This is a genomic window from Rhodoferax lacus (assembly GCF_003415675.1).
GTDB classification, from domain to species: Bacteria; Pseudomonadota; Gammaproteobacteria; order Burkholderiales; family Burkholderiaceae_C; genus Allorhodoferax; species Allorhodoferax lacus.
Window position 1 is genome coordinate 1 of sequence record NZ_QFZK01000021.1, and the last position, 53,253, is coordinate 53,253.

49 protein-coding genes and 1 pseudogene are annotated in these 53,253 nt (G+C 61.0%); 30 read left to right on the plus strand and 20 right to left on the minus strand.

The window, feature by feature from the left end; genetic code table 11:
- Positions 1-205: 205 nt before the first annotated feature.
- Complete coding sequence (locus tag DIC66_RS19685; RefSeq protein WP_199534805.1) at positions 206-535, plus strand: hypothetical protein; 330 nt, start codon at positions 206-208, stop codon at positions 533-535.
- Positions 536-785: 250 nt separating this feature from the next.
- Here the strand turns inward: DIC66_RS19685 and DIC66_RS19690 are convergent, their stop codons facing one another.
- From DIC66_RS19690 to mads1, 7 genes are all read right to left on the minus strand, one after another.
- On the minus strand, positions 786-1,577 hold the full coding sequence (locus DIC66_RS19690) for an exodeoxyribonuclease III (protein ID WP_117179891.1): 792 nt from the start codon (positions 1,575-1,577) through the stop codon (positions 786-788).
- A gap of 381 nt (positions 1,578-1,958) precedes the next feature.
- Positions 1,959-2,405 (minus strand): DUF6573 family protein, encoded by a 447-nt coding sequence (locus tag DIC66_RS19700; RefSeq protein ID WP_233506018.1) that lies wholly within the window; start codon positions 2,403-2,405, stop codon positions 1,959-1,961.
- Positions 2,406-2,827: 422 nt separating this feature from the next.
- Positions 2,828-5,821 (minus strand): type III restriction-modification system endonuclease, encoded by a 2,994-nt coding sequence (locus DIC66_RS19705; RefSeq protein ID WP_117179893.1) that lies wholly within the window; start codon positions 5,819-5,821, stop codon positions 2,828-2,830.
- Between the two features lie 10 nt (positions 5,822-5,831).
- Positions 5,832-7,739 (minus strand): site-specific DNA-methyltransferase, encoded by a 1,908-nt coding sequence (locus DIC66_RS19710; RefSeq protein ID WP_117179933.1) that lies wholly within the window; start codon positions 7,737-7,739, stop codon positions 5,832-5,834.
- A 25-nt stretch (positions 7,740-7,764) separates the two neighbouring features.
- Entirely contained in the window at positions 7,765-8,541 is a 777-nt protein-coding gene (locus DIC66_RS19715; protein WP_117179894.1) for a DUF4391 domain-containing protein, read from the minus strand.
- Positions 8,538-11,732: a helicase-related protein gene (locus tag DIC66_RS19720; protein WP_117179895.1), complete on the minus strand. Its 3,195-nt coding sequence runs from the start codon at positions 11,730-11,732 to the stop codon at positions 8,538-8,540. The genes DIC66_RS19715 and DIC66_RS19720 overlap by 4 nt, the downstream gene beginning before the upstream one ends.
- 19 nt (positions 11,733-11,751) lie before the next feature.
- On the minus strand, positions 11,752-11,946 hold the full coding sequence (mads1, locus tag DIC66_RS19725) for a methylation-associated defense system helix-turn-helix domain-containing protein MAD1 (RefSeq protein ID WP_117179896.1): 195 nt from the start codon (positions 11,944-11,946) through the stop codon (positions 11,752-11,754).
- A 633-nt stretch (positions 11,947-12,579) separates the two neighbouring features.
- On the opposite strand from mads1, the gene DIC66_RS19730 reads away from it, so the two are divergent.
- Complete coding sequence (locus DIC66_RS19730; protein ID WP_117179897.1) at positions 12,580-13,431, plus strand: hypothetical protein; 852 nt, start codon at positions 12,580-12,582, stop codon at positions 13,429-13,431.
- A gap of 24 nt (positions 13,432-13,455) precedes the next feature.
- Complete coding sequence (locus tag DIC66_RS23165; RefSeq protein WP_158558959.1) at positions 13,456-13,608, plus strand: hypothetical protein; 153 nt, start codon at positions 13,456-13,458, stop codon at positions 13,606-13,608.
- An 80-nt stretch (positions 13,609-13,688) separates the two neighbouring features.
- Here DIC66_RS23165 and DIC66_RS19735 read toward each other — a convergent pair whose 3' ends face one another.
- Genes DIC66_RS19735 through DIC66_RS22970 form a run of 3 tightly spaced genes read right to left on the minus strand, consistent with a single transcriptional unit; the run spans position 13,689 to position 16,443 of the window.
- Positions 13,689-14,060 carry a hypothetical protein gene (locus DIC66_RS19735; RefSeq protein WP_147321361.1) on the minus strand — a complete coding sequence of 124 codons (372 nt, stop codon included), beginning with the start codon at positions 14,058-14,060 and terminating at the stop codon, positions 13,689-13,691.
- The gene (locus DIC66_RS19740; RefSeq protein ID WP_199534806.1) at positions 14,057-15,796 is read right to left on the minus strand and encodes a DNA polymerase; all 1,740 of its coding nucleotides are present in this window, start codon (positions 15,794-15,796) and stop codon (positions 14,057-14,059) included. Before DIC66_RS19740 ends, DIC66_RS19735 begins: the two co-directional genes overlap by 4 nt.
- 2 nt (positions 15,797-15,798) lie before the next feature.
- On the minus strand, positions 15,799-16,443 hold the full coding sequence (locus DIC66_RS22970) for a hypothetical protein (protein WP_147321362.1): 645 nt from the start codon (positions 16,441-16,443) through the stop codon (positions 15,799-15,801).
- A 394-nt stretch (positions 16,444-16,837) separates the two neighbouring features.
- Between DIC66_RS22970 and DIC66_RS19750 the strand changes: the two genes are divergently transcribed.
- Positions 16,838-17,281: a hypothetical protein gene (locus DIC66_RS19750; RefSeq protein ID WP_147321363.1), complete on the plus strand. Its 444-nt coding sequence runs from the start codon at positions 16,838-16,840 to the stop codon at positions 17,279-17,281.
- A gap of 228 nt (positions 17,282-17,509) precedes the next feature.
- Here DIC66_RS19750 and DIC66_RS19755 read toward each other — a convergent pair whose 3' ends face one another.
- Positions 17,510-19,096 carry a recombinase family protein gene (locus DIC66_RS19755; protein WP_117179902.1) on the minus strand — a complete coding sequence of 529 codons (1,587 nt, stop codon included), beginning with the start codon at positions 19,094-19,096 and terminating at the stop codon, positions 17,510-17,512.
- A 25-nt stretch (positions 19,097-19,121) separates the two neighbouring features.
- On the opposite strand from DIC66_RS19755, the pseudogene DIC66_RS19760 reads away from it, so the two are divergent.
- The 22 genes and pseudogenes from DIC66_RS19760 to DIC66_RS19865 form a co-directional block, all read left to right on the plus strand.
- Positions 19,122-19,238, plus strand: a pseudogene (locus DIC66_RS19760) (exodeoxyribonuclease III); the annotation flags it as partial.
- Between the two features lie 124 nt (positions 19,239-19,362).
- On the plus strand, positions 19,363-20,880 hold the full coding sequence (locus tag DIC66_RS19765; RefSeq protein WP_117179903.1) for a methylmalonyl-CoA carboxytransferase subunit 5S: 1,518 nt from the start codon (positions 19,363-19,365) through the stop codon (positions 20,878-20,880).
- Between the two features lie 21 nt (positions 20,881-20,901).
- Positions 20,902-22,440 (plus strand): acyl-CoA carboxylase subunit beta, encoded by a 1,539-nt coding sequence (locus DIC66_RS19770; protein ID WP_117179934.1) that lies wholly within the window; start codon positions 20,902-20,904, stop codon positions 22,438-22,440.
- Positions 22,441-22,449: 9 nt separating this feature from the next.
- Complete coding sequence (locus DIC66_RS19775; RefSeq protein WP_117179904.1) at positions 22,450-22,734, plus strand: hypothetical protein; 285 nt, start codon at positions 22,450-22,452, stop codon at positions 22,732-22,734.
- Positions 22,735-22,757: 23 nt separating this feature from the next.
- A complete protein-coding gene (locus tag DIC66_RS19780) occupies positions 22,758-23,156 on the plus strand; it encodes a biotin/lipoyl-containing protein (RefSeq protein ID WP_117179935.1) in 399 nt (132 codons plus the stop codon).
- A 232-nt stretch (positions 23,157-23,388) separates the two neighbouring features.
- Positions 23,389-23,712: a hypothetical protein gene (locus tag DIC66_RS19785; protein ID WP_147321364.1), complete on the plus strand. Its 324-nt coding sequence runs from the start codon at positions 23,389-23,391 to the stop codon at positions 23,710-23,712.
- A gap of 103 nt (positions 23,713-23,815) precedes the next feature.
- Positions 23,816-24,616 (plus strand): HDOD domain-containing protein, encoded by an 801-nt coding sequence (locus DIC66_RS19790; protein WP_117179936.1) that lies wholly within the window; start codon positions 23,816-23,818, stop codon positions 24,614-24,616.
- 127 nt (positions 24,617-24,743) lie between these two features.
- Complete coding sequence (locus tag DIC66_RS19795; protein ID WP_158558960.1) at positions 24,744-26,372, plus strand: putative bifunctional diguanylate cyclase/phosphodiesterase; 1,629 nt, start codon at positions 24,744-24,746, stop codon at positions 26,370-26,372.
- Positions 26,369-27,652: an HDOD domain-containing protein gene (locus DIC66_RS19800; protein WP_117179907.1), complete on the plus strand. Its 1,284-nt coding sequence runs from the start codon at positions 26,369-26,371 to the stop codon at positions 27,650-27,652. The genes DIC66_RS19795 and DIC66_RS19800 overlap by 4 nt, the downstream gene beginning before the upstream one ends.
- A 124-nt stretch (positions 27,653-27,776) precedes the next feature.
- Positions 27,777-28,247 carry a cache domain-containing protein gene (locus DIC66_RS19805; RefSeq protein WP_117179908.1) on the plus strand — a complete coding sequence of 157 codons (471 nt, stop codon included), beginning with the start codon at positions 27,777-27,779 and terminating at the stop codon, positions 28,245-28,247.
- Positions 28,244-29,809, plus strand: coding sequence for a methyl-accepting chemotaxis protein (locus DIC66_RS23665; RefSeq protein ID WP_117179909.1), 1,566 nt, complete (start codon positions 28,244-28,246; stop codon positions 29,807-29,809). Before DIC66_RS19805 ends, DIC66_RS23665 begins: the two co-directional genes overlap by 4 nt.
- Positions 29,810-29,817: 8 nt before the next feature.
- Entirely contained in the window at positions 29,818-32,022 is a 2,205-nt protein-coding gene (locus DIC66_RS19815) for a putative bifunctional diguanylate cyclase/phosphodiesterase (RefSeq protein WP_117179910.1), read from the plus strand.
- A gap of 16 nt (positions 32,023-32,038) precedes the next feature.
- Positions 32,039-32,581, plus strand: a complete 543-nt coding sequence (locus tag DIC66_RS19820; RefSeq protein WP_117179911.1) for a copper chaperone PCu(A)C — start codon at positions 32,039-32,041, stop codon at positions 32,579-32,581.
- Positions 32,582-32,695: 114 nt separating this feature from the next.
- Positions 32,696-33,052 carry a DUF2946 family protein gene (locus DIC66_RS19825; protein ID WP_117179912.1) on the plus strand — a complete coding sequence of 119 codons (357 nt, stop codon included), beginning with the start codon at positions 32,696-32,698 and terminating at the stop codon, positions 33,050-33,052.
- A gap of 201 nt (positions 33,053-33,253) precedes the next feature.
- A complete protein-coding gene (locus DIC66_RS19830; RefSeq protein ID WP_117179913.1) occupies positions 33,254-33,700 on the plus strand; it encodes a copper chaperone PCu(A)C in 447 nt (148 codons plus the stop codon).
- A 12-nt stretch (positions 33,701-33,712) separates the two neighbouring features.
- The gene (locus DIC66_RS19835) at positions 33,713-34,171 is read left to right on the plus strand and encodes a copper uptake system-associated protein (protein WP_117179914.1); all 459 of its coding nucleotides are present in this window, start codon (positions 33,713-33,715) and stop codon (positions 34,169-34,171) included.
- A gap of 23 nt (positions 34,172-34,194) precedes the next feature.
- Complete coding sequence (locus tag DIC66_RS19840; protein ID WP_117179915.1) at positions 34,195-34,611, plus strand: DUF2946 family protein; 417 nt, start codon at positions 34,195-34,197, stop codon at positions 34,609-34,611.
- Positions 34,612-34,693: 82 nt separating this feature from the next.
- Entirely contained in the window at positions 34,694-37,096 is a 2,403-nt protein-coding gene (locus DIC66_RS19845) for a TonB-dependent receptor (RefSeq protein WP_117179916.1), read from the plus strand.
- Positions 37,097-37,110: 14 nt separating this feature from the next.
- On the plus strand, positions 37,111-37,656 hold the full coding sequence (locus DIC66_RS19850; RefSeq protein ID WP_117179917.1) for a YcnI family copper-binding membrane protein: 546 nt from the start codon (positions 37,111-37,113) through the stop codon (positions 37,654-37,656).
- A gap of 44 nt (positions 37,657-37,700) precedes the next feature.
- Positions 37,701-38,354 carry an energy transducer TonB gene (locus DIC66_RS19855; RefSeq protein WP_117179937.1) on the plus strand — a complete coding sequence of 218 codons (654 nt, stop codon included), beginning with the start codon at positions 37,701-37,703 and terminating at the stop codon, positions 38,352-38,354.
- Positions 38,355-38,360: 6 nt separating this feature from the next.
- Positions 38,361-39,074, plus strand: a complete 714-nt coding sequence (locus DIC66_RS19860) for a MotA/TolQ/ExbB proton channel family protein (protein WP_117179918.1) — start codon at positions 38,361-38,363, stop codon at positions 39,072-39,074.
- A 1-nt stretch (position 39,075) separates the two neighbouring features.
- Positions 39,076-39,486, plus strand: coding sequence for an ExbD/TolR family protein (locus DIC66_RS19865; RefSeq protein ID WP_117179919.1), 411 nt, complete (start codon positions 39,076-39,078; stop codon positions 39,484-39,486).
- A 12-nt stretch (positions 39,487-39,498) separates the two neighbouring features.
- On the opposite strand, the gene DIC66_RS19870 is transcribed toward DIC66_RS19865, so the two are convergent.
- Positions 39,499-41,382 (minus strand): diguanylate cyclase domain-containing protein, encoded by a 1,884-nt coding sequence (locus DIC66_RS19870; RefSeq protein WP_117179920.1) that lies wholly within the window; start codon positions 41,380-41,382, stop codon positions 39,499-39,501.
- A 21-nt stretch (positions 41,383-41,403) separates the two neighbouring features.
- Positions 41,404-41,898 (minus strand): hypothetical protein, encoded by a 495-nt coding sequence (locus tag DIC66_RS19875; RefSeq protein ID WP_117179921.1) that lies wholly within the window; start codon positions 41,896-41,898, stop codon positions 41,404-41,406.
- Positions 41,899-42,078: 180 nt separating this feature from the next.
- Between DIC66_RS19875 and DIC66_RS19880 the strand changes: the two genes are divergently transcribed.
- Entirely contained in the window at positions 42,079-43,104 is a 1,026-nt protein-coding gene (locus DIC66_RS19880) for a GGDEF domain-containing protein (protein ID WP_117179922.1), read from the plus strand.
- A gap of 179 nt (positions 43,105-43,283) precedes the next feature.
- Here the strand turns inward: DIC66_RS19880 and DIC66_RS19890 are convergent, their stop codons facing one another.
- Positions 43,284-44,168 (minus strand): M48 family metallopeptidase, encoded by an 885-nt coding sequence (locus tag DIC66_RS19890; RefSeq protein ID WP_117179923.1) that lies wholly within the window; start codon positions 44,166-44,168, stop codon positions 43,284-43,286.
- Between the two features lie 21 nt (positions 44,169-44,189).
- Here DIC66_RS19890 and DIC66_RS19895 point away from each other — a divergent pair, with 21 nt between their 5' ends.
- From DIC66_RS19895 to DIC66_RS19905, 3 genes are all read left to right on the plus strand, one after another.
- Positions 44,190-45,533, plus strand: coding sequence for an AmpG family muropeptide MFS transporter (locus tag DIC66_RS19895; RefSeq protein WP_117179924.1), 1,344 nt, complete (start codon positions 44,190-44,192; stop codon positions 45,531-45,533).
- Between the two features lie 80 nt (positions 45,534-45,613).
- Positions 45,614-46,333: a response regulator gene (locus DIC66_RS19900; RefSeq protein WP_117179925.1), complete on the plus strand. Its 720-nt coding sequence runs from the start codon at positions 45,614-45,616 to the stop codon at positions 46,331-46,333.
- A 28-nt stretch (positions 46,334-46,361) separates the two neighbouring features.
- Positions 46,362-47,627, plus strand: coding sequence for a HAMP domain-containing sensor histidine kinase (locus DIC66_RS19905; protein WP_117179926.1), 1,266 nt, complete (start codon positions 46,362-46,364; stop codon positions 47,625-47,627).
- A gap of 91 nt (positions 47,628-47,718) precedes the next feature.
- Here the strand turns inward: DIC66_RS19905 and DIC66_RS19910 are convergent, their stop codons facing one another.
- From DIC66_RS19910 to DIC66_RS22975, 6 genes are all read right to left on the minus strand, one after another.
- The gene (locus DIC66_RS19910) at positions 47,719-48,972 is read right to left on the minus strand and encodes an ROK family transcriptional regulator (protein WP_117179927.1); all 1,254 of its coding nucleotides are present in this window, start codon (positions 48,970-48,972) and stop codon (positions 47,719-47,721) included.
- Positions 48,969-49,421 carry an RbsD/FucU family protein gene (locus DIC66_RS19915; RefSeq protein WP_117179928.1) on the minus strand — a complete coding sequence of 151 codons (453 nt, stop codon included), beginning with the start codon at positions 49,419-49,421 and terminating at the stop codon, positions 48,969-48,971. Before DIC66_RS19915 ends, DIC66_RS19910 begins: the two co-directional genes overlap by 4 nt.
- 15 nt (positions 49,422-49,436) lie before the next feature.
- A complete protein-coding gene (locus DIC66_RS19920; RefSeq protein ID WP_117179929.1) occupies positions 49,437-50,228 on the minus strand; it encodes an ATP-binding cassette domain-containing protein in 792 nt (263 codons plus the stop codon).
- Positions 50,228-51,187 carry an ABC transporter permease gene (locus DIC66_RS19925; protein ID WP_117179930.1) on the minus strand — a complete coding sequence of 320 codons (960 nt, stop codon included), beginning with the start codon at positions 51,185-51,187 and terminating at the stop codon, positions 50,228-50,230. Before DIC66_RS19925 ends, DIC66_RS19920 begins: the two co-directional genes overlap by 1 nt.
- Positions 51,188-51,313: 126 nt before the next feature.
- Complete coding sequence (locus tag DIC66_RS19930; protein ID WP_117179931.1) at positions 51,314-52,306, minus strand: substrate-binding domain-containing protein; 993 nt, start codon at positions 52,304-52,306, stop codon at positions 51,314-51,316.
- A 394-nt stretch (positions 52,307-52,700) separates the two neighbouring features.
- On the minus strand, positions 52,701-53,048 hold the full coding sequence (locus DIC66_RS22975; protein ID WP_147321365.1) for a hypothetical protein: 348 nt from the start codon (positions 53,046-53,048) through the stop codon (positions 52,701-52,703).
- Positions 53,049-53,253: the final 205 nt, after the last annotated feature.

Genomic DNA, 53,253 nt, shown 5'->3' on the forward strand with positions numbered 1-53,253 from the left:
ACACGTCTACCAACACAGCGGGCCAGCCAGATCGGGGAATTACTGCCGCACCGCTGGCAAGACATTGCTGTCTAACTGTCAGGCATGACCGAGGTCAGCGGTCAATATGGGATGGCCGGACGCATACGCTCTACGGAACACCGCCTCAATCATATTTGCAGTTGTTGGCGCCTGGCTGGCAATCATCTACCCCGAGCGCCTGAAAATGTCCTTCGGTAAAGTTAAGGTTGATTCCAGCAATGGCAGTGGCCCAAGCATGGGGCTACTTCTGACCCCAGCCGTTCATTCAACCATCATGCTCGTTGTCCTATTGCTAGTAGGTGTTACGGCACCTTTACTTAAGCAAATCCCACAAGTAATTGCGCATGTGGAGCTGTTTAGAGGCGTTTCATTTTCGATGCTGATCGCATTGACCTTGTGGCAGGCCGCAATAGTTGTAATGACACTCTTCCCTGCAGAAATGGTGTTGACTACCTCCCAACATGAAAAGGCCGCTGCCGAAATTAGTGGTCGATTTGGACGACTTCGCCGATAGCGCGCCAAAGAACTAAGTAGCGTTTGGCTGTCAGCAAGAAAAGCCAGTTAAACGGGGCAGGCGGGCGGGTGTCAACCTCTAGGTTGGGCCGATGAGCTTTACGCTTTAGCAAGTCACTTGCCAACATACGAGTGGAGGACGACTGGGCATCAGTAGACGAGAGGCCGGGTTACCGCTTGAGTATTCGCTCGTCAGACCGCCGCGTCGAAAGACACGGCGGTATTTTTATGTTCTGTCGATCGGCCATCTGTCAAAGCTGGTAATCGTAATCAACAGTTAACGGTGCATGGTCACTGAACCTCGTCGCTTTGAAAATGGACGCAGCCTTGGCAGTCTTGGCGACGTTCGGAGTGGCAATTTGATAATCCAGACGCCAACCAACGTTCTTGGCGTAAGCCTGGCCCCTGTTGGACCACCACGTGTAGCAGTCGTCCGTGGTATCCGGGTGTAGCTGGCGATAGACGTCGACCAACCCAGCTTCGTCAAAAAGCTTGGTCATCCATGCACGCTCTTCGGGCAGGAAGCCGGAGTTCTTCTTGTTGCCCTTCCAGTTCTTCAAGTCGGCCTCTTTGTGGGCGATGTTCACGTCGCCCACAAGGATGAACTCCCGCTCCGCCTTCAACGATAACAAGTGCGGATACAGCACGTCCAAAAACCGAAATTTGGCTTGTTGGCGGTCTTCGCCAGACGAGCCACTGGGGAAGTAGCAGCTGATGATGCTGAATTTACGATCCGCGCGGTCAAAGCGTGCCTCCACCCAGCGCCCTTCGTCATCAAATTCCGGTACACCAATGCCGGAAATCACAGCACTTGGCTTTTCCCGGGTATACATGCCAACGCCGGAATAACCCTTTTTCTGCGCATAGTGGAAATTCCCCTTGAGTTGGCCAGGGCTGCAAAATATTCCGTCGACGTGTTCGTTCTGCGCCTTCACCTCTTGGACACCGACTGCGGTCGCTTGCTGTTCATTGAGCCATTCAAAGAAGCCCTTGCTTGATGCAGACCGAATGCCATTCAAGTTGGCGGAAATTACTCTCAACATTTATTGATCCAATTTAAGCTGCGACGGCGTATGTCACAAAACCCGATTGTCTGACAAAGCCACGCCAAGGTGCACGTTAGCGCACTCAACATGGCCAGTCCCCGTCATGGCCCGCACTGCTTGAGCCGAAATCCAAGTCTGGCATGGGCTGATGGTCCGTTGAGTGTGCGTTCACGTCCATGCCAAAGGGGCTACCGCCGACATCGAACCCAGCACAACCGTCAACCATTGGCAGCCCTGTCGCAGGGTTAACATCCATTGAGACGGGTGCTGGGTCAGTGTCAGGCATGCTGTCGCCGCCGAAAAGCCAGTTCCAGATAGTCATTTGTATCCTCCATATTCAAAATAGCGGCATTGCAGCACCGTGCAATGCCCTGTGCCTCAGTCCTCGCCAGGAAGCATCAGCGTAATGACCGCCTCCGCTGCATCGCCTGGTCCAATGTTCATGTGCAGGGTCGTCTTGCGCGGCATTCGGCCCTTACCGCCTCGCGGCACGCGGTAAAACTGGACGGCCACGGTTCCTCCCTGAGCACGCCGGGCTGCCAGGTGCGACATCCACAGAACATCCCAAAGTCTCCCGGCTTCATCCTGGTGAGTTTGCCGACTGCTGTCCTGGTCACTCCATTCAACGAAATCAGCCCATGCGGCACTCGTCATAGCAACGGGTACGGTGAATCCGGCCTCTCTTGCCATCGTGGACACGTCCACCAGCACGCCGTCCGCAATCGCTTGGGCTCTGCTGTAGCCGTAAATGATTGGCCCGCACTGTGAGGCCTCATCGTCGATTGTGGGCGCGCCAATGGGGGCGCGATTGGTTGGGTTTTCCATCGAATTCTCCTTTAGGGTGTGGGTTGCATAGCTCGCATGCAAACCTGCCCGTTGGCGAAACCGGGGGTAGCAAATAGCCAGCGCCGATCTGACGGAGGGGGTTCACCCGGTCTGCACGTAGGAAGACTGGGGACACCGTCGGAATGGGTCGCAGACTTCACGCTTGCTAGGCGCGAGGGGAGGCCCCCTTAGCTGAATTGGAGCCCGCCTTTGCGACAGCAAGGGCGATGGTGTTGGGGGAGCCAACGCGAGGCGGCGGGGGGATGTCCACCGTGGGGGCGAGCGAAGCCGAAACCATGGTGCACATGCCCCCTTGAGCGCGATAGGGAGCGTTACCGACAGGCCGGGACATAGGCCCGGTGTGCACAAGCACATAGCGCCCGGTCGGCCAGCATGGCCGAATCGCCCGAAGTTTCGGTAACTCAGGTCGTTGTGTTCAGCACGTCGTTAATCGTCCTGGCGACCACGTACCGCGCCGGATTTTCTTCCACGCCCAAAGCCTGAAAATGCGCCTTGCCACATTCAATTTTGGCACTCTCCTTATCGCGCAAGTCATCGGTGAAAAGGCTGCTCTTGGTCTCCACCACAAAATACAAACGCTGCGTGCCGTCCTTCTCGATCAGCAACGCCCAATCCGGGTTGTAACTGCCCAGCGGCGTTGGCACCTTGAACCACCCTGGCAACTTGGCATACAGCACAACGTCACCGTTTTTCTCCAAGGCATCGGCAAAATCGCGCTCAGTCGTCGAGTCATAAACCACGTGCTCGTAAATGGACTTGCTGGTTTCCATCAACATGTTCTTGAGGTAGCCCGTCAGCTCTTCCTTATCGAACAGCTCTTGCGCGTAAAAATGTTCGTCACCCAGCCGCTGGTACTTAATGCCATCGACCAGCGCCATCCGCTTGCAACGATTGACGACCTCTGCAGTCAACTCAATGAACTGCTGCGGGTTTCGCCTGAAGTCATCCAGACGGCCACTGCTGGTCAAAATACTTGTGATGCTTCGCCGCGTGAGCTGGGTGCGGTTTTGCAAATCCGTCAGCAAGTCCGGCAGCTCAATGTCGGACTCATCCAGAACCACGGTGGAAGCACCGTCTTTTTCGGTGGCCTCCACGCCTGCCTTGCCGATAGCAATATCGGCCTTGCGCCATTGCAGGCGTGCCTTGGCGATGGGCGGTGCCTTCTGCAAAGCAGCCGTGCAGTCTGCGATCAGTTTGGCATTGTCAAACTGAACGCGGTAGGTCGTCTGGTGCTTGATGCGGTCCCACAATGCCTTGAACTCATCGCTCAAGATGATGGCCTTGCCATCCTTGCCCTTGCGCAAGGGCACTTGCTTGCGCTCGTCGGCATTTTTGATTTCCAGACGGCCAGATACTTTGCGCAGCACCTCCGCTATCTGGCTGCGCTGCGGGTCGAACTCTGCTGGCAGGGCCAGCGTACCGTCCTTCAGGGCCACTTTCAAAGAGTCCTGCACCTTCCCCTTGGCATCGATATGGCCAGCGGCTTTAAGGTGCTCCCAAAGGGCCTTTGACAGGTCAACGCCCAATGGGGACACCTGGCCGTCGGCACCCGTCACCGCGATAGCGGCAAATTGATGCTGCTCCACGATGCCAAACCGGATACCGGTTTCAGCCTCGTATTCCTTTTGCAAGTTCTCAGCAAACTGCTCATAGGTTTCCGTGGCAATGACGGTCAACCTGTTGACCTCGAAGCCACGTACCCGCTCGCCGCTTTGCTTCACGCACAGGCGCAGACCCCGGCCAATGGTTTGGCGGCGCTCGCGCTCCGTGCCGATTTCACGCAAGGTGCAGATCTGAAAAACATTTGGATTGTCCCAACCCTCTTTCAGAGCAGAGTGCGAGAAGATGAATTTCAGCGGCGTATCAAAGCCAAGAAGCTTCTCCTTCTCCTTCATGATGAGGTTGTAGGCCCGCTCCGCGTTGTCCCGGTTCCCCGCATTGTTCTCTGCCGTGTCGGACCAGCCGCCCTTCTTGTCGATGGAGAAATAGCCGTTATGCACATCCTCAGCGGCGCTGGACAGGTCAATCTCAGCAAAGAGGCTCTGGTAAGCGGGCAGCTTCGCTGCGCGCCGATATTCATCTTCAAAGATACGCGCGTAGTCGCCCTTTACGGCGTTGCCGTCGGCATCGTATTTGCGATACCGCTCGACGGAGTCGATGAAAAACAGCGACAAGACTTTGATGCCCATGGGCACCAAGCGCTTTTCCTTATCAAGGTGCTCCTTGATAGTGCGGCGTATCATTTCCCGCTGCACGGCCAGTGCATCCACATCACCATGCGCCTGGCCAATGGCCAGATACGCCTCGCCACCAGGAAAGCGTAGCTCCAAGAGCTCTTCGTCCTTGGCTGTGTTGATATCTCCCACACGGAAGTCCGCGTAAATCGCGCGCTTAGTTGTCTGTTGCAGATCATCGCCGTCACTGACGGTGACCTCCTGGGGTTTCACGCCGCTGGCGGTCTGAACATGCAACTCGACTTTGGCACTGATAGTGCCCCGCTTGTTGCTGACCGACACCAGTCGCACATAGGGCTTGTTGTAGGCGTCTTCCACCGTGGCGGATGCCACCTCAATTTGCTTCACCAGCTTGCGCTCGTAGGCATCCACCGCATCAAGTCGATACACCATGTGGTGCTTGTTGACGTGGGTTGCGGAGTACCGAAGCGTGCACAGTGGGTTCATGGCATCCAACGCGGTCTTGCCCGCGCCAGTCAGGCCACCGTCCACGCTCTGTGGCTCGTCCACGATGACGATAGGCCGCGTGGCCTTAATCAAGTCGATAGGCTTCTCTCCCCCGGTCTTTTCGCTCTCTTTGTAGAGGTTGTTAACGTCCTTCTTGTTAATGGCACCGACGGTGACCACCATGATTTGAACGTTGGAGCTGGTGGCGAAATTTCGCACCGGGCCTGGCTTGCTGGAGTCGTACAAAAAGAAGTCAAAGGGAACACCGGCATACAGGCCCTTGAAGTGCTCTTCGGTGATTTGCAGGGTCTTGTAAACACCCTCTTTGATGGCGACGGACGGCACCACAATGACAAACTTGGTGAACCCAAAGCGTTGGTTCAATTCAAAAATAGTGCGCAGGTAGACGTATGTCTTACCCGTGCCAGTTTCCATTTCCACGGTGAAGTCACCCGAAGCCAGAGAACTGGATGGCTCCAGTCCGCAGCGCAATTGGACATCTGACAAGTTCTTGTGAACCTGGTCGTCCAATAGCGTCAAGCGGTTGCCCACGCCGAGATCCGTTTCAGCGACACCCAGTGTCATTTGCTGCTCGGGCATCTTCATCGTCACCGTAAACTCGGTGCGGCATGCCTCCTGGCCCCGGAACAGGTCGCATACGGCCTCAATGGCCTGCAGTTGGTAGTCGAGATTTGGCTCGAAGTGAAGCTTCATCGCCCGGCCCTCACAGACTGCGCACGTTCTGAATGCCGTGCTGCTCCAGAATGGCGGCCAGATTGGTCTTTGCGACATCGTCGGCAAAGGCACTATCTAGGAACACGCAGGTGGTATCGCCAGCTGGTGCAAGCTCCTTCCGCCATGCAACGATGCCCGCCGCCAGCGCATCCACTTCAGCGCCCGCAATTGCAGGTGCAAGGCAGGCCATCAAGACACCGCCGCCTACCGCATGCAAGTCCTTGCCCGCGACCTTGCGCACTTCGATGGGTACACATAAATCAAGGCCAAGCTTGAGCAGCAGCTCATACAGGATGTCGGACTCTGTACGCCCTTCAAGCACATGGTCTTGGTACTCAATGACGGCTTGGCCAAGGTCTGTAGGTTTGGGATTCCAAGCTCGAATATTTGAGCTTTCTAGCTTGAAAGAACGAAAGCCAAAGTCAGCCTTCTTTTTTGTAGACGTGGCTTTGATTTTCAAAGCACCCCGTCTCAGGCGTTCCTTTGTTAGCTCTGCAATTGTTCTCCTTTTCCCTATCAGGTCGCAGAAATCTGAGGCAGATTTTTGTTCACTATTTGTCGGGTCAAGCGGCTCAGGCAACTGAACCAAAATAAATCGCCGCATGGAGTCATCGGCTTCATTTTGAGCATACACAGCATGGCCAGTAGTACCTGAGCCAGCAAAGAAATCCATCACCAGATCATCTCCTTTGGTTGCCATGTTTACAACGTGCTGAAGAAGCTTTTTCGGCTTTGTGTGATTGAACACTTTCGTAGCGAGCAATTCCCCAATTTCGGCAGTTCCGTCTTCGTTGTATCCATGCGAGTCCCACCAAGACTCAACCTTGCGCCGCATTGAAGGTCTTTCACTCAAAAACTTCTTTTGAACTGGCTTTGCGTTGCCGGATTTCCCAAAAATTATGCGCCCCTCTTTGATTCGAGATAGAACATCTTGTTCGTTAAACACCCAGTAACGACCCGCCGCTGGAAAGTGTGTTTCCCCGGTTTTGGGGTTCACCACACCGAAGTAGGGTCCCTCATGATTAGCTGACAGATCAGATGTTGTCCAAGGACCTCTAATATCGTCGTCAGGATTTGAATACTCGCTATCCAAATACTCCTTCGATATCGGTATGCCAAGCAAGGTGTTCTCTTGGAGAGAACGACCGTAGCAAACGATGTAGTCGTGAACTGGCGGGATCACACCCATGTTGTTTCCGTTGGTTTTCTTTTTCCAAAGTACCGTGCCCGCAAAATTCTCTTCCCCGAAAATTTCATCGCATAGGCGGCGTAAATTCTGAAGCTCGGCATCGTCAATCGAAATGACTATCGCCCCATCATCTTTGAGCAAATTTCTTGCGATTTTTAATCGCGGATACATCATGTTCAACCAGTCGGTGTGGAACCGACCGCTGGCATCTGTATTGCTACTGATTTTCTGACCTCCGGCCAACTGCCCAGTGAGTTCAAGGTAGTTCTTAATATTGTCTTGAAAATTGTCAGGGTAGACGAAGTCCTTGCCTGTGTTGTAAGGCGGATCGATGTAAATCAGCTTGACCTTTCCTGCGTAACTTTTTTGCAGGAGCTTGAGCACCTCAAGGTTGTCACCCTCAATCATGAGGTTTTGGGTGGCATCCCAATCCACGCTCTCGTCCGGGCATGGACGTAGCGTTCCGGTGCTAGGCGAGAGCGCCAACTGCCGCGCTCGTCGCTTGCCATGCCAATTAAGTCCATATTTTTCATCGTTATCGGTTGTGGTCTTGTCGCCCACCAATGCCTTGAGTACGTCAATGTTGACCGCTATGCCGTTTGCCCCTTCGGTGATAAGTTCCGGGAACAATCTCTTGAGCTGTCCTAGATTGGCGTCAATTAGATCTGCCGATTGAGCTGCTGGGCTGCTTGCTTCGATTTTTTGCATAGTCCTCACCTTCATTGGTTCTGTTTCATAGATGTGCACGGGCCACCGACAATTCGGCCTGTACGCGTTTCAGCGCCAAGTTGAGTTCAACCTGGCGCGGCAATTGTTTTTCCTTCGCGGCCTGCGTACGCAAGCGTGCAGCCTCGGCCTCCAGGCGCTCGCACTCTTGCAGCGCAAGGCGGCGCGCATGGGCATTTTCCGGGGTGTCCGCGACCTTGAAGGCCCCGGTATGCCGGGAGGCCTGCAAGGCCTGAAGGCACTCCATCCAACCCTGATACAGGGCCATCAGCGAGGCTTGCGGCTGGCTGCGCAAGGCGACGGCCTGGCTGAATGGGTGCGAGGTATCCAAGTCGTCCGCCAAGGACACCGTTACCACGTCGCCATCCAGCACCACCTTGCCCGCCTCGTTCTGCGCCCAGCGCTTGTGCACCATTGACACAGACAGCCCTTGCGGTGCGTCTAGCATCAGCACGACGGGATAGGGCACTGCACGGTGCACCAGTTCCGACAAGCGCAACACGTTGGCAGGCTTGCGAGCCTGGTCATCGACAACGCCGCGTAGGGTGATGCACAACACCGCAATCTCAAGATATTCCCGGACCTCATCGCCGAACTCCGGCACGCCGATAGTGTTGGGCTTCAAAGCGGCCAGCCATTGGAACTCTTCAATGGCTTCATTGAGCAGTCGCTTGTCCGCTGCGGTGGGTGCGCCATTTTCAACCAGCATCTTCTTGGGCACGCGCTGATCCACACGGCAACCAGAAGGCAGTTCCAGCGCTGCAACGAACTCTTGAACCCTCACGCACCAGTCCCAGGCAATACCACCATGAAGGCCACGACCTCAAAGTCGTTACTGCCTGCGAACTCGCCTTTCATGGCGTGCGTGCCTCCCGGCGAGAACAGGCTGGCCACGGCACGTTCTTCGTTCTTTCCCACGACGGATGCAACGGCAGACGCAAGCAACTTTTGCGCATGGCGCATGTCTTCGCCTTGGCGCGTGTCCTTGTCGAAGCGCGCGCACGCGCCATCGTCGGTCAGTTCACGGCCCAGTGCCAGGCGCTTGAGTCGGTCAAGGATGCGTTTGGCTTGGGTGTAGGGCAGCAACACTGCGCCGTCGTCGCCCACGTGCACCAGGTAGTGCGGCGCAAGGGGGTAGTCAGAGCCCTGGCCTTTCGCGGCCACGGCCCCTTCTGCCCGCAGGCAGAAAATGACACCGGATGCAATGTCGGCATCAATGCTGGTCGTGACGGCATACGCCCCCAGTGGCATGCCGTCCAGCTTGCCGGGGTGCTCTTTCAAGTATTGCGCCAGGTCGATGCGGAAGTCCGTGAGCGTCAAATCGGTGATGGAAACACCGTTAGACAAGTCCTCCATGTCAATCACGGTGTCCTGCAACTTGAGCAACTGCTTGCGCCGGTACTCCAAATCGTTCATGGGGTTGCCGGACTGCTGCTCGATTAGGTTTTCTTCGCCAGTGGCTGAGACATCCAGCAGTACCATGCGCCCGCTGACGCGCTGCTCCAAACCAATGTATTCCTCCAGCTCCATATTGGGCCAGAAGTTGACCAGTTGGATGCTGCGATTGGGTGAACCGATTCGGTCGATACGGCCAAAGCGCTGAATGATCCGCACCGGGTTCCAGTGGATGTCATAGTTGACCAACCAGTCACAGTCCTGCAAGTTCTGACCTTCAGAAATGCAGTCGGTGGCAATCAGCAAGTCCACTTCGCCCTCGTCGGCCATTTCTGCCGGGCGCTCTTTGGCGCGCGGTGCAAAGGCCGACAAGACGCTGCTCATGTTCTTGCGCAGCCCTGGCAGGGTCGTCTGAATTCCAGCGCTGCCCGTGACCAATGCGGCATCAATGCCCAACGTGCCTTTGGCCCACTCTGCAAGGTTCTGGTAGAGGTACTGCGCAGTATCGGAGAAGGCAGTAAAGACAATCACCTTGCGGTTTCCCGCATTGATGGGGTGGCGGCACTTCTGTTCAATCATGTCGCGCAGCAGGGCCAACTTGGCATCGCGCGAAGCATCCACCTGCCTGGCTGCGGCCAGCATAGTCGCCAGGCGGTTGCGGTCTTCAATCAGGTCCTGCTTCCACCGGATGAGGTCCACGTCACTGAGCAACACCTTGACCTTGCGCCCCACCAGTAGGGCCTCGAATGCAGGGTCTTCAATGTCCACGTCGGCGATGTCAATTTCTTCGAAGCCTTCCGCATGGGCTTCAATGTGCGCCAGCGTGGCCTCCACGTCTTTAAGCTGCCGCTGAATGGTCAGCGAGAACGACGACACGGCGCTCTCCATGCGCTTGAGGATGTTGACACGCAAGAGGTGGATCAAACTTTCTTCACGATCAGCCTGCCGGAAGAAGCTTTCGCCGCCGCGAATTTGGGTGCTGTACTTGGCATCGTAGGCCGCTTGCTTTTGCGGCAACACATAGCGCAATGGCGCATAGCTGGCGAGGTTCAACCGCCGAATTTCCAGGTTGATTTCTTTGATGGCCCTGAACTGGCCTGCCAAGTCCACGTCGGCTTTGATGTTGATAGGGGGAAGTCGGTCAGGGAAGCGTCCGGTTTCACTGGTGCCGTAATACTTTTCCACGTGCCTGCGCGAGCGGGCAATGGTGAGGTGGTCCAGCAGGGTGAAGTAATCGAAGCCCAACATTTCGACCAGCTTGGTCGGTGTCTTGTCGGCCTCGCCCATGTCCAACCAACGGTTGAACTGGGCCTGGGCTTTGCGCGTCGTTGCTTCAATGCTGGAAATGCCGTGCTCTAGCAGCGCGGTGTCGTCACCTTCGGTGACGAATGAAATCTGATTGCGCAAGTCGGCTAATCGGTTGTTAACCGGGGTGGCGGACAGCATCAGGACGCGGGTCTTGACGCCCTCCTTGATGATTTTGCGCATCAGCCGGTCGTATCGGCTTTCCTTGCCCTTGTGCGTGGCCTTGTTGCGGAAGTTGTGCGACTCGTCGATCACGACCAAGTCATAGTTGCCCCAGTTGACGTGCGAGAGGTCAATGTCGCCCGAATTGCCACCGTCGCGGGAAAGGTCCGTGTGGTTCAGGACATCGTAATTGAAGCGGTCAGCCGCCAGCACATTGCGCTTGTCATTGGCCTTGTAGAGCGTCCAGTTGTCTCGCAGGCGCTTCGGCGCGAGAACCAACACGCGGTCGTTTCGCAGCTCGTGGTATTTGATGACGGCCAAGGCCTCGAATGTCTTACCCAGCCCAACGCTATCGGCAATGATGCACCCGCCAAAGCGGGCCAGCTTGTCAATAGCGCCCACAACACCGTCCCGCTGGAACTTGAACAATTTTTTCCAAACCACCGTGTTGCGGATACCCGTGGCCGACTTGACGATACGTTCTTCGTCCATCTCATCGCCACGATCCCCAAACATGTGATTGAGGATGAGGGTGTAGAGCGTGAACGGGTCGCGGTGTTCGCCCATGCCCTGCAGGGCCGCTATAAGGGCCTCACGGGCCTCTGGTCGGGCGCGTAAGGCTGCCCATTGGTTGTCGAGCCATTTGGCCAACTGCGCCGCTTCTGCGGGAGTTTCTGAGCCTTGAATGAGGCTCAAGGGGTTGCCGGGGGTAAGCCCAAGGCCATCGGTGCTAAAAGCGAATGACCCAAGCACCACTTGTTCAGCATCGCCTGCGGAATTCCGCATGACTGCCGCGCCCTGTGGCACTGGTCCGTGCGCCTGTCGTAGCTCCACCTTTGCGGCAATCCATTTGGCGCACTGGTTTGCCAGCCATCGGGACTGCAGGCGATTGCGGGCGGCTCGGTCGCCCGTCCCGCCAAGGAATTCCAGCCCATCGGTATCCGGGGGCAACAGGAGCTGCACACGTTCAAGCCCGGCCAGCGCAGCGCGCAGTTCAGCAAACGCGAATAGCGAGAACGTGGGTGTGACGCATCCAAGCTGGTGCCCAGCTTGAAGATGCGGGCGCATCAGGTCTATGACCCGATCCGCCCCACTGTTGAGGATGATTTTCATATTGTCCCGGCTCCCTGCCTTAGCCGCCTGTGTTGGCGGTCGATTGCGCTGCTATCCATCCGTCAATATCCGACCGCTTGAACCGCCATGTCGCCCCGACTTTGAAGCCTGGCAACTTCCGGTCTACCGCCAGGCGGTAAACGGTGCGTTGATTGACCCGCAGGTACTCCGCAACCTCTTTGACAGTCATTACAGAGTCTGCTGCAGTGTTCATAGGGTGGATAGGCTTTCTTATTGTGTCGTTTGAGTGTAAGCCAGTGCAATGCAGTCTAGGACGAGGCATGCGGAAGTTGGCTGCTATTGCCGCAGGCAATGGGGAACCGCTGCGGAATGACAGCGGGGCAAGTGCGTCCCAGCACGTAGCCCCTGGGCGCAGCGCGTCGCCCACGACGCCCAGCCCAGGTTGGGGGAGCCAGGCCCGAGCCGCGTTCCCAGCGGCGACCGCACCCCAGTGCGGACGGGTAGGCCTACAACGCGCTTGCCGCGTTTTGGCCGAAGCCTGGGGGCGATAGCCCCGCCCCCCGGACCGGAGGCCGGGGCAAGGGGGAGAGAGTCGCAGACCGTGGCGTCCAGCCGCGCGTTTTCGGGGGCATGTGCTGCCGCCGAAAACGGATTTCCCCCTTGCCCCGGCCTCGAAGAGGACAAGTGGGGCGCGGTATTGAGCCGTGACCTGCCCCTAGGCAGGTAGCCACCGGCCCGACGTCCAGGAGGGGAAAGGTGGTGGTAGGCGGTCTTCTACTTGTGTCTGCTTGGCAGTCACAAAGTCTTTCGCTGTGTTGTCGGTATGGCGTAGCTATACCGAAGTGGGACACAAGAGTGTGTGCCATCAACAACACAGGAGATAGCCATGTCGAACGACATTTTCCCGGGATTCCCAACGGCTGCGCAGGCACCGTCAATTGAGATTGAGCAGGCGCAACAGCCGCTCGACAAACGCATTGTGGGCGAGCAGCAGCGGATCGGCGTCTGCCGATACCTCCATCGCTTCGGATGGCTCACGTCACGTATGGTAGCGGCATTGGTTTTCGACCATGCCGCGCAGGCTTGGCCGCTAGCGCGTCGCTGCTTGAAGTCAATGCTCGAAGATGGGCTTGTTATCAAGCGAGCCCTTCCCCAAGGTGGGACCGAAGTCTATCTTTTGTCAGCTAAGGGGGCAAGGTTTTTGAATGAGTTTGAAGGGCTTGACGCAAGTAGCGGGCAAGGGCTGGCACTAGGCAACCCCGTGCACCGGGCGTGCAGTAACTGGTACCTCATCAAAGCCATTCTCGCCGGATGGGACGTTATTACAGAACACGAAATTTCCACTGACCGGTGCCCCGTGCGCGTACTTGATGGCAAACAAGTGGACGGCATCATGTTGGGCGAGGGCGAGGCTATCGTCTTGGAATGCGAGAACGCATGGAAAGCCACCAAAGCGCGCAACAGCATCGTTTCGTTTTGCTCCAGGCACCTTGACCAAGAAAGGCTGACCATGATTACGCCCGACTACCCGATTCGTCAGCTGACTCTTGTGTGCACCAACCAAGACGCGCTAAGGCACATGGTAGCCAGCTACCATCAAGCCTTCCGAGAGCTGCGGATTACTGAAGGGCAGTTGCAAATGGTAAACGTGTCGCTACTTCCCATCTCGCGCAGCTTAGTACCAGGCGAACAATTGGACACTAACCTGTGGTTCGATGAAATGCTGCCATTGCTGTAGAACTCAGGCAAGGAAAAGGGGTGGATGACGAAAGTCATCCACCCCTTTCTGCTGCAAGAAATGTCGGCGCATGTGCCAAACAATGATGGCATCCATTCTCATGCCGCTGTCTTGCAGGCTGCCACAGCCCACAAAACTGCCTCGGGCAGTTTGATGCGTACCGCGCGCGTGTTCTGAAGATCAAACGACCGGCGCGACTTCGCTACGGTCATAGACATGGCTCTGCGGTAGCGAAGTTTTAGCTCTCCATCAAGGTTTTACGCAGGGACTCCCGTCACCTCTCCCACCAGTAACAGCGTCACTGTCGGCGCACGCCCTGGCTGCTGCGCAACGGAAATCAAGCCTGCGGTTTTGAGTCGTTGCAGCCCTTCGTACTTAGCGTCTCGCGCGACACCCATAGCGGCGAGGTCGGCATTGGCGAGCTTAACGGTCATTGACCCAGCAAGCCCTGCACGGAACCACAACGCAACCCCAAGGTGCAGCGCTTTGCCTGGCAACTTGCCCGCATGCTGTAGCCAGTCCATCGGGACCGGGCCTTTCAGAAATGTGCCTTGGATACGTCGTGGCGGGCTTGCAGGTTGTGGGTGGCCTGTCCGAGCGGTGGCAATTTCATAGCTGCGAAGATTCATAGCGCGGCCTCCGCACCGATTTCGTCAAGCAGCTCGTTCACTACACCCCACATGACATCGCCGCGTGGGTCGTTAAAGCGGTCGGGCGCATCTATTCGCTTAACGTCTGAGCGCAGTTCGAACCCGGCCAACACCGCCATACTGGCCTCTCGCATAGTCTCCTGCATCGTCAGGACCTGCTCGTCCAGCCGGTCGAGCGGGGCTTCGATGAGCACCGCGTCGTGCACGGGCGCAATCACGGAGATTCCGCGCTCCGTCGCCAGCGTGCAGGCCAGTCGCAACATTTCGGAGCCATTGCTTTGCATGGGCCAATTCCTGACCGAGCGGTCGTTCACTGTGCCGGACAAGCTGAGCTGCCAGCCGAATACCGTCCACAATTTTCGATACGCCATTGCATAGTCCGAAACACCATCCGACCATTGCCAGAACCTGGCATAGGTGCGACGGTGCAAGCTGAGGAGTTCCCTCGCGTAAGGCGTCGTTCGCTGGATACGCCGCGCCAGTGAGTCTTCACCCATCCCGTACTGGACGGCCAGAACGCACGCCTTAAATTGCTCCCGGACTGCGGCGTGGGTGTGTTTCGTGGCGTCGCTAGGCGCGGCACCCGCTTGCACAGCGAATGCCAGATAAGGGTCGCCTGAGCTGTACGCTTCTTTCATTGCCGCGTCGCCAGAAAGTGCGGCAGCAATGCCAAATTCCTGCTGGCTCCAATCCACATATGCCAGGCCGTACCCTTCCTTGGGTTTGATAAGCCCTCGCAGCCAAGCGGAAAGGCCAAAAACGAATTTTGAATTCGACGGTTGATTGCGTCCAGTAGTGGATCGCAAAATGGACAGCATTGCCCGATTGCGCCCATCTGCGCCAACGGCCAAGTCGTTCAGGCGCATCTGCCCCAGTGCGCTACGCAGCTCTTTTAACGGGCGCAGACGCGGGTGGGTCTTGCACTGCTCTGAAAATGTGTCATCGTCCAGGCATGGGCGGCCGGTGGGCGTGGTTGGCCAATCAATGCCGTGACTTGCGACATAGTCCACGAACTTTGCGGCTTTGAAAGTCCGGCCATCGTAGACGCCGTAATCCGCATCGATGCGCGAGATGAGCTTGTCACGAATGGCACCCCAATGCTGGCGCAGACTGCCCAACATGGTCATGTCAATTGGGATGCCCGCATGCTCCATGCACGCGACGGCGCGGGTGTACCGACCGCGCAGCAATGCGTGTTCAAGTTTCTGGTGTTCGTTGAATACCGGCGCCATGACGGCATACAGCTTTGCGGTCGCGTCTACGTCGGTTTGACAGTAGTCGAGAATGTCCACCCGTTGCTGGGGTGTGTACTCTCCGCCCGCAATGATGAGCTGACGCATCGCTTCTTTTTCCATGGACTCAATTCCGTCAAGCCGGAAGTATGCGAGCGCACCGAGCAAGCCAACGCCATGCGGCAGAACTTTTCCATTTGTGAGCGTGCGGAATTCTGCGTACAGGTCCAAGACGTTTTCGGGCATTGGCCAGCCCAGGGCCAGGTGGCAGTTCATTTCTGCGGGGGCGTAGTACGCCACTAGCAGGGAGTCGTGGCCAATGCCGTAGGGCGGCAGTGCGCCGAACTGGTCAGCCCACAGACGGACAGGCGGACCACCGCCCAAAAGCTCTTGGGCAACCAAACAAACCGGGACAGGTCTTTCGCCGGGATCGGCGCGGAACTCGAAGTCCACGGCCCACACTTCCGAAAAGGTGCGGGCCACGATTACGCCTCTCCGTTCAACTTGCGCATGAAGGGATGGTCCATGGAGTCAATGAGCCGACCGTCGGCAAAAGCCATGTTCAGCAGCTCTTCAAAGGACTTCTCGGGCCACTTGGGTTTGCCCTTGTCCACCACAGCCGTTTTAGTGACGTAGTGGCCTGCAGTCTTGACCGCCACAATGCGCACCCACTCCTTTTGCGCAATCGCTGCGGCGGCATGGCCAGACTGCCACCACGCGTTGGTGCTGCCATCGGAGCCAGGCAGTCCAACCGGAAGGAGAAAGACATTGCCTGCGTCATCCATCGCGGTGTAGAGCATTGTCGCTTTGGCCTCATCCGCCACGGCATACAAAATTTTGGGATGTACTGCATACATCACTCCCATCTCGTCGACGAGGGTGGCCAATGCCATCCGAAAATTTGGGGAATCGTGAACTCTGACGTAGGTTGTCTTGGTCGGTTTTTTGACCGCCACGGTGTGAACGCGGGTTTCCAACCCAATTGCCGTGTCGAAGTCTTGGGTCAAGGCAAGCTCGGACATCGAGAAGCCGCCAGCGGCGGGCTTTTGCGCAGGCGCTGCTGTTGGCAAGCGCAGGGACTCCGCTGCGGCTGGCGCGGTGTTGATGGTTGTAGTTTTGGAAAGTGACATGGATAGCTCCTGTGAGTTAAGACATACGCCGGGTGGCGCGCGATGTCCGCGCTTTCCGTCACTTGGTGTGGTGTTGGACGGCAGCTGCTGACTCACAGTCAAGTGACCAGTTTTAGCCTTTTGCGGCTGATCTACACAAATTGACACGCTGTCCCCAGCCTTATCCCCCGGTCGTTCCAAACCTATTTAGGGGGTATTCAATTGCGTTGTAAAAAAGCGTCGGGAGAATTGGTTCTCCAGCGGTTTTCACGCTGAAAAACTTGTTCCAAATCGGAATTTATTTATTTTCGCCAAAGGACGAGTTCTTTAATTGCGCGTTTGATCGAGGGTCTTGAAAATACAAATATCAGTTGGCCGACCGATAAATTTTTACCAACCAAAATTTGCTTTTCACATGACCTTATATTCCACGCTCCATCCTAGAACCAAAGCTTTAATTGACGCTGCAAGGCGAAATAATGCGAAGCTCAAAATGCCAGTAAGCGGGCGCTATTTGCTCATCAATGCATCGATTTCAAACGACCGTATTGCTGGCGCAGACCCAGAGGACTTGCTTGTTCCAGGTCTGTACAAGGCATTTGTGCCTGATGATTTGAGCATCGGCTTGGCGGCTCGCTGTGCATTTGAAGCTTTTAACTGTGTGGTTCCGATTTCCAATCTTGACACCATTGAGCTCGCAGTTTGGGACCCCGATTCGGACGCCGTGATTGAAATCGATTTTGAAACTGAAATCGACAGCATGGAATTAGGGAATCGCTGTCTTGGGTTTGAGCAATATGCCGTAACGTCCTACAGCATTAACCCAAGACCCTATCCGATGGAAAGGTTATTCCCGTAAATATGCGGCATGGGGCATGTATGAGCATGCCCCGTTTTTCAAGGTGCACTACTGGCGCATTGGCCACGATCTAAAGAGATTTGCTGTGGTGGTGGACCACAGGTAGATGTCGGGTAGTACGACACCCGGCTCATATCTTCTATATCAATAGAACTGCATTGTTTCAATCCCTGGGTCGCATTGTCCTCGCGCTGCTTCGTTGAGCCTCCGAACCCAAAGGACGCTCCACTAATTCTTGTCAGTGATTGACTTGGCGTTACGGTTCTTAGCTCTTTTTAGCATCGCGGGGGGGGGATTAACGCCGTAAGTCGCGCCATTCCGCGCATGCACCATGAAGTACTTCCCGTTCCAAACTAATCGCGTCACAACTTGGCTCAGCGCCTGTGCAACCTTATGTCGCCCCTCCACATTTGCGCGGTCAGCAACTACCTCTGCTGCATTTTTGGCGAGTTCATCGCCAAAGTTTCTGTCCAACAAAGGCACTGCAGCTAGTGCGTCCCTGGCTCTCGTGATTACCGCCTCCGCATCGGCTTTGTCTTTCTCGGCTGCGGCCAAGCGCGTAAGCAGCAATTGGCTGTGCCCAGACTCCTCTAGCGCGTCCAAGAGCCGTTCTGCACGAGCATTCGCATCCGCTAGTCTGGACTGCGCTAGGCCTAGCTCTTCACGGGCAGCAGCGGCAGAGTTGTCAGGTGTGAAAGCTGCTTGCTCCAGCTGGGCAACAGCGGACAAGACCGGTCCCAACAAGACCTTCTCGGCTACGCCGGGGCAGTCTGATGACCCATTGATGCGTCCAAGGCAGTAGTAACGCGGATAGCCCCGACCGGTTGGCGGTTTGCGGTCCATGCGTTCTCCACATGAACAGTAAAAAATCCCGGAAAAGATGTCGGCCTTAAGGCCTCGTATACGAAGCGGACCTTCTCTGCTGCCTAATGACGCTTGCACCTGGTACCAGAGTTCGTCCGAGACGGCCCGTGGAAAGTAATTGAGAACAGGATCAACGTGGTTCGTCATCTTGCCCGCGACCATCTTTTTTGGTTGCCACTCGCCTAAAACTCTCCGGTCACGTAGCAATCGACTAACGCCGGTGTGTTCCCAGCGTGTAGATGTGTTCTTCCTAATCCGCCAAGGCAACGGCCAGGCTTCCTGATTCGCCCTCCTGGCGATTGCGATGCCCCCATGCCCTGCTGCAGCCAATTCAAATGCCTTCAATACAGCGGCGGCTTTATCTTCCACCATTTCCCAACCGGAACGGTCTTGTTTGGGTACGGCCCAACCGGGACCGTGCCCGTGGGACACAACTGCCAAGCCAGATTTCCGTTTATCCTGAAATTGGTCACTGACGCGCTTTGCCTTTTTGGAGCTTTCTTCGTGTGCCCGCGAAAAAAGGAGAACGGACAGCATGAACGACATAGTGTCCTGGATCGTCGTTTCGTTCCACTCGTGGTTGTCGATGTGGGAGACAACACGAACGCCTGTGTTCACAATTTTCGTGAGCACAGCGATGGCGTCAGGAATTGATGCGCGGCTGATACGGTCAAGACTTTCGACCAAAAGTATTGACCCTTTGGGTACCCTGCCTGCCTCTGCCGCAGCCAGGAAACCTCCCATGGCCCCGCGCATTACGTTGTCACCGGTATATGCAGAAATCCCCAAGTCCGAGAGCGCGAGGCTTTCGTCAAGCACATAACCTCTTTCCAAACACCAAATGCGCGCCGAGTGGGTCTGTCGTTCGAGGCTGTGTCCAGATGCTTGGCGACCTGAAGAAAACCGGCGGTACGAGTAAACGAGGGTGCTTGATGGAGGCATGTCAGTCATGCCCCAATTATCGTAGAGTTTTTGCCGTATTGACTACCATTTGTCCACCCCTGCGCTGGCGGCAGGCGCCCGCAACGTGGAGATTTACAAGGGCGAAAAGTTCTCCGACCATGCGCCCATCACGATTGGCTACGACTGGTGAATGCCGGCTGGTGACATACAGCGGGGATAGAATCCAAGGGTAAACCCCAGTCTCTTGGGTGCGGATTGGATGGCTTACCTGCCTGGCGATTGCCCGCGCAGCCTGTTCAAGAAATGAGGCTTCCGTGACCAAGACCATCGACATCACCGAACTGTGTTTGCGTGACGCCCACCAAAGCCTCCTGGCCACCCGCATGGCGATGGAGGACATGGTGCCCGCCTGTGCCGATATCGACCAGGCCGGCTACTGGTCGGTGGAGTGCTGGGGCGGCGCCACCTTTGATGCCTGCATCCGCTTCCTCAATGAAGACCCCTGGGAGCGGCTGCGCCAGTTCCGCACCCTGCTACCCAACTCGCGCCTGCAGATGCTGCTGCGCGGCCAGAACCTGCTGGGCTACCGGCATTACGAAGACAGCGTGGTGGACCGCTTTGTGGACCGGGCCGCGGTCAATGGCATGGACGTGTTCCGCATCTTCGACGCCCTCAACGACATCCGCAACATCCGCCACTCGGTGCAGGCCGTGCGGCGCAACGGCAAGCATGCGCAGGGCACCATCTGCTACACCGTGAGTCCCCTGCACACCACCGAGACCTTTGTCGAAATGGCCGAGCGTCTGGTGGAGCTGGGTTGCGACTCGATTTGCCTCAAAGACATGGCCGCACTGCTCAAGCCGCAGGCAGCCTTCGACATCGTCAAAGGCATCAAGACGCGCTGCGGCGAGGCCGTGCGCATCCATGTGCACACCCATGCCACCACCGGCGTGACGCTGGTCTCGCTGATGAAGGCCATTGAAGCCGGGGCCGACTGCGTGGACACCGCCATCAGCTCGCTCAGCCTGGGGCCGGGCCACAACCCGACCGAAAGCCTGGTGGCCATGCTGGACGGCACCGGCTTTCAGGCCACGCTGGACAAGGACCGCCTGCACCGCATCAAAAACCATTTCGCGGCCCTGCGCCCGCGTTACCAGGCCTTCATGTCCAACATCATTGGCGTGGAGACCGACATTTTTGACAGCCAGATACCGGGCGGCATGATCTCCAATATGGAAAGCCAGCTCAAGCAGCAGGGCGCGGGCGACCGGCTGGAGGAAGTGTTCTTCGAAGTGCCGCGCGTGCGCGAGGACGCGGGCTTTCCGCCCCTGGTCACGCCCTCCAGCCAGATCGTGGGCACGCAGGCCGTGTTCAATGTGCTGATGGGCCGCTACAAGGTGATGTCCAGCGAATTTGCCGACCTGATGCTGGGCTACTACGGCAAGACGCCGGGCGAGCGCGATCCGGAGGTGCTGGCCATGGCCGCCGCACAGGCGCACAAGCCCGCCATCCTGGAGCGCCCGGCCGACCTGCTCAAGCCCGAGTGGGAGGCCTTGCAGACGGCGGCCTGCGCGCTGCCGGGCTGCGACAGCAGCGAGGAAGACGTACTGACCTACGCCATGTTTCCGCAAGTGGCCCCCGGCTTTTTTGGGAAGCGCGCACAGGGCCCGCTCAACCTCGGGCGCGATCCCGAAGCCGCCGCCCCTGCCAGCGCGGGCGGCGCCCCGACAGGCGCCCAGTCCGGCGACAAGGCCCTGCGCACGCCGGTGAGCTATGACGTCAAGCTCAACGGCCGCTCGCACCGCGTGAGCATCACGCCCGTTACCTCCTGAGCAGGACACACCATGAACACCATGCAGAAGAAAATTGAAGAACTCCAGCGCCGGCAGGAAGCGGCCTACCTGGGCGGCGGCGCCGACAAGCAGGACAAGCAGCGCAAGGGTGGACGCCTGACGGCGCGCGAGCGCGTGGCCGAACTGGTGGATGCGGGCAGCTTTGACGAAGTGGGCCTGTTTGCCACGCATCGCTCCGCGCTGTTTGGCATGCAGGGCAAGCCCCTGGCGGCCGACGGGGTGGTCACAGGCGCGGCAGCCATTGGCGGGCGCCTGGTGCACCTGGCCAGCCAGGACTTCACCGTGGCCGGCGGCTCGGCCGGGGAGATGCACTCCATCAAGGTGGCCGACATCATGAAGGCGTCTCTGAGGGCCGGCTCGCCCTTTGTATTTATCAACGACTCGGGCGGTGCGCGGGTGCAGGAGGGCATTGCCTCGCTCTCGGGCTACGGAAAAGTGTTCCATGCCAATGTGCTGCTGTCCGGGGCGGTGCCGCAAATCTCGCTGATCTGCGGCCCCTGTGCGGGAGGCGCGGCCTACAGCCCGGCGCTCACCGACTTCATCATCCAGACGCGCCAGGCGCAGATGTTCATCACCGGGCCGCAGGTCATCAAACAGGTCACGGGCGAGGACGTGAGCGCCGAAGAACTCGGCGGGGCCGATGCCCACATGGTGCATTCGGGCGTGATCCACTTCATTGCCGAAGACGACCACCACGCAATCCAGCTCTGTCACAAGCTCCTGAGCTTTCTGCCCTCCAACAATCTGGAAGACCCGCCGCAGACCGAGGGCGACCCCTCGGTGGAGCCCAACCCGGTGCTGGAATCCATACTGCCCGAGGAAAGCAAGCAGGGCTATGACGTGCGCGATGTGATTGCCGCCATCGTCGATGCCGGGGACTTCCTGGAAGTGCAGTCCGGCCACGCCATGAACATCGTGGTGGGCTTTGCCCGCGTCTGCGGCGGCTCGGTGGGCATTGTGGCCAACCAGCCCTCGGTGCTGGCCGGTGCGCTGGACATCAACGCCTCCAACAAGGCCGCGCGCTTCATCCGCTTCTGCAATGCCTTCAACATTCCGCTGGTGACCCTGGTGGATGTGCCCGGCTTCATGCCCGGCGTGGAGCAGGAGTACGGCGGCATCATCCGCCACGGCGCCAAGCTGCTGTTTGCCTACGCCTCGGCCACCGTGCCCAAGATCACCGTGATCCTGCGCAAGAGCTACGGCGGCGCCTACCTGGCCATGTGCGGCAAGGACCTGGATGCCGACCGCGTATTTGCCTGGCCCACCGCCGAGATTGCCGTCATGGGCGCCGAGGGTGCGGCCGAGATCGTGTTCCGCAAGGAGATTGCCGAGGCCGCCGACCCGGCTGAGCGCCGCAGCGCGCTGATCAAGGAATACCGCGACACCTTCTCCAACCCCTATGTGGCCGCCGAGCTGCGCCTGGTGGACTCGGTGATCGAGCCCAAGCACACGCGTCGCCACATTGCGCAGGCCCTGGAATACCTGCGCATCAAGCGGGTGCCGCGGCCGCACAAAAAGCACGGGCTGATGCCGCTCTAGGACCGCACCATGCAAGAACCCAACCCAGACACACTGGCCCTGCTGGCGCAAATGCGCCAGGAGCTCGACACCCTGCGCCAGCGCGTGGCCACGCTGGAGCAAGGCGCGCTGCAGGCGGCTGCCTCGTCAACCGCCGCTGCACCACCCAGCGAAGAAGACCTGCTGCTCATCTCCGCCGCCGTGGCCGCCTTTTTGGGCGTGCGCGCCCGCGTGCGCCAGGTGCGCCTGGTGCACTCCAGCGCCTGGGCCCAGGTCGGGCGCATGGGCAGCCATGCCTCGCACCACACCCATTGATTGATTGTTTGATTGGATCTGCCGTGAAACTGCGCATAACCCTGGATGAGCGAACCTTTGAGGTCGAGGTGGAGGTGGCCGAGACCGAGCACGCCGATCTGCCGCCGGCCTACCCGGTGGGCACGGCGCGACTGAGCGGCAGTGCGGCCAGCGCGCCCGGTGCAGCCAAGGCGGGCAGCGCAGCCCCCCCGGCAGCCGTGGCCGACGAGAGCCGTGCCTGCCGCAGCCCGGTCTCGGGCGTGGTGGTCAAGGTGGTGGCTGCACCAGGTGCCAGCATCCAGGCCGGTGAATCGATTCTGGTGCTCGAAGCCATGAAGATGGAGACCAACATCACCGCACCCGTCTCGGGCATGATTGCGTCCATACGGGTGCAGCAGGGCGACCGCGTCCAGACCGGTGACGTGCTGGTGGAATTTACCTGAGCCCTGCGGGTACGGAATTTGCATGTGTTCATTCCTGTCACAGGAGGTTCACATGGATCATTTTTTCAAGGATATCCTTCTGGCCATCACCGTCACCATGGTGGCCGTCCTGCTTTCCGGCGTGGTTCAATGGCTCAGGCCTTGAGAACGCGCCAAGCGGCCGCACAATAAGGGGTGATGCAAGAAACAGGGGGAGCGCGGCACAAGCCGCCGTACAAGAAAGATGGCTGTCATGGGATTACGTAAAAGCTTTTTGGCCCTGCTGGGCCGTGAAGAGGCAGAGACAACGGACACATCCGATGCGGTGCTGGAACACATCCGTCTGGCCATGCTGAGCGCCATTGAGGTGCACTGCGACACCCAGGACATCGCCGTCTACAAGCCCATACGCTATGCACGGGACCTCTCCGCCCTGTGGTTCATGCGCCCCCACCTGATGCAGGCCATTGCGGCCAGCCGCAGCGAAGCCATCGCCATCGAAGTGCTGCACCAGATCACCGACCTGTTCAAGGGGCACCTGGCAAGCGCCAATGCCTCCCGCTTCGGCTCGCTGTAAAGCGCCACGCAGCCTGATTGCTGACAGTCGGCCACGCGCTGTTTTGTGGCCGTCAAACTGAGGTAAATTGTCAGCACCACACACAACGGGAATGGGAGCCAGCATGTCATCCATCGATTCATTTTTTGAATCCGTGAAACTTCCGTCCATTCCTGACCTGGCCCATTCGCTGATCCAGACGCTGAACGACGAAGACGCCTCCCTGGACGAGGTCGGCGACCTGATCACCCGTGACCCGGCCATCTCCGCCAAACTGCTGCGCCTGGCCAACAGTGCCCAGTTTGGTTTGCCACGCGGCGTGGGCACCATTGAAGACGCCATCGCCATGGTGGGCATGAACAAGGTGCGCACCCTGGCCCTGGGCGCCTGCCTGAGCGGCTCGTTTCCCGTGGTGGCTGGGCTTGACACCCACAGCTTCTGGAAGACCTCCATGGCCTGCGCCGGCTACTCTGAATGGCTGGCACGCAAGGTGGGGGTAGATGCGCAAACGGCCTGGCTGACCGGCATGATGCTGCGCCTGGGTGAGCTGCTGATTGCACAGGCCCAGCCCCAGGCCCTGCTGGAAATCGAACAGCTGCCAGCGCCGCCAGGCACGCGCTGGCAGCGCGAGAAAAAGCTGATCGGCTACACCGAGGGCGAGCTCACCGCCGAACTGGCGCGCCGCTGGAATTTCCCCATGCAAATGGTGCAGGCCCTTCAGCGCTCCGCCGACCCGCTGGTGGAGCAGGCCTACTCCAGGCTGGGCGCCATCATTCACCTCGCCGGCCTGCTGGCTGACACACCCAATGCCGGGCCGGAGCAGGTGCCAGACCTGCCCTCCGACGTGCTGGCCAACCTGGGTTTGGGGCTGGACTGGATGCAGGACCACTTCCCCAGCAATGCCGATTTCATAGACGCTGCCTAAAAACAGGCCAGTTCATCGGACCGGCATCCGCTTTAGTCACCGGTTTGTATGACAGGGGGTGGTATTCTTCGTCCAACGATTTTGACGGAGGATGAATGGGCGCATTGATACGCGAGGTCTGCACTGCATGACCACTCCCACGCTGGACAGGGTTCTGGACGCTGTGTTGCGGGTGGACGCGGGCCTGAATGTCCAGTTCATTTCCGAATCGGGGCAGCGTTGGTTTACCCGGGTTCCAGGCTCGGAGCTGCCCAGAAACTTTGCCGAAATCGTGCACCCGGAGGACCTGCCCGGCTTTCGGCAGTCCATGGCCGATGCTCCCGAATCCTTTTCCTGCGACCTGCGTGTCCTCAAGGGCGGCACGGAGTGCTGGATCAACCTGCGCAGCTACCTGCTCACGGCGGTACAGCAGCATGTGTTTTGCATCGTCGACATCTCCATGTGGAAGACCGAGGACTCGGCCCTGCGCCATGCGGCCCTGCATGACGAACTCACCGGCCTGCCCAACCGCGCCTTCCTGAAGAAGGCGGTGGAACAGCGCATGCTGGATGGCGTTTTTCCTTTTTCGGTGGCCTTGCTGGATCTGGACGGCTTCAAAAAGGTCAACGACACCTATGGCCACGCCATGGGCGACGCCGTGTTGATCGAGACCACCAAGCGGCTGCAAAAGCTGCTCAATCCGGGCGACATCATGGCGCGCCTGGGCGGTGACGAATTTGTGATCCTGTTTGACGGCAAGAACGCACAGGCCGCACAAAAGGCCCTGAAGAACGTGCTGCTGGCGGTGGCCCGCCCCTATGACACGGCGCCGCACAATGCCTATCTGGGAGTGAGCATCGGCGTGGCCGAGTACCCCATGCATGGGGAGGACTACTCCATGCTGCTCAAGAACGCCGACACCGCCATGTACTTCTCGAAGAAGTCGGGCAAGAACCGGGTGACGGTATTTGCGCTGACCGATGCCAATGTGGATTTCTCCATCAAGGCGGCCATCCACAACGGGATACAGGAGGGCGAGTTCTTCATGGAGTACCAGCCCCAGTACGACATGGACCGCCGGCTCATAGGCGCCGAGGCCCTGATGCGCTGGACCAACCGGGACCTGGGCCGGGTCGGCCCGGACCAGTTCATTCCGATCGTGGAGGACTCGGGCCTGATGCCCTTCCTGGGCAAATGGGCGCTGCGCTACTCCTGCCATCAGCTCAAGAAGTTCCATGCCCTGGATCCGGACTTTGTGCTCTCGGTCAACGTCTCGCCCATCCAGTTCAACAGCGACCACTTCGACCAGGAAGTGCTGGAGGTGATTGCCGAAACCGGCATTGACCCCACCCGCCTGATCCTGGAGATCACCGAGTCCACCCTGATGAGCAGCCAGGAGAAAACCGAACGTGCGCTGGCCCATTTGCGCGAAAAAGGCATCCGCTTTTCCATTGACGACTTTGGCACCGGCTTCTCCAGCCTGTCGTACCTGACGCGCCTGCCGGTGTCGAGCATCAAGATCGACCGGGCTTTCATCACGGCCATGGGCGCCGGTCCCTCGGCGGAAACTTCGGACAACAAGCTGGTCTGCGCCATGATCAACCTGGCACACAGCATTGACCTCAAGGTGGTGGCCGAAGGTGTGGAAACCGACATGCAATACGCTTTTCTGAAGAACGCCGGCTGCAACCTGGTGCAGGGCTACCTGCTGGGCAAACCCATGTCGGCCGACAGCATGGTGCGTGCGTTCCGGCAGCAACTGGAAGTGGCCGCATGAGCTCCGCCGTTGTCGACAAACTGCTGCTGGCCATCCGCGACTCCAAGGGCGTGCCAGCCAGCGAACGCTCGGTGGCATCGGTGCTGGGTGCGCTGGACAGCAGCAACGAGGGCAAGCACGCGGTTGTGAGCCACATCATTGAAGACTTTGCCCTGACGCAAAAAGTCCTCAAGCTGGCCAACTCGTCGATGTACGCGCCCTTTGGTGCGGGCTCAGCCTCGGTAAGTTCCGCCCTGGACGTTCTGGGCACGGACGCCGTGCTGCACCTGGTGCTGGGCGCCGACCTGATATCCGAAGAAGACCTGCAGCAGGACGACAACCTGTCCCGCACCCTGCTGGCCTCCGAGCTGGCACGCAGTGCCTGCGATGACCGCGTCGAGGATGCCTCGATTGCCACCCTGATGGTGGAGATCGGCCGCCTCATGACCGGCAAGTACCTGCCCACCGAGGCCCAGACCATTGCCACACGGGTGGCCGAGGGACAAGACCCGCAGGACGCTGCCAGCGCCGTTCTGGGCATGTCCTACCAGGAGCTGGGCGTGGAACTGGCGGCACGCTGGAACTTGCCCGACACCCTGCGCTCGGTCATCAATGGCACGGGCGACCCCACGCTGGTGGGCATTGCCCGCTTCTCCAGCGCGGCGTCCTCCCTGATTCACGAAGGCAAGCTCGAAGCAGCCAACACCTTGCTGCTCAACCTGGATGTACCCGGCGTGAACAAGGCGCAGTTGGGCGCACTGGTGGGCCGCAAGGTGGAAGCAGCCCGGCAAGCGGCAAGAGCCGTATCCGGCGGCTCTGCCGAGGCCGATCTGGGCGTGCTGCTGCAGACCTTGCAGGACAAGAAGAGCTCGCTGGAAGAGCTGACCAAGGCCCTGCTGGCGGGCCTGACCGACTCCCTGAAGACCGCGCATTGCCTGCTGTTCATGCTGACCCGCTCGGGCGAGCAGCGCGTGCGCTATGGCCACGGCAAGGGCGTGGACGAACTGCGCAACAAGCTCAAGGTGTCTGCCGACTTCCTGCCCACCGCGTTCCATGCTGCCATCAAGAAAAACATCGATGTGTCGATTGCCGATGTCTCCAAACTCAAGGACGCGTCCCTGCCGGAGGGCTACCGCACCTTGCTGCCCCACGTCACGCGCTTCATCATCCTGCCCATAGCCACCAGCCGGGTTTCCGGTCTGCTGTATTGCGACTGGGACACAACGGGTGCTCTCAATCAGTCGGAGATTGAAGCCCTGAAGAAACTGCGCAACATGCTGCTGCCTTTCTTCCCGCAATAAGGCCCGTGGCACACGATATTTATTGCAGGACTTCTGACTTACCCGCGTTGTAATGCACGCAGGCTGGAGGTATAAAGATTTGGTCGGTCTTTTTACTCCAATACATTCAGTCGAAGGAAATCCCATGAAACCGTTTGCAGCTGCATCCTCCCTTGTACTGGCCCTGGTTGCCATCATGGCGCCCATCCAGGCCACGGCCGACACCAAGGCCACCGCGGCAGAAGCCACGGCGATGGTGAAAAAAGGTGTGGCCGCACTCAAGGCCGGTGGCAAAGACCATGACAAGCTCTACACCGAAGTCACCGCCAAGGACGCCAAGTGGGTCGACCGTGACCTGTACCTGGTGGTCTACGGCATGGATGGCAGCGTCAAGGCCCACGGTGCCAACGCCAAGCTGGTAGGCAACAACCTGATGGACATGCTCGACATCGATGGCAAGCCCTACATCAAGGAGCGCATCGACCTGGCCAAGTCCAAGGGTTCGTTCTGGCAGGACTACAAGTTCACCAACCCCACCACCAAGAAGATAGAACCCAAGAGCATGTACTGCGAGAAGGTGGACGAACTGGTGGCCTGCGCCGGTATCTATAAATGAGGCTGGGCTACAAGCTGCTGGCCGCCCCTCTGTTGACGGCGGTCGTGGTGATTGCTGCCGGACAGATCAACGGCTACTTGCAGAATGTGCAGGCCGACAAGGGCCTGGCCTCCTCGAAGGACAGCCTGGACCTGTTCAAGACCATGGCCAGCGCACAGCAACAGGTGGCCGAGGTGCATGCCGGCGTTTACCGCACCGTGGCACTGGTGGATTCGCTGGACGCGGACAAGGTCAAGTCCATGCGTGCGGAGTTCACCACGCAATTGGCCGGTGTGCAGCGCGTGGTGACGGCCCTCGCCGAAGACACCGCGCTGGATGCCAAGGTGCAGGGCGAAATCAAGACCGCAGCCGCCCTGGTTGGCTCGTATGCCAAGCAGGCCGATGCGGCCATCAACTTCGCGCAGATCGATGCCAACACCGGCATTGGCGCCATGCAACGCGCGGAAGTGACTTTCAAGCAACTCATCAAGGCCGCAGGCGAGATCACGGCAGAGATTGAAACCCGCTCGCATGACACCATCACGCAGTCGCGCGAACAGGGGCGCAGCATCAGCTGGACCCTGGCGCTGGTGTCGGTGCTGGTGGGTGGCGTGGCCGTGCTGCTGGCCTGGCGCATGCAGCAGAAAATCGTGGCCGAACTGGCCCATGCGGCCCACGTTGCCCATGAGGTCGCGCAGGGCAATCTGGCAGTAGACGCCAGCACCCGGCGCGACGACGAGGTGGGCGACCTGCTGCGCGCCATGGGTGCCATGGCGCAGCAACTGAACCAGTCGATTGCCACGGTGCGCGAGTCCTCCGAGTCGATTCGTCTGGCCAGCGCCGAAATTGCCACCGGCAACCAGGACCTGAGCCTGCGCACCGAGCAGACCGCCAGCAACCTGCAGAGCGCCTCGAGTTCCACCGAACAGCTCAACCACACCGTCAGCCAGTCGGCCGCCGCGGCGCAGCAGGCCTTTGCCCTGGCAGCCAGTGCCTCTGCGGTGGCGGCCCGGGGCGGCGCGGTCATGGGGCAGGTGGTATCCACCATGGAAGAGATCAACGTCAGTGCGCGCAGGATCTTCGACATCATTGGCGTGATTGACGGCATTGCCTTCCAGACCAATATCCTGGCGCTCAATGCAGCGGTCGAGGCGGCCCGTGCGGGGGAGCAGGGGCGCGGCTTTGCCGTGGTGGCCAGTGAAGTGCGTTCCCTGGCCGGGCGTTCGGCCGAGGCGGCCCGGGAAATCAAGACGCTCATAGGCGTCTCGGTGGACAAGGTGGACTCGGGCTCGCGTCTGGTGACCAGTGCCGGGCAGACCATGGACGAAATTGTCGGCTCGGTGCAGCGTGTGTCAGACATCATCGGCGAGATCTCTGGCGCGGCCAGCGAACAAAGCCATGGCATTGGCCAGGTGAACACGGCCGTCAACGAACTCGACCAGATGACCCAGCAAAACGCCGCCCTGGTGGAGCAGTCCGCAGCCGCGGCACAGAGCCTGCGCGAGCAGGCCCAGCGGCTGGCCCAGGTGGTGTCCACATTCAAACTCTCGGGCCAGTCCGGGAACGTGCTGGCGCTGCGCTGAAAACACCCATGCCTGCCACGCAAGCCCTGGCCGAGGTGGCACAACTGACTGCGGAGCTGCAGGCCTGCAGGGACCTGCTGGCCAGACAAACCCGGTCCCTGCAGGTGGCCGAGCAAAAGGTGGCCAGTACCGAGCTTGAGTTCAACCGCGACTTCGGCTCCTTCCTGGACAAGACCAGCGACTTCGTTTATTTCAAGAACCGCGAAGGGCGCATGCGGTTTTGCAGCCAGTCGATGGCCACCCTGTTTGGCTATGCCGATTGGCGCGAGATGGTGGGCCGACTGGACCGCGAGCTCTTCCCGCCGGAAAGCTCAGAGGTCTACGCTGATGAAGAGGCCTACGTCTTTGCCCAAGGCCAGCCCCTGCTCAACAAGGTCAACAGCTACCGCGGCGCCAACGCGCAGCAGGGGTATGTGCAAACCAGCCGCTGGCCACTCTTCAACGCGCAGGGCGAGGTGGAGAGCATCTTTGGCATCGGCCGCGATGTGACCGACAACCGCCAGACCCAGGCGCATATCCAGCTGGCCGCCAGTGTGTTCACGCATGCGCGCGAGGGCATCATGATTTGCGATGCGCAGGGCAGCATCGTGGATGTCAACGCCTCCTTCAGCCGCATCACCGGCTACCGCCGCGAAGAGGTGATTGGCGCCAATCCGCGCATCCTCAATTCCGGGCGGCAGGACGCGGCGTTTTACGCCGCCATGTGGCAAACCATTGTGAAGGCCGGCCACTGGTCCGGTGAGATCTGGAACCGCCACAAGAGCGGCGCGGTCTATGCCGAGATACTCACCATCAGCACCGTGTTTGATGCCGAGCAGCAGGTCAAGAACTACGTGGCGCTGTTTACCGACATCACGCCCATGAAGGAGCACCAGAGCCAGCTCGAGCACATGGCGCACTACGACATGCTCACCGGCCTGCCCAACCGCCTGCTGTTTGCCGACCGCCTGGGCCAGGCCATGCGCCAGAGTGACCGCAGCAAGCACTCCCTGAGCGTGATCTATCTGGACCTCGATGGCTTCAAGGCCGTCAATGACACCTATGGCCATGAGACCGGTGACGCCTTGCTGGTGACGCTGGCACAGCGCATGCGGCTGGCCCTGCGCGAGGGCGATTCGCTGGCCCGCTTTGGTGGCGACGAATTCGTGGCGGTACTGGTCGGCCTGGAGCATGCCCACGACTGCGTGCCGGTGCTCGAGCGTCTGCTGCTGGCCGCAGCCGAGCCGGTCAAACTGTCGTTCAATGACGAGCCTGTCAGCCTGCACGTGTCGGCCAGCATAGGCGCCACCATCTACCCCAAGGACGGCGCCGATGCCGACCTGCTGATGCGCCATGCCGACCAGGCCATGTACCTGGCCAAGCAAGCCGGCAAGAACCGCTACCACCTGTTTGATGTGGCCCACGATACCGCCGTCAAACACCAGCGCGAATGGCTGGACCAAATGCGCCGGGCGCTAAAAGAAGGCGAGTTTGTGCTGTATTACCAGCCCAAGGTGGACATGCACAGCGGCCTGGTGTTGGGCGCAGAGGCACTGATCCGCTGGCAGCATCCCCAGCGCGGCCTGCTGCTGCCCGCCGAATTTCTGCCGGGCATTGAAAACCATGAACTCAGCGTGGAAGTGGGCGAATGGGTGATCGCCACGGCGGTGGCGCAGATCGGTGCCTGGCAGGCGCAGCACCTGTTGCTGTCGGTGAGTGTCAACATCGGCGCCCTGCAGTTGCAGCAGCACCATTTTGTAGACCGGCTGATGGCTATTCTGGAGCGCCACCCCGACGTGCCGCACCGGCACCTGGAACTGGAGATCCTGGAGAGCAGTGCGCTCAAGGACATTGCCGTGGTGGCCCAGGTGCTGCATGCCTGCCACGCCCGGGAGGTGCGCATTGCGCTGGATGATTTTGGCACCGGCTACTCCTCGCTGACCTACCTCAAGCACCTGCCCGCCGAGACGCTGAAGATCGACCAGAGCTTTGTGCGCGACATGGTGAGCGACCCGGAAGACCTGGCCATCGTCAACGGTGTGATCGGGCTGGCCCGGGCCTTTGGCCGCCAGGTGATTGCCGAAGGTGTGGAGACCGCCCAGCAAAGCGCGCTGCTGCTGTCGCTGGGCTGCCACCAGATGCAGGGCTTTGGCATTGCCAGGCCCATGCCGGCCGCGCACTTCATCCCGTGGATGCGCCAGTGGCAGGCCAGCCCCTTTGTGCACGCGAGTTAAGGCGGCGCTGCACGCTATGCTTGAGCCTGTCCACGCCGACTCCGGCTGGGCCCCCTATCTTTTCCAGGTACCCATGCGCCCCTTCCCTTTCCTGCGAGCTCCCTCCCTGCAACTGCTGCGCCGCGCCGCCATGGCCGGCTTGTGTGCCACCCTGATGGGCCACGCCGCCTGGGCGCAAGACGTTGTGGTGCAAAACGCCTGGGTCCGCGCGACCGTACCGGGACAAAAGGCCACAGGCGCCTTCATGAGCCTGTCCTCGGCCAGTGGTTCGCGCCTCAAGTCCGTCACGACCCCCGTGGCCGGTGTGGCGGAAGTACATGAAATGCGCGTGGAAGACAACATCATGAAGATGCAGGCCCTCAAGGGCGGCCTGGAGCTGCCCGCCGGCAAGACCGTGGAGCTCAAGCCCGGCAGCTACCACCTGATGCTGATGGACCTGAAAATGCCCCTGCCCAAAGACAGCCGCATTCCCCTGACGCTGGTGTTTGTGAATGCACGCGGCGTGGAGAGCAAGACCGAGCTGACCCTGCCCGTCAGCGTGCTGGCGCCCACACACTGAGGCCTGCGCACCCATCCACATAAAGGAAGGGTGTGCCAAAAATTACCGGTTTATTGCAAGCGCTCCAACTTATCGGTATTTACCTGCCGTTTGCCTTGCGGCAATAATCACACCATGCAAACCCTTCGCAACGCCAAACTGATCGCCCGCTTCGTGCTGGTCTGGTTTGCCTTGTCGATCGGTGTGGCCATTGCTTCGCCCATGGTCAATCCGCAAGGCATGCAGCTGGTCTGCTCCGGCTCCACAGCCATGAAGATTGTGGTGACCGATGACAACGGCCAGGCCACCACCAGCAGCCACACACTCGAGTGCCCGCTGTGTGCCAGCATCAGTGCCCCGCCTCCCATGGAGATCGTGGCCTTTGGTTCGGCGGCACCGGTGGCCTTTGCAGCGCCCCTCTACGGCGCCAGTGACATCCCGCTCACCCTGACCGCGCCTCCGCCTGCGCGCGGCCCCCCGGCGCGCTCCTGAAGCCTTGCCTGCAGGCATCCACTTCGTGGCTGCCTGCAGCGCCCTGTATCCCGGGAAGGTGATTGCGTTGGCCCTGCTGTGCAGGGCCCGCACCCATCCCGCCTGTCTGCATCCCGATCACGGCGCACCTGCGTCGCCCAAAAAATGAACCACACACCTTTTGCAGTCCACACAACCCTGCGCAAAACTTCACGGCTTGCCATGGCAAGCCTGCTGGCCATTTGCGCTTGCGGCCTCGCCATCGCGCAGAACGTCACCATCAGCAAGCCCTGGGCGCGCGCCACCGTGCAAGGCCAGAAGGCAGCGGGGGTCTTCATGGACCTGAGCGCCGCTGTCGGCACGCGGCTGGTGTCCGCCTCGTCGCCGGTAGCCGCCTTCGGCCAGGTCCACACCATGCGCATGGAGGGTGACATCATGAAGATGCAGGCCCTCAAGGAAGGGCTGGAACTTCCCGCAGGAAAGACCGTGGAACTCAAGCCCGGCGGCTTCCACATCATGCTGATGGACCTGCGGATCCCGCTGCAGAAAGACAGCACCCTGCCGCTGACCCTGGTGTTCATGGACGCCAAGGGCGTGGAAAGCCGCACAGAGATAACCGTCCCCGTGCAGGCCATGGGCCAGGCACCACACACCCACACCAGCAACTAAAGGAGAACCCCCATGAAACACTGGATTGTCGCTATCGCATGCTGCCTGTCACCCGTTCTGATGGCCGCGCAGGCACTTGCCTACGACGACGCCGAGCACCAGATTACCCAGGTGATGACGAGGCAATTTGAAAAACCTGAGGCCGCACTGACGGTGCTTCCCGTCAGCGTCGAGGGCGATTACGCGGTAGCCGGCTGGCTGCAGGGAACGCGGGGTGGTCGGGCCCTTCTGAAAAGGGACAAGAACCACTGGGCCATTGCCGTCTGCGGGGGCTCCGGGCTGACCCAGGCCAGCGTGCTGCAGTCCATTGGCATGCAGGGCGATGCCGCAGCCCGACTGGCCGCGGCCGTGGTGGCAGCAGAGGGCAAGCTGGGTGCAGACAAGCGCAAGCTCTTTGACGGATTTGAGGGCATGGTGAAGGTGAATGCGGCACAAGGCCATGCCGGGCACAGCGAGCACGCACCGAAATAAGCCTGAACCCGGCCAAGCTGCACATGACACGCACCCTGCTTTCAGAAAAGCTGCGCCGCCCCACTGCGGTGTGGTGGACTGTGCTGGTGGCCGTGTTGTTTGCACTGGCCCCCACGCTGACCCATGCGCTGGCCTGGACCGGCCTGGCAGGTGCCCAGCGTCTGGAGATTTGCTCCACCCAGGGCCCCCAAGCCCTTGCGTCGGCGCAGGCCTATGCCGTGGATTCCCCTGACGGGCAGGAGTCCACCACCCAGCAAACCCACTGCCCGTCTTGCCTGCACCAGGCAGACCGGTGTGCGCCTGCGCCCCACCTGTTGACTTGCGTCTTGAAGGTCACTGACGGACAGCAGGAGATGCCGGACTGGCAGGCTTTTTTCCACCTGGATCCACCCGCGCTGTGGGCCCCGCCACGCGGCCCACCCTCTGCAACAGGCAGTTGATCTGGCAGGCCGACAGGCCTGCCTTCAGGCACGCCCCGTACGGGGCGTGCCATCCATTCCTGTTCACTGTGGAGGACATTCCATGCTAAAAAATTCAGCAGCGGGCGCTGGTGCGCCCTCTTCAACATCCATTCTTTCGCTTCTGGCGGTTCTGGCACTGGGCCTGTCAGACGCTGCGTCAGCCCATGACACAAGCACAGACAGCACGGCCCCGGTCAAGTCACTGGGCGTGGTAACGGTCACCGGCGGGCAGCCCACCTCGCTGCCCACCCAAATCCCCACCACCATCGAAGGCATTACGCGCGAGCAGATCGAGCAGACCACCAATGCCACCGACAGCGAGGACGCTCTCAAGTACCTCCCCAGCCTGCTGGTGCGCAAGCGCTACATCGGCGACTACAACCACGCCGTGCTGTCCAGCCGCGCCTCGGGTACCGGCAACAGCGCGCGGTCGGCCGTCTATGCCGATGGCATCCTGCTGTCGAACTACCTGGGCAACGGCGCCACCTACGCGCCGCGCTGGGGCATGGTCACGCCAGAGGAAATCGAGCGGGTGGATGTGATGTACGGCCCGTTTTCCGCGGCCTACCCCGGCAACTCGGTGGGCGCCGTGGTGGACTATGTGACGCGCATGCCCACGCAGTTCGAGGGCCACGCCAAGATCAGCCTGATGTCGCAGCCCTTCAAGCTGTACAACACCGACACCACCTACAACGGCAGCCAGGAAAGCGCATCACTTGGCAACCGACAGGGCGACTGGTCCTGGTTTGCCGACCTGAACCACACCGACAGCCAGGGCCAGCCGCTGACCTTTCCCACCCGCTTGCTGTCCCAGGGTGTTGCCAGCAGTGCGGGCACCGCTGTCACAGGGGCCGTGCGGGACGCCAACACCGGCAATGCCCCCATCTACATCCTGGGCACGGGCACGCAGTACCACACCATCCAGGACCACGCCAAGGTCAAGCTCGCCTATGACTTCAACCCCACCCTGCGCGCCAGCTACACCCTGGGCCTGTGGCAAAACACCTCCGAGGGCCGGCCGGTGTCCTACCTGAAGGACGCCAACGGCAAGGCGGTGTATGCCGGCGTGGTCAACATCGGTGGCCTGGCGTTCAATACCAGTGCCCTGACGGGTGGTGATTTCCCGCTGACCAACGACAAGCTGGTGCACAGCATGCAGGGCCTCTCGCTCAAGAGCCACACCCAGGGCGTATGGGACTGGGAGGTGGCCGCCAGCCTGTACAACTACGACACCAACATCCAGCGCCAGAACGGCACCGGCTCACCCGCCGCCAATACCAGCAACCCTTTGCCAGCCGCGCTCAATGGCGGCAATGGCACCATCACCGATGGCAATGGCACGGGCTGGAATACGCTGGCCCTCAAAGGCATCTGGCGTCCGCAGGGCCCACAGGGTGCGCACCTGGTGGACTTTGGCTACCAGCAGGACAGCTACCAGCTCGGCAGCCGGACTTCCCTGACGAACAACTGGATTTCCGGCGCGCCCGGCACACTGGTCAACGAGGTGGGCGGGCACACCGCCCTGCGCAGCGTCTATGCACAGGACAGCTGGGGCTTCCGTCCCAACTGGAAGACCGTGCTGGGCGCACGGATTGAAAACTGGACAGCAGACAACGGCTTCACCACCTTTGGCGTGGGCAATGCCGCCAACACGCAGTACGCCACGCGCAATGAAAGCTTCGTCTCGCCCAAGGCCGCCCTGTCCTACCAGTGGGCAGACGACCTGTTGGTGAAGGCTTCCGTCGGGCGTGCCGTGCGCATGCCCACGGTGTCGGAACTGTATGGCGCCACCACGGTGTCGGCCACATCCCAATACATCAACGACCCCAAGCTGCGCCCCGAAAAATCCTGGACGGCGGAATTCACCGCCGAAAAGGATCTGGGCAACAGCCTGCTGCGCATCACCTACTTCGTGGAAGACGTCAAGGACGCGCTGTACTCCCAAAGCATCCTGGGCCTGCTGCCCAACCCCAACACAGCGGTGACGCGGGTACAGAACATTGGCCGCATCCTGACCAATGGCCTGGAGCTGGCCTTCAATGGAGAGAACGTGCTGGCCAAGGGCCTGGACCTGTCGGGCAGCATCACCTACACCGACTCGCAGATCATGGAGAACGAAGGCTATGTGGTAGTTCCGGGTGACACCATCGGGAAGCGGCAATCCAACATCCCCACCTGGCGTGCCACGGCACTGGCCAGCTACCGCGTGAATGACCACTGGAGCACCACGCTGGGTGCACGCTACAGCGGTCCGCAGTTCCGCACGTTGAACAACGCCGATGTGAACGGCTACACCTACCAGGGCGTGAGCGAGTTCTTCACCACCGATGTGCGGGTGCGTTATGCACAGGGCAAGCGCTGGAGCGCGTCCTTTGGCATCGACAACCTGAACAACTACCAATACTGGAACTTCCACCCCTATCCCAACCGCAGCTACGTCCTTGAGTTCAAGGGCACCATCTAAAGGAGACTCTGAAAATGAAATCTGTTACCCCCATTTTTGCGGCCTGTGCCGTCCTGCTGGCCGCCAGCGCAGCCCAGTCCCATGTGGTCCTGCAGGACGCTGCTGCCGCCGCCGGCGCCAGCTACCGCGCCGCCTTCCGGGTGGGCCACGGCTGCGAGGGTGCAGCCACCACCGGCATCCGGGTTCGCATACCCGAGGGCTTCCAGGGAACCAAGCCCATGCCCAAGCCGGGCTGGACCCTGACCACAACCAGCGCCCGCCTGGCCAAGCCCTATGACAGCCACGGCAAGACCATCACCGAAGACGTGGTGGAAGTGAGCTGGACTGCCAATGGAAAAGACAACGCCTTGCCCGAAGCCTGGTACGACGAATTCGTGCTGCGGGGCACCACCCCGGCACAGGGTGGGCCGCTGTGGTTCAAGGTCTTGCAAACCTGCGAGAATGCCCAAAACGACTGGTCGCAAACTCCCTCTTCAGGCACCTCCACCAAGGGTCTGAAGGCGCCTGCAGCTCTGCTGGAGGTGATTGATTCCGGGGCCTCCGCTGCCCACGCCCATTGAACCAACTGGCCCACACCTTGCAACGCTTCCGGCCCTCGCAAACCATGGCACTCATGTTGTGCGTGGTGCTGCTGCATGTGCTGGGCCTGTGGGCCCTGCAGAGTGGCCTGTTGCTGCGCGCGGTCGAAGCCGTGGTGTCTGTGGATGTCATCAGCGAACTGGTGGAGCTGCCCAAGCCCCGGGTGGAGCAGCCCCCTGCTCCACCACCATCGCCACCCAAGGCGCTGCAAAAGCCCATGCCCAGCCAGCCTGCGCCAAGCCCGTCGGTGGCCGCGCCGGCTGCACTGCCTGTGGCCATTGCCGACGCGACACCAGCGCCCAATGCCGTAAGCGGTGTCACCGCGCCGCAAGCAGCAGCGCCGCTGCTGGCCGCGCCCGTGTCCCCCAGCACGGCCAGCCCGGTACCCGCGCCCAGGGTGGAGCTGCCCTCCAGCGACGCCGACTACCTGCACAACCCCAAGCCGGAGTACCCCGGCCAGAGCCGGCGCCGCGCCGAGCAGGGAAAGGTGCTGCTGCGCGTCTTCATAGGCGCCGATGGACTGGCGCAAAAGGCCGAGATCAAAACCTCCAGCGGCTTTGCCCGGCTGGACCAGGCGGCACTGGCAACGGTGCTGGCCTGGCGCTATGCGCCGGGCAAGCGCGCTGGCGTGCCCGAAGCCATGTGGTTTGACGTACCGATTAATTTTGTTTTGGAGTGACGACTGATGAACCCCTCGTATGGCTTGGTGAATGTGTGGGACCAGGGCGACCTGGTAACGCGCGCCGTGCTGCTGGTGTTGCTGGCCATGTCCCTGGCCTCGTGGATGGTGATCCTGCTCAAGCTGGTGGCGCTCAGGCGCCTGCGGGCCCAGTCACAGGGCACCGAGCGTTTCTGGCATGCCCGGGACTATGCGCAGGGCCTGGCCGACCTGGGAGCGGACGCGGACAACCCGTTTGCGGCCTTGGCCCAGGAGGGCCAGAAGGCCACACAGCACGTGCGCACGGAACAAGGTACCCAAGAGGCCGAGCTGCACGAAAGCTTTGACCTCAGCGAATGGGTGACCCGCTGCCTGCGCAACAGCCTGGATGACAGCACGGCCCGGCTGCAGGCGGGCCTGGCCATCCTGGCCTCGGCCGGCTCCACGGCGCCCTTTGTCGGCTTGTTCGGCACCGTATGGGGCATCTACCATGCCCTGATGGCCATTGGTCTGGCAGGCCAGGCCAGCATTGACAAGGTGGCAGGGCCGATTGGCGAGGCGCTGATCATGACGGCCCTGGGCCTGGCGGTGGCCATTCCGGCGGTGCTGGGCTACAACGCCCTGGTGCGCGCCAACAAGGCTGTGCTGGCCCGGCTCAACCGCTTTGCCTACGACCTGCATGCCTACCACGTGACCGGTGCGCGCGTGGGCACGGCCAAGCCCCAGAAGGCAGGAGCCTGACATGTCCTTTGGCACCCAGGATGACACCGACGAGGTGATGAACGAGATCAACATGACGCCGCTGGTGGACGTCATGCTGGTGCTGCTGATCATCTTCATCATCACCGTGCCGGTGATGCAGCATGCCGTCAACATCGACCTGCCGCGCGCCAGCAACCAGCCCGAAAACGCCAAGCCCGAAACCATACGCCTGAGCGTGGACAGCAGCGGCGCCTACTACTGGAACGATGCCCCGGTGTCGGATGCGGCCCTGGCCCTGCAACTGCAGGCCGCGTCGGCACAGACACCCCAACCGGAGCTGCACATCCGCGGTGACAAGGCGGTGCGCTACGAGCGCGTGGCGCAGCTCATGGCGCAGGCGCAGAAGGCCGGGCTGCGCAAGATCGGCTTTATCACCGAGCCCGTGCAGTAGAGGCCGGAATCCTTATGGCGGGGCCGGGTCGGCGGCTTCAAAAAACCGCACCACATTGCGCCCGCTGGTCTTGGCTGCGTACATGGCCGCGTCGCCCTGCATCAGCAGCTCCGAGGCTTGGGGCAGCCCGTTGCAAAACAGCGCCACACCGATGCTGGCAGAGGCCAGATGCGTCACAGGAGCACCGGGCCCGGGCGCCTGCAGTGCGTAGGGTGTTGCCAGACTTTTGCGGATTTTCTCGGCCACGTCGCCCACCATGTGCGCAGCGCTGGCGCGGTCGTTGTCGAGTTCGCCCAGCAGCACCACAAACTCGTCGCCACCAAAGCGGGCCACGGTATCAACCTCGCGCACACAGGCGACGATGCGGTTGGCCACTTCCTGGAGCAGCAGGTCACCCAGTTCATGGCCATAGCGGTCGTTGAGGGGTTTGAAGTTGTCCAGATCCAGAAAGATCAGTGCGCCGTGCTTGTGCGACCGCTTGCTCTGGGCCAAGGCCAGGTTGATGCGGCTGTTGAGCATGCGCCGGTTGGCCAGGCCGGTGAGGGGATCGAAATAGGCCAGGTAGGCGGCCTCGTCTTCGGTGGCCTTGCGCTCGGTGACATCGACGATGGCCGCCACCGCCAGCGAATCCTTCAGCAGGCTGGCACTGATCTGGTACCAGCCGGTGCTGCCATCCCTGCGCTTTTGCCGGATCTCTTCGTGCAGGTTACCGCCGCCCAGCAGGATTTCCTGCGCCTTCTGGCTGAACGCAGCGAAGTCCTCGTCGCTGGCAAACAGGGTGCGCGTCGGCAAACTGGCCAACGCGCCTGGCGCGTAGCCCAGCATGCGGCAGGCTGCGTTGTTGGCCCACAGCAGCGTGTGTGACTGCAGGTCCACACGGATGAGGCCGATGAAGTCACTCGACAGCACGGCGCGCTGCTCTGCCACCAGCACCTCCATGGCTTCCTTGGCCTGCCGGGTGTCATCCAGCGCTTGGGTGCTGCCCTCCAGTGCCGACTTGAGTTGCGCCTGGACCTGCAGCAGTTCGGCATTCCTGCGGCGCACCACGCGGATGTGCAGCGCCAGCGCGGCCATGCTCAGGCTCAGAAAACCAATCGCCAGCAAGGCCAGCAGCCAGTTGCGCCGCTCGTATTCCTGGCGCGTCACATACACCACCTGCTTGCCCTGCCAGCGCTCCAGAATGGCCTGGCGCGTGCCGTCGCGCGCCATACCGGCCAGACCCGCGTTGATGCGCTCCAGCAGCAGGCGGTTGCCCTTTTTCACCGCGATGCGCGACTGGCTGCTCACCAGCGGCGGCTCCACCACGGTGATGCCCTCCATGCGGCTGATGCTGAGCTCGTACTCTCCCACCCAGCGGTCCACAAACACCGCGTCGAGCTTTCCCTCGCGCAGCATCTCGAAGGCCGCATGCCAGCTCGGCACCGTGACCAGCTGGATGCCGGTGTGCGGCCTGAGGTACTGGATGGGAAAGCCTCCGCCCTCCACGCCCACACGCTGTCCGTCCAGCGACTGCAGGTCGTGGATGGCGCTCAGGCCGCCGGAAACAAAGAGATGGAAATGGGAGTCCAGCAGCACGTCGGAGAAGTCGTAGAGCTTCTCGCGCTCGGCCGAGGGGTTGATCTGGATGAGGGCATCGGCCTGGCCCGCGAGCACCTGGGCTTGTGCCGCCTGCCATTCCACCGCCTGCACATCCACCTGCAGACCGGCATGCGCGGCCATCGCGCGCGTCAGGTCCACGGCCACACCCTGGGCACTGCCGCCGCGCGCAAAGACCACGGGCTCTATGCGCGCATTGCCCAGAAACACCAGGGGCTGGGCCCACGCCAAGCCATGGGTCAGCACCAGCAGCACCAGGGCCGCAAACATCCCTGCGCGATAGCGTGCCGGGACTGTCATGGCCTGCGAGGCTGTAGCGCCTTAAAAGTCGATGGCCAGCGGCGTGGGCAGCTTGTCATCCAGGTACAGGCTGTACTCGTCCCAGACGTCGGCGCCGTAGTGCTTGTCGCACAGCGCTTCGATATCGGCCAGGGTGATGAACAGGGTGCTGAACATGGTGTCGTAGTAGAAGGGCTCGCTGGTGCCGGTCTCTGTGTCTTCCTCGTGGTGGTAGCCGTGCACCCAGACGCGCTTGCCAGCGTAGCGGGCTTCAAAGGCGGCGCGGCGCTTGAGGTATTCGGCCTCTTCGTATTCGTCGTCGGCCATCTTGCGCAGGTGGTAAGCGTTTCCGTGCAGCGGGTGGGCCGGGTCGAGCTGCAGGTCCACCATCTGCCAGACGGTGGAAATCTGGGTGGCCACATTGGCCAGTTGTTCGGGGGTGATGTCGCCCTCCCAGTGCACCACATCGATACAACGGGAGTTGCCCACCTCTCCGTCCCAGATGCTGGCGCTGTGTTTCATGGTCTTGGCGTTCATAAAGCGTTTGTCTTCCGTGTGGCTGTAGTAGCCCTATCTTATGTGGCTTTGCACACTTGTGGCAGGAGCCAGCGACACCTGCGCCGCCCTCAAACCCCGGGGCAGGAAAAAATACACGGCCCGCGAGGCATTGGGACCCTCGCCGCAAATGTATGATCCGCTTGAATATCCCATAAAGACATGTTCAACACCCCGCACCTCCTGGACCAGCTGGTTAGCCTGACCGGCATCCGTGACCTGGAGTTGCTGGAGTCGAGTCTTCTCAAAACACTCAACGGCTTCATCCTTCCCTCTGTACTGACGCTGTACAAAGTGTCCTCACGCGGCGAGATACGCTCACAGCTGGTGTTCGGCCCTGAGCGCTGCACCGTGATCCGGGAAAACTTCCAGGTGCAGCCGGAGCTGATGCAGGCCTTTCGAGAGCACCGGGCGTCTGAACAGGGCAGCCTTCAGCTGGCGCTGGCGGACTGCATTCTGTCCGTGATGACGGTGATGGAGTCGCGCTCCAGCACCACCTATCTGGTGATTGGCAGCCAGCAGAGCCTGCGGGAAGAAGACAACCGCATGATTGGCGGCATGCTGCAGATCTACCGCAACTTCTGCCAGTTGCTGCAGGAGTCCCAGACCGATTCACTGACCGGCCTTGCCAACCGCAAGACCTTTGACGAGTGCTTCAGCCGGGTGTACGAGTTGCAACCGCTGGATGAGGAAGAGTGCGCGGTGGCCGTGGAGCAGCGCAAGCCGCACCAGCAGACCACCTACTGGATTGCCATGATCGACATCGATCACTTCAAGTCTGTGAACGACCGCTTCGGCCACCTGTATGGTGATGAAGTGCTGATCCTGCTGGCCCAGTTGCTCAAGAATGCCCTGCGCAACGACGATCTGGTGTTCCGCTTTGGTGGCGAGGAGTTTGTGCTGATGATCCGTTGCCAGGACCGCGCGGAAGCCGCCGGCCTGCTGGAGCGTCTGCGCGCATCGGTGGAGGAACAGGTGATCCCGCAGGTGGGTCACATCACCATCAGCATGGGCGCCACCGAGATGATGCGCAACACCTTCGCCGGCACGCTGCTGGACTACGCCGACAAGGCGCTGTACTACAGCAAGCAAAACGGCCGCAATCGCCTGACCTTCTTCGAAGACATGGAGAGCATGGGCCTGGCCACCCGCGAAACCGCACCCAGCGAAAACCTGGACTTTTTCTAAGAGCGTAGGGGCTCTGCAATCCCGCGCCGGGCCACCCCAAGCGGGATTAGCCCCCTGAGGGGCAGCGTAGTACACGCAGTGACAAGCATGGGGGCCAGGTTTTCCCGCTGGGCCGCCCCAAGGGAAAACGCGCCCCCTCGGGGGGCAGCGCAGCACACGCAGTGGCAAGCGTGGGGGCCCTATTTTTTTGCGCGCTCGTACAGCGGCATCACCCGGGGCAGGTTGGCCTCGATGTCGGCAATGCGCGTGCTGCCTGCCGGGTGGGTGGACAGCCACTGCGGTGGCGCATTCTTGTTGGCCGCACCCATCTTCTGCCACAGCGTCACCCCGGCACGGGGGTCGAATCCGGCGCGAGCGGCCAGCTCCATGCCCACCAGATCGGCCTCGGATTCATCCGAGCGACTGAACTCCAGCGTCAAGAGTTGCGCACCGTAGTTGGTCACGGTCTGGCCTATGGCGCCCAGGCCAAAAATCTGGCCGATCAGGTTCGCACCCATGCCAGTGGCGGCGTTCTTGCCCATGCGCTCACGCGCATGCTCGCGCAGTGCGTGGGCAATCTCGTGGCCCATGACCATGGCCGCCTCGTCATCGGTGAGCTTGAGCTGCTTGAGGATGCCGCTGTAAAACGCGATTTTGCCGCCCGGCATGCAAAAGGCGTTGATCTGCGTGGAGCCAATCAGGTTGACCTCCCACTGCCATTGTTTGGCCCGATCGTTCCAGGCAATGGCAAAGGGGATGAGGCGCTGGGCAATGCCGCGCAGGCGCTTGAGCTGCTGGTTGTCGGCCGGGGCCAGGGCATTCTTGCTGGCCGCCTGCTGCAGCATTTGCGCGTACTGCTGCCCTGCCGACTTCTCCACCGCGTCAGCCGGTACCAGCTTGGTAAAGGCAGAGTTGCCACCCACATTGACGCCCTCCTGCTCCAGCGCCGTGCTGGCCAGGGGCAGCGCCAGCAGGGCACAGGCCAGCAGCAGCGCCAGCGGCAAGCGTGGCCCGAAGGCGCGCGCTCCCGGCCAAATGCTGCGAAGGCGGGTGATGCGGGAGAGGGTGGACGTGGTTCGGTTCATGGTGCAAGTATTATTCCTCGTATGACCCTTTCAACGCACGTGGCCGCCGCCCCAGCCGACAAACCCAGCTGGGCGCAGACCCTGAAGGTGTATCTGGAGCCCGCCTCGCTGCGCATGCTGTCCCTGGGCTTCTCGGCCGGGCTGCCGCTGCTGCTGGTGTTTGGCACGCTGAGCTTCTGGTTGCGCGAGGCCGGGGTGGACCGCAGCACCATCGGTTTTTTGAGCTGGGTGGGTCTGGCCTATGGCTTCAAATGGGTCTGGTCACCCTTGGTGGACCGCATGCCCATTCCCCTGCTGACACGCTGGATGGGGCGCAGGCGCAGCTGGCTGCTGCTGGCCCAGACGCTGATCATGGGCGGGCTGGTGAGCATGGCGCTGACTGACCCCAAGCTGGCGCTGGCACCCATGGTCTGGTGCGCCATCGCTGTGGCCTTTGGCTCGGCCACGCAGGACATTGCGCTGGACGCCTTTCGCATCGAGTCAGCCGACGTGGAACACCAGGCCGCCCTTGCCGCCACCTACCAAACCGGCTACCGCCTGGCCATGATCTGGGCCGGAGCTGGCGCGCTGTGGATTGCCGCGCGCGCTGAAGTGGCAGGTGCGGCCGCGTACCAGCACGGTGCCTGGCAAACCGCCTACCTGGTGATGGCTGCGAGCATGCTGCCCGGCGTGTTGACGGTGCTGTTCTCGCGCGAGCCCGCGCCGCGCGCCCTGCCCCATGCCAGGAACGCCGCGGAGTGGCTGCAAGGCGCGTTGGTGGAGCCCTTTGCCGAGTTCCTGCGCCGCTACCGCTGGCAGGCCGGGCTGATCCTGGCGCTGATAGCCACCTACCGCATCAGCGACGTGGTGATGGGCATCATGGCCAACCCCTTCTACGTGGACATGGGCTACACCAAGGACGAGGTGGCCACCGTCACCAAAATCTACGGTGTGGTGATGACCCTGGTGGGCGCTTTTGTCGGTGGCGCCATGGCCCTGCGCATGGGTGTGATGCGGGTGCTGATGCTGGGTGCGGTGCTGAGCGCGTCGAGCAACCTGATGTTCGCCTGGCTGGCCGGCCAGGGGCACGATGTGGGCAAACTGGTCTTTGTCATCTCGGCCGACAACCTGGCCAGCGGCATCGCCTCCTCGGCCTTTATTGCCTACCTGTCTTCGCTCACCAACGTGAACTACTCGGCCACGCAGTACGCGCTGTTCAGCTCCATGATGCTGCTGCTGCCCAAGCTGGTGGCCGGCTATTCGGGCGTGTACGTGGACCACTTTGGCTACGCCGCCTTCTTCACCGCCACCGCCATGCTGGGTGTGCCGGTGCTGGCGCTGGTGGCCCTGGCATCGCGCATCACGACAAAAGCCCATGGTGACTGAATCCGCCGGTTTACCTATCTTTACCCCCACTTCAGCTGCGGCCAATCGCTTTGTAAAGCGTCAGCGCTAGACTGCAGCGCATGAGCCAACACCTGCTGATGATTGAAGACGATGCCCGCCTGGCCGCCATGGTCGGCGAGTACCTGGAACAAAACGGGTTCACCGTGAGCAAGGCGCCCGATGGCCTCTCCGGCCTCTCACGCCTGAACCAGGCCGGAGACAACCACCCGCCCGAGCTGGTCATTCTGGACCTGATGCTGCCCGACATCGACGGCCTGGAAGTGTGCCGCCGGGTGCGTGCCTTGCCGTCGAGCATGGCGCAGATTCCCATCCTCATGCTTACCGCCAAGGGCGACCCCATGGACCGCATCATCGGCCTGGAAATGGGCGCCGATGACTACCTGCCCAAGCCCTTTGAGCCGCGCGAACTGCTGGCCCGCGTGCGAGCCATTCTGCGGCGCAAGACCGAGCCCGCCATCGGCGCCAACCAGAGCCTGCTGCGCTTTGGCTCACTCAGCATTGACCGCGATGCGCGCACCGTCACGGTAGGCACCGATGAATGCGACCTGACCTCCTACCAGTTCGACCTGCTGGTGGCCCTGGCCGAGCGTGCCGGGCGCGTGCTCACCCGCGACCAGATCATGGAGGCCGTGCGCGGGCGTGAACTCGAAGCCTTTGACCGCTCCATCGACGTGCACATGGGCCGCATACGCGCGGCCATTGAATCCGACCCCAAGGACCCCAAGCGCATCCTCACGGTGCGCGGTGTGGGTTACGTGTTCGCCCGTCAGCAGGAGTGAACACTGTGCGCAGCACCCTGGCCTGACCATGAGCCTCTTGTTCCACCGGCTGTATGTCCGCATCTGGCTGGCCGTGGTGCTGGCGGTGGCGGTGCTGACACTGCTGGTGGGCTATGCCTGGCGCATGACGGCCGAGCCGCCCCTGCGCGAGGTGGTGGTGCGCAATGCCATCGGTGACGTTATCGGCAGCGGACAGGCCCGCCTGGGCCGCGGGCCTGAGGGCAAGGGCTGGCGCCCCAACCGGGCACCCGCCGATACCGGCGGCCCCGGCGGCCCCGGCGAATCCAACGCCGAGGAAGACCAGGAGGCACTGCGCGGCAAATACGGCTACGGCCCGGAGTTCCTGGTGCGCATGAACGACGGCCAGACCATGCACCTGCATCTGCCCCGCCCGCCTGCCGCCACTTGGCGTGCGCCGTTTGGTTTTGTCTGGACGCTGGGCCTGGTGGCCGTAGCCGTGGCCCTGGCCATCTATCCCATCGTGCGCCGCCTGACACGCAGGCTGGAGACCCTGCAGCGCAGTGTGGAACGCTGGGGTGATGGCGACCTGAGCGTGCGCATGCCCATTGGCGGTCAGGACGAGGTGGGCTTTCTGGCCACGCGCTTCAACAAGGCAGCCGAACAGATAGAAACCCTGGTGAAGACCCGTGAGGCCTTGCTGACGTCGCAAAAGTCGCTGCTGGCCAATGCCTCGCACGAACTGCGCTCACCGCTGACCCGCATCCGCATGGGCCTGGAGCTGATGGGCAACAACACCAGCCTCACGGCCCGGCAAGAGATCTCGCGCAATATTGGCGAGCTCGACCAGCTGATTGACGAGATCCTGCTGGCCAGCCGGCTCGACGCACGGGAGGCCGACCTGGGCACCGTGGAACTGGTCGATCTGGTGGGACTGTCCGCCGAGGAATGCGCACGTACCCAGGCCACGCTGGATGTGGAGACCCCCTCGGTCGTGGTGCCCGGTGTGGCCAAGCTGTTGCGCCGCGCGGTGCGTAACCTGCTGGAAAACGCCAGGCGCTATGCATCGGGAGAAGTCACCCTGGCCATCCGCAGCGCGGACGGCTTTGCCACCATCGCGGTCAGTGACCACGGCCCCGGCGTGCCCGAGGCCTTGCAGGAACGCATTTTTGAGCCGTTTTACCGGCTGCCTGGCGCCTCCGAACGCGAGGGCGGGGTTGGCCTGGGCCTGGCGCTGGTGAAGTCCATTGCACAGCGCCACGGTGGCAGCGTGCAGTGCCGCAACCGGCCCGAAGGCGGCGCCTGCTTTGAAGTAAGTTTGCCGCTGCATAGTTAGCGCCTGGTTCCGCCGCCGGGCCGCCCCAAGGCGAAACGCGGCCCCCTAGGGGGGCAGGGCGCCACACGCAGTGGGCAACCGTGGGGGCCTGCTAACTGGCTTTAAGGAAGATGTCGCGGTCCGGTGCAAAGTTTTCGTGCAGGGGCAGGAGGGCCCCGCCCAGCGCGCGCGCATCGGAGCCAATGCTGCCTGCCACGAGGGTGGCGGGCCACAGGCCCTCCCAGTCATAGGTAGCCAGGGCCGCCTCGGTATGGTCAATCAACCGCGTCAGCATGGCCCGTGAGAAGGAACCATCGATGACGACCGCATCAATGTCCAGAAATGCCGTGCCACTGACCACACACTGCGCCAGCGCCAGCGCGGCGCTGGCGATCCAGGCGCTGGTGTGCACCTCAAAAGGTGCCTGCATGGCGCGTGCGTCGTAGGCGGCAGTAGGGTCCAGGCCCTGTGCCTTGAAGCGCTGCTCGAGCTCCCACAAGGAGGCGTGGGCAATCAGTTGCTCAGGCATGCCGCGTCCGCTGGAGACCTGCAGCGGCAGAGAGGCCACGGCGCCGGCATTGCCATGCACGCCGCTGTGCAGGTGCGAATTGATGACCAGGCCGCCACCGACAAAGGTGTCCACGAACAGGTACAGGAAACTCTTGAGGTCGCGCCCGCGCCCGGCCACCAGCTCGGCCACGCAGGCCGCAGCCGTGTCGCGTGCAAAACGCACTGGTGCCTCGGTAAAGGATTGCACCTGGGCTGAGAGGTCAATGTGGTTCCACTCATCCGACACGCTGGGCGGCAGGCCCAGCATCTTGTGCCAGCCACCCAGGTTGAAGGGCGCGGCCAGGCCCACGCCCACCAGACGCGGCGCCAACGCCCCCAGGTCTTCATGAATCGCCACCATGTGTTGCTGGATGGCGGGCAAAAGGGTTTGTGCCTCCGGGAAGGTATAGGGCATGGATTCACGCCTGCGCACCGCGCCAGTGAAGTCCACCAGCAGAAGGTCGGCACTGCGCCGGCCGATCTTGATGCCCAGGGCGAAAGCCCCATCCGGATTCAGCGCCATGGGTACCGAGGGCTGGCCTATGCGGCCGCGCAGCGGCTCATGGCGGATCAGCAGGCCATCTTCTTCCAGCCGGGAGGTAATCAGGCCAATGGTTTGGGCGGTGAGGCCGGTCAGCCGTGCCAGTTCGGCTTTGGGCAGACTGCCGTTGAGGCGAATGGCATGCAGCACCACGCGCTCGTTGAACTGGCGCATACCCACGTGGTTGGAGCCGCGTGGACGCAACACCGGTGGCGCACCCAGACGACCACCGGACTGCGCAATGGGTGTGTCGACTGGTGTGGCTTCAAGGCTCATGGGCGCAGAGTGTCTCCTATAACGCCCTTGCGCAGCAAAAAGTTTCCGAACGGCTGCAACTCGCCGGTCAGCACAATGGCAAAAGCGGACTTGGTGCGCTCGTAAAATGCGAAGCGCTCGATCGCTTCGGCCGACTGCCCGGCGAGGAAGGCGGGTTCCAGGTCGGCCAGCACTTCGCGCTGCAGGGCCGAGCGGTAGCTGCCCGCTTGCCCGCTGACCTGCATATAGCCCACCGGATGCACCTCATCGGCCACCAGCGGGAGCAGCGAGGTCACGGCCTTGACGGCACGCGCCATGCCGATCCCGGGCAGGCGGATGATGGGCTTGCCACCGGCGTAGCGCACTGCGGTGAAGTTGGCATCGGCCAGGACGATGGCGTCGTCGTGGCCCATTTCCATCAGCACCTTGAGCAACTCCGGTGTCAATACCGGGTCGATTCCCTTGAGCATGTTGTCGTCCTCTGTCTAATGTGCCAGCGCTTCTTCGGGCAGGTCACTGACGGATTTTGCACCCGTCATGACCGCCACAGTGTCGCTCATGCTGATTTTCTTGGGGTCCACCACGGCCGCGCGCTTGCCCAGGCGGGCAATGTGGATGCGGTCGGCCACCTCAAAGACGTGCGGCATATTGTGCGAAATCAGCACCACGGGCAGGCCCTTGTCGCGCACCCGGCGAATCAGCTCCAGCACCATATTGCCCTCTTTCACACCCAGCGCGGCGGTGGGCTCGTCCATGATGACCACGTGCTGCGCAAAGGCCGCCGCACGGCCCACAGCCACGCACTGGCGCTGTCCGCCGGAGAGCGTTTCCACCGCCTGCGTCATGGAGCGGATGCCGACCTTGAGGTCGTTCATGCGGGAAATGCTTTCCTCGAGCATCTTCTTCTTGTCGATGAAGCCCAGCAGGCCCAACAGGCCCGAGCGGCGCAGTTCGCGGCCCAGGAACAGGTTCTCGGCAATAGTCATGGCCGGGGCCACGGCCAGGTCCTGGTAGACGGTTTCAATGCCGGCATGGCGCGCGTCCAGCGGGCTCTTGAAGTGGATCACTTTGCCGTCGAGCTGGATCTCGCCTTCGTCGGGGATCGTTGCACCTGAGAGGCACTTGATCAGCGAAGACTTGCCCGCGCCGTTGTCACCAATCACAGCCAGGATTTCGCCTGCACGCAGTTCGAAGTCGGCACCATCGAGCGCCGTGACCTGGCCGTAGCGTTTGATCAGGCCTTTGGCCTGCATGACGATTTGGGGTTGAGCAGACATTAACGGCCTCCTTTGCGGGACATTTGGTCAGTGGCCACGGCCAGGATCACCAGGATACCGGTGACCAGAATTTGGTAGACGGAGGACACACCCATGAGCGTCAGTCCGTTGCGGAACACGCCCACAATCAGCGCACCCACCAGTGTGCCCAGGATGATGCCTCGGCCACCAAACAGGCTGGTGCCGCCCAACACCACGGCGGTGATGGCGTCCAGGTTTTCGGTTTGGCCGCCATTGGGGTCACCGGCACCGGTACGCGCCACGGTGAGCATGGAGGCAATGCCGTAAAACACACCGGCCAGCACGTACACGCCGAGCAGCACCTTGTCGGTGGAGATACCGGCCAGGCGGGTGGCTTCGGGGCTGTTGCCCACGGCGTAGACGTGGCGTCCCTGTGCGGTGTCGCGTAGCCAGACCCACATAGCAACGTACAGCGCCAGCATCAGCACCACACCGTAGGCCACGCGGGCGCCGCCGAAGTCAAAGGTGTCGCCCAACAGGCTCATGCCGTCAGGAATGTTGGTGACGGTTTGTGCCTTGGAATAGAGCTGGGTGCAGGCAAAGGCGATGTTCAGCGTGCCCAGGGTCACGATGAAGGGCGGCAGCTTGACGCGGGTGACCAGCAGGCCATTGAGCAGGCCGAACAGGGTGGTGGCGGCAATGCCACAGAGGATGGCCACCGGCGCAGACAGCCCGTAGTCGGCAGCGAATTTGGTCATCACGATGGAGCCCAGGGCCATGACCATGCCGCAGGACAGGTCGATACCTGCGGTCAGGATGATCAGGGTCTGGCCGATGGCAATGGTTCCCACCACCATGACTTGTTGCAGGATCAGGGAGAAGTTCTTCAGCGTGAGGAAGTTCTCATGCTGGAAGGAGAAAAAGGCGCAGGCCAGTACCAGAGCGATGGCCGGACCTAAAGTTCCCATGGGCGGGAGTTTGGCTTTGAGCGTGTTCATGGGATGAGCGTGGGGGGTTTAGGGGTAGGAAAGCCCTGCGCTGCAGGGCTTTCGGGGACGGGCCTGCAGTGTGCGGGCCCGGACTCAGACCGGGGGCTCGTGCACCCCGTGGTCTGTCAATACCAATCAGTCACCCCAGCACTGGCCACGGGCGGTCTTGGTGTCGATGCTCTTGACGCCGGCCATGGGCTTGGAGGCCACCAAATCCACACCGGTGTCGGTGTAGCCGGACTGGCGCTTGCCGTCCTTGGCGTACTGCAGGCCAGCGGCCACGCCCATGGCGGCCATCTTCAGGGGGTACTGCATGCTGGTGGCGGCGATCACGCCTTTTTCCACATTGCCCACACCGTTGCTGCACATGCCGTCAACGCCCAGGATGACCACGTCTTTTTCCTTGCCAGCGGCCTTCAGCGCCTTGTAGGCACCAGCGGCTGCGGGTTCGTTGATGGCGTACACCACGTTGATCTTGTCGTTCTTTTGCAGGCAGTTTTCCATGCCGGTCTGGCCCTTGGCGGCGTCGCCAAAGCTGTCGGCCATGCAAACCACTTCAGCGGGCTGGGCCAGCTCGTTGCTCTTGGCGTCCAGGGTCTTCAGGCCGTAACCAGCCAGGAAGCCGTTGTGACGCTGTGCGCCCACGGGGTGACCAGGGAACAGGTCCATGGTGGCGATCACAGGAGCCTTGCCCTTGAGAGCGGCCTTGGCGTAAGCACCGATGAGTTCACCGGCCTTGTAGTTGTTGGTGGCGAACAGGGCGTCAGCGCCTTCCACCGGGCTGTCCAGGGCGATGACTTGCACGCCTTGGGCCTGGATCTTCTTGATGGTGGGGATGATGGCGTCGCCGGAGGACGTGATCAGGATGGTCTTGGCGCCAGCGGCAACCATGTTTTCCATGGCGCTGATCTGGCCTGCGGTGTCACCGTCTTGCTTGCCAGCGGCGCTGAGCAGCTTGGCGCCGCCCTTCTTGGCAGCGGCTTCCGCGCCTTCCTTCATCTTCACGAAGAAGGGGTTGCTTTCGGTCTTGGTGATCAGGCCGATGACGGTTTCAGCGGCGAAGGCGGATGTTGCTGCGGAGGCGGCAAAGGCGATGGCTGTGAGGGCCAGGGTGGTGGATTTTTTCATGGTCAGTCTCCTCGAATGGAATGGTCAGTGGATCGTCAGTTATCAGGGTTTCTGCCCTGGGTTTGGTACGCCGTGGCTCTTAGCGTGGCTGGACTATATGCGTTTTGGACTTATTAAATCAAGTTACTTTAGTAATGGAAAACCCCTAGTCAGTACAAAAAAGTACGGATTTCTGCGTCCACTACCCGGTGTTGAGCAGGATGAAGCTTTGAAATCCATCTGTTTTTGGGAAGCCAGGTCGACCGGACCCAGCCGTGCAGGCAGCACTAGAACGTCCGCTGCGGTACAAATAAATGCCATAAATTGGCCTGATTCATACAAATATGGCCAAAAAATATCATTTTTACTAAATTAATAGGGGTTCCACCAATAAATTCACCCGAATGGGGGATGTTCAAACCTGCGGTCGCCCCATAAAGTTCACCCAACTGCTGTCACAGTGCGAAAAACCAGAAGATCTGCCAAGCAAAAGGCGGACTTCACTAAGAAATCCAACGACGTCCCTTAGGGGACTTTTAAAGCCACCGCAAGGTGGCTTTTTTTTGCCTTCGCAGTCGCCAATCAAGAATGCTTCGGTGGATATTGCCCAAAACCCTTTTTTCGGTCGACAAGCGCGAGGGGAGATGCTTGGGGGATAGGCCAAATCCGCATGGGCCACCTGAAAAATCTCGGCATCGCGCCGCGTTTGTTTGTCTTCGTCGCCGTAAGTGCCATCCTGATGCTGGTGCTTGCGCGGATCCATCGGACCGTCTTGGACAACTTGGCCGAACGGCAGGACCCGCGCGTCCCCAGAACGAATTCTGCAACCCGGAGCAGCGCGTGAATCGCCCCGGGTTTTGAGGAGGCTCCAACATTTGAGAAGATGGAGCCATGAGAAAGTCAACGAAGTTTTCCCCCGAAGTCCGCGAACGTGCAGTGCGCATGGTGCAGGAGCACCGTGGCGAATA

What these genes read in the sequence shown, in the direction of transcription:
- DIC66_RS19685 (WP_199534805.1), top strand. Translation starts at nt 206, where the DNA reads ATGTCCTTCGGTAAAGTTAAGGTTGATTCCAGCAATGGCAGTGGCCCA.
- DIC66_RS19690 (WP_117179891.1), bottom strand. Translation starts at nt 1,577, where the DNA reads ATGTTGAGAGTAATTTCCGCCAACTTGAATGGCATTCGGTCTGCATCA.
- DIC66_RS19700 (WP_233506018.1), bottom strand. Translation starts at nt 2,405, where the DNA reads ATGGAAAACCCAACCAATCGCGCCCCCATTGGCGCGCCCACAATCGAC.
- DIC66_RS19705 (WP_117179893.1), bottom strand. Translation starts at nt 5,821, where the DNA reads ATGAAGCTTCACTTCGAGCCAAATCTCGACTACCAACTGCAGGCCATT.
- DIC66_RS19710 (WP_117179933.1), bottom strand. Translation starts at nt 7,739, where the DNA reads ATGCAAAAAATCGAAGCAAGCAGCCCAGCAGCTCAATCGGCAGATCTA.
- DIC66_RS19720 (WP_117179895.1), bottom strand. Translation starts at nt 11,732, where the DNA reads ATGAAAATCATCCTCAACAGTGGGGCGGATCGGGTCATAGACCTGATG.
- mads1 (WP_117179896.1), bottom strand. Translation starts at nt 11,946, where the DNA reads ATGAACACTGCAGCAGACTCTGTAATGACTGTCAAAGAGGTTGCGGAG.
- DIC66_RS19730 (WP_117179897.1), top strand. Translation starts at nt 12,580, where the DNA reads ATGTCGAACGACATTTTCCCGGGATTCCCAACGGCTGCGCAGGCACCG.
- DIC66_RS23165 (WP_158558959.1), top strand. Translation starts at nt 13,456, where the DNA reads ATGACGAAAGTCATCCACCCCTTTCTGCTGCAAGAAATGTCGGCGCAT.
- DIC66_RS19735 (WP_147321361.1), bottom strand. Translation starts at nt 14,060, where the DNA reads ATGAATCTTCGCAGCTATGAAATTGCCACCGCTCGGACAGGCCACCCA.
- DIC66_RS22970 (WP_147321362.1), bottom strand. Translation starts at nt 16,443, where the DNA reads ATGTCACTTTCCAAAACTACAACCATCAACACCGCGCCAGCCGCAGCG.
- DIC66_RS19750 (WP_147321363.1), top strand. Translation starts at nt 16,838, where the DNA reads ATGACCTTATATTCCACGCTCCATCCTAGAACCAAAGCTTTAATTGAC.
- DIC66_RS19755 (WP_117179902.1), bottom strand. Translation starts at nt 19,096, where the DNA reads ATGACTGACATGCCTCCATCAAGCACCCTCGTTTACTCGTACCGCCGG.
- DIC66_RS19770 (WP_117179934.1), top strand. Translation starts at nt 20,902, where the DNA reads ATGCAGAAGAAAATTGAAGAACTCCAGCGCCGGCAGGAAGCGGCCTAC.
- DIC66_RS19775 (WP_117179904.1), top strand. Translation starts at nt 22,450, where the DNA reads ATGCAAGAACCCAACCCAGACACACTGGCCCTGCTGGCGCAAATGCGC.
- DIC66_RS19785 (WP_147321364.1), top strand. Translation starts at nt 23,389, where the DNA reads ATGGGATTACGTAAAAGCTTTTTGGCCCTGCTGGGCCGTGAAGAGGCA.
- DIC66_RS19790 (WP_117179936.1), top strand. Translation starts at nt 23,816, where the DNA reads ATGTCATCCATCGATTCATTTTTTGAATCCGTGAAACTTCCGTCCATT.
- DIC66_RS19795 (WP_158558960.1), top strand. Translation starts at nt 24,744, where the DNA reads ATGACCACTCCCACGCTGGACAGGGTTCTGGACGCTGTGTTGCGGGTG.
- DIC66_RS19800 (WP_117179907.1), top strand. Translation starts at nt 26,369, where the DNA reads ATGAGCTCCGCCGTTGTCGACAAACTGCTGCTGGCCATCCGCGACTCC.
- DIC66_RS19805 (WP_117179908.1), top strand. Translation starts at nt 27,777, where the DNA reads ATGAAACCGTTTGCAGCTGCATCCTCCCTTGTACTGGCCCTGGTTGCC.
- DIC66_RS23665 (WP_117179909.1), top strand. Translation starts at nt 28,244, where the DNA reads ATGAGGCTGGGCTACAAGCTGCTGGCCGCCCCTCTGTTGACGGCGGTC.
- DIC66_RS19815 (WP_117179910.1), top strand. Translation starts at nt 29,818, where the DNA reads ATGCCTGCCACGCAAGCCCTGGCCGAGGTGGCACAACTGACTGCGGAG.
- DIC66_RS19820 (WP_117179911.1), top strand. Translation starts at nt 32,039, where the DNA reads ATGCTTGAGCCTGTCCACGCCGACTCCGGCTGGGCCCCCTATCTTTTC.
- DIC66_RS19825 (WP_117179912.1), top strand. Translation starts at nt 32,696, where the DNA reads ATGCAAACCCTTCGCAACGCCAAACTGATCGCCCGCTTCGTGCTGGTC.
- DIC66_RS19830 (WP_117179913.1), top strand. Translation starts at nt 33,254, where the DNA reads ATGGCAAGCCTGCTGGCCATTTGCGCTTGCGGCCTCGCCATCGCGCAG.
- DIC66_RS19835 (WP_117179914.1), top strand. Translation starts at nt 33,713, where the DNA reads ATGAAACACTGGATTGTCGCTATCGCATGCTGCCTGTCACCCGTTCTG.
- DIC66_RS19840 (WP_117179915.1), top strand. Translation starts at nt 34,195, where the DNA reads ATGACACGCACCCTGCTTTCAGAAAAGCTGCGCCGCCCCACTGCGGTG.
- DIC66_RS19845 (WP_117179916.1), top strand. Translation starts at nt 34,694, where the DNA reads ATGCTAAAAAATTCAGCAGCGGGCGCTGGTGCGCCCTCTTCAACATCC.
- DIC66_RS19850 (WP_117179917.1), top strand. Translation starts at nt 37,111, where the DNA reads ATGAAATCTGTTACCCCCATTTTTGCGGCCTGTGCCGTCCTGCTGGCC.
- DIC66_RS19855 (WP_117179937.1), top strand. Translation starts at nt 37,701, where the DNA reads ATGGCACTCATGTTGTGCGTGGTGCTGCTGCATGTGCTGGGCCTGTGG.
- DIC66_RS19860 (WP_117179918.1), top strand. Translation starts at nt 38,361, where the DNA reads ATGAACCCCTCGTATGGCTTGGTGAATGTGTGGGACCAGGGCGACCTG.
- DIC66_RS19865 (WP_117179919.1), top strand. Translation starts at nt 39,076, where the DNA reads ATGTCCTTTGGCACCCAGGATGACACCGACGAGGTGATGAACGAGATC.
- DIC66_RS19870 (WP_117179920.1), bottom strand. Translation starts at nt 41,382, where the DNA reads ATGACAGTCCCGGCACGCTATCGCGCAGGGATGTTTGCGGCCCTGGTG.
- DIC66_RS19875 (WP_117179921.1), bottom strand. Translation starts at nt 41,898, where the DNA reads ATGAACGCCAAGACCATGAAACACAGCGCCAGCATCTGGGACGGAGAG.
- DIC66_RS19880 (WP_117179922.1), top strand. Translation starts at nt 42,079, where the DNA reads ATGTTCAACACCCCGCACCTCCTGGACCAGCTGGTTAGCCTGACCGGC.
- DIC66_RS19890 (WP_117179923.1), bottom strand. Translation starts at nt 44,168, where the DNA reads ATGAACCGAACCACGTCCACCCTCTCCCGCATCACCCGCCTTCGCAGC.
- DIC66_RS19895 (WP_117179924.1), top strand. Translation starts at nt 44,190, where the DNA reads ATGACCCTTTCAACGCACGTGGCCGCCGCCCCAGCCGACAAACCCAGC.
- DIC66_RS19900 (WP_117179925.1), top strand. Translation starts at nt 45,614, where the DNA reads ATGAGCCAACACCTGCTGATGATTGAAGACGATGCCCGCCTGGCCGCC.
- DIC66_RS19905 (WP_117179926.1), top strand. Translation starts at nt 46,362, where the DNA reads ATGAGCCTCTTGTTCCACCGGCTGTATGTCCGCATCTGGCTGGCCGTG.
- DIC66_RS19910 (WP_117179927.1), bottom strand. Translation starts at nt 48,972, where the DNA reads ATGAGCCTTGAAGCCACACCAGTCGACACACCCATTGCGCAGTCCGGT.
- DIC66_RS19915 (WP_117179928.1), bottom strand. Translation starts at nt 49,421, where the DNA reads ATGCTCAAGGGAATCGACCCGGTATTGACACCGGAGTTGCTCAAGGTG.
- DIC66_RS19920 (WP_117179929.1), bottom strand. Translation starts at nt 50,228, where the DNA reads ATGTCTGCTCAACCCCAAATCGTCATGCAGGCCAAAGGCCTGATCAAA.
- DIC66_RS19925 (WP_117179930.1), bottom strand. Translation starts at nt 51,187, where the DNA reads ATGAACACGCTCAAAGCCAAACTCCCGCCCATGGGAACTTTAGGTCCG.
- DIC66_RS19930 (WP_117179931.1), bottom strand. Translation starts at nt 52,306, where the DNA reads ATGAAAAAATCCACCACCCTGGCCCTCACAGCCATCGCCTTTGCCGCC.
- DIC66_RS22975 (WP_147321365.1), bottom strand. Translation starts at nt 53,048, where the DNA reads ATGGATCCGCGCAAGCACCAGCATCAGGATGGCACTTACGGCGACGAA.